Annotated in this window: 38 protein-coding genes (1 of these 38 cut by a window edge); 12 read left to right on the top strand and 26 right to left on the bottom strand. The window is 39.5% G+C overall.

All coding sequences use genetic code 11. The features are described from left to right. Positions 1-79: 79 nt before the first annotated feature. The 4 genes from yiaK to LVD47_RS11670 all read right to left on the bottom strand — a co-directional run bounded on the left by yiaK (position 80) and on the right by LVD47_RS11670 (position 2,600). Positions 80-1,093, bottom strand: coding sequence for a 3-dehydro-L-gulonate 2-dehydrogenase (gene yiaK, locus LVD47_RS11685; RefSeq protein WP_236976124.1), 1,014 nt, complete (start codon positions 1,091-1,093; stop codon positions 80-82). A 66-nt stretch (positions 1,094-1,159) separates the two neighbouring features. Continuing rightward, complete coding sequence (locus LVD47_RS11680) at positions 1,160-1,417, bottom strand: hypothetical protein (RefSeq protein ID WP_236976122.1); 258 nt, start codon at positions 1,415-1,417, stop codon at positions 1,160-1,162. 18 nt (positions 1,418-1,435) lie between these two features. Further along, positions 1,436-1,936 carry a putative metallopeptidase gene (locus LVD47_RS11675; RefSeq protein ID WP_236976120.1) on the bottom strand — a complete coding sequence of 167 codons (501 nt, stop codon included), beginning with the start codon at positions 1,934-1,936 and terminating at the stop codon, positions 1,436-1,438. A gap of 97 nt (positions 1,937-2,033) precedes the next feature. Continuing rightward, positions 2,034-2,600 (bottom strand): RNA polymerase sigma factor, encoded by a 567-nt coding sequence (locus LVD47_RS11670; RefSeq protein WP_236976119.1) that lies wholly within the window; start codon positions 2,598-2,600, stop codon positions 2,034-2,036. Between the two features lie 204 nt (positions 2,601-2,804). On the opposite strand from LVD47_RS11670, the gene LVD47_RS11665 reads away from it, so the two are divergent. Next, entirely contained in the window at positions 2,805-3,359 is a 555-nt protein-coding gene (locus LVD47_RS11665) for a hypothetical protein (RefSeq protein ID WP_236976118.1), read from the top strand. Between the two features lie 613 nt (positions 3,360-3,972). Here LVD47_RS11665 and LVD47_RS11660 read toward each other — a convergent pair. From LVD47_RS11660 to LVD47_RS11645, 4 genes are all read right to left on the bottom strand, one after another. Then, the gene (locus LVD47_RS11660) at positions 3,973-5,421 is read right to left on the bottom strand and encodes a sulfatase (RefSeq protein WP_236976117.1); all 1,449 of its coding nucleotides are present in this window, start codon (positions 5,419-5,421) and stop codon (positions 3,973-3,975) included. A 607-nt stretch (positions 5,422-6,028) separates the two neighbouring features. Beyond that, positions 6,029-6,502, bottom strand: coding sequence for a plastocyanin/azurin family copper-binding protein (locus LVD47_RS11655; protein WP_236976116.1), 474 nt, complete (start codon positions 6,500-6,502; stop codon positions 6,029-6,031). A gap of 39 nt (positions 6,503-6,541) precedes the next feature. Further along, the gene (locus LVD47_RS11650; protein ID WP_236976114.1) at positions 6,542-10,036 is read right to left on the bottom strand and encodes a PVC-type heme-binding CxxCH protein; all 3,495 of its coding nucleotides are present in this window, start codon (positions 10,034-10,036) and stop codon (positions 6,542-6,544) included. A 4-nt stretch (positions 10,037-10,040) separates the two neighbouring features. Beyond that, positions 10,041-11,279, bottom strand: coding sequence for a GDSL-type esterase/lipase family protein (locus LVD47_RS11645; protein ID WP_236976112.1), 1,239 nt, complete (start codon positions 11,277-11,279; stop codon positions 10,041-10,043). A gap of 216 nt (positions 11,280-11,495) precedes the next feature. Here LVD47_RS11645 and LVD47_RS11640 point away from each other — a divergent pair, with 216 nt between their 5' ends. Next, a complete protein-coding gene (locus tag LVD47_RS11640; protein ID WP_236976110.1) occupies positions 11,496-12,143 on the top strand; it encodes a hypothetical protein in 648 nt (215 codons plus the stop codon). A gap of 6 nt (positions 12,144-12,149) precedes the next feature. Next, on the top strand, positions 12,150-12,461 hold the full coding sequence (locus LVD47_RS11635) for a T9SS type A sorting domain-containing protein (RefSeq protein ID WP_369427779.1): 312 nt from the start codon (positions 12,150-12,152) through the stop codon (positions 12,459-12,461). Here LVD47_RS11635 and LVD47_RS11630 read toward each other — a convergent pair whose 3' ends face one another. The 12 genes from LVD47_RS11630 to LVD47_RS11575 all read right to left on the bottom strand — a co-directional run bounded on the left by LVD47_RS11630 (position 12,462) and on the right by LVD47_RS11575 (position 38,614). After that, complete coding sequence (locus LVD47_RS11630; RefSeq protein ID WP_236976106.1) at positions 12,462-13,886, bottom strand: DUF1501 domain-containing protein; 1,425 nt, start codon at positions 13,884-13,886, stop codon at positions 12,462-12,464. It abuts the gene before it with no gap. 302 nt (positions 13,887-14,188) lie between these two features. After that, the gene (locus tag LVD47_RS11625) at positions 14,189-16,666 is read right to left on the bottom strand and encodes a DUF1549 domain-containing protein (RefSeq protein ID WP_236976104.1); all 2,478 of its coding nucleotides are present in this window, start codon (positions 16,664-16,666) and stop codon (positions 14,189-14,191) included. 572 nt (positions 16,667-17,238) lie between these two features. Next, on the bottom strand, positions 17,239-19,038 hold the full coding sequence (locus tag LVD47_RS11620; protein WP_236976097.1) for a hypothetical protein: 1,800 nt from the start codon (positions 19,036-19,038) through the stop codon (positions 17,239-17,241). A 48-nt stretch (positions 19,039-19,086) separates the two neighbouring features. Beyond that, the gene (locus LVD47_RS11615) at positions 19,087-20,805 is read right to left on the bottom strand and encodes a hypothetical protein (RefSeq protein ID WP_236976095.1); all 1,719 of its coding nucleotides are present in this window, start codon (positions 20,803-20,805) and stop codon (positions 19,087-19,089) included. A gap of 49 nt (positions 20,806-20,854) precedes the next feature. After that, positions 20,855-23,011 carry a DUF5722 domain-containing protein gene (locus LVD47_RS11610; protein WP_236976093.1) on the bottom strand — a complete coding sequence of 719 codons (2,157 nt, stop codon included), beginning with the start codon at positions 23,009-23,011 and terminating at the stop codon, positions 20,855-20,857. A gap of 64 nt (positions 23,012-23,075) precedes the next feature. Then, positions 23,076-25,259: a RagB/SusD family nutrient uptake outer membrane protein gene (locus tag LVD47_RS11605; protein WP_236976091.1), complete on the bottom strand. Its 2,184-nt coding sequence runs from the start codon at positions 25,257-25,259 to the stop codon at positions 23,076-23,078. A 17-nt stretch (positions 25,260-25,276) separates the two neighbouring features. Continuing rightward, complete coding sequence (locus LVD47_RS11600; protein ID WP_236976089.1) at positions 25,277-28,381, bottom strand: SusC/RagA family TonB-linked outer membrane protein; 3,105 nt, start codon at positions 28,379-28,381, stop codon at positions 25,277-25,279. A 51-nt stretch (positions 28,382-28,432) separates the two neighbouring features. Continuing rightward, on the bottom strand, positions 28,433-30,334 hold the full coding sequence (locus LVD47_RS11595; RefSeq protein ID WP_236976087.1) for a RagB/SusD family nutrient uptake outer membrane protein: 1,902 nt from the start codon (positions 30,332-30,334) through the stop codon (positions 28,433-28,435). Positions 30,335-30,354: 20 nt separating this feature from the next. Continuing rightward, the gene (locus LVD47_RS11590; RefSeq protein ID WP_236976085.1) at positions 30,355-33,798 is read right to left on the bottom strand and encodes a TonB-dependent receptor; all 3,444 of its coding nucleotides are present in this window, start codon (positions 33,796-33,798) and stop codon (positions 30,355-30,357) included. A 168-nt stretch (positions 33,799-33,966) separates the two neighbouring features. Beyond that, on the bottom strand, positions 33,967-35,175 hold the full coding sequence (locus tag LVD47_RS11585) for a FecR family protein (protein WP_236976083.1): 1,209 nt from the start codon (positions 35,173-35,175) through the stop codon (positions 33,967-33,969). A 1,178-nt stretch (positions 35,176-36,353) separates the two neighbouring features. Next, on the bottom strand, positions 36,354-37,475 hold the full coding sequence (locus tag LVD47_RS11580) for an SGNH/GDSL hydrolase family protein (RefSeq protein WP_236976081.1): 1,122 nt from the start codon (positions 37,473-37,475) through the stop codon (positions 36,354-36,356). 266 nt (positions 37,476-37,741) lie between these two features. Then, a complete protein-coding gene (locus tag LVD47_RS11575; protein WP_236976079.1) occupies positions 37,742-38,614 on the bottom strand; it encodes an AraC family transcriptional regulator in 873 nt (290 codons plus the stop codon). 220 nt (positions 38,615-38,834) lie between these two features. Between LVD47_RS11575 and LVD47_RS11570 the strand changes: the two genes are divergently transcribed. The 9 genes from LVD47_RS11570 to LVD47_RS11530 all read left to right on the top strand — a co-directional run bounded on the left by LVD47_RS11570 (position 38,835) and on the right by LVD47_RS11530 (position 50,870). After that, complete coding sequence (locus tag LVD47_RS11570) at positions 38,835-39,566, top strand: D-lyxose/D-mannose family sugar isomerase (protein WP_236976078.1); 732 nt, start codon at positions 38,835-38,837, stop codon at positions 39,564-39,566. Between the two features lie 73 nt (positions 39,567-39,639). Next, positions 39,640-42,732, top strand: coding sequence for a SusC/RagA family TonB-linked outer membrane protein (locus tag LVD47_RS11565; protein WP_236976077.1), 3,093 nt, complete (start codon positions 39,640-39,642; stop codon positions 42,730-42,732). 16 nt (positions 42,733-42,748) lie between these two features. Then, positions 42,749-44,524, top strand: coding sequence for a RagB/SusD family nutrient uptake outer membrane protein (locus tag LVD47_RS11560; protein WP_236976076.1), 1,776 nt, complete (start codon positions 42,749-42,751; stop codon positions 44,522-44,524). A 30-nt stretch (positions 44,525-44,554) separates the two neighbouring features. Then, complete coding sequence (locus tag LVD47_RS11555) at positions 44,555-45,730, top strand: sialidase family protein (RefSeq protein ID WP_236976075.1); 1,176 nt, start codon at positions 44,555-44,557, stop codon at positions 45,728-45,730. Positions 45,731-45,760: 30 nt separating this feature from the next. Further along, on the top strand, positions 45,761-46,918 hold the full coding sequence (locus tag LVD47_RS11550) for a sialidase family protein (protein WP_236976073.1): 1,158 nt from the start codon (positions 45,761-45,763) through the stop codon (positions 46,916-46,918). 51 nt (positions 46,919-46,969) lie between these two features. Further along, positions 46,970-48,238 carry an Nramp family divalent metal transporter gene (locus LVD47_RS11545; protein ID WP_236976071.1) on the top strand — a complete coding sequence of 423 codons (1,269 nt, stop codon included), beginning with the start codon at positions 46,970-46,972 and terminating at the stop codon, positions 48,236-48,238. A 22-nt stretch (positions 48,239-48,260) separates the two neighbouring features. After that, complete coding sequence (locus LVD47_RS11540; RefSeq protein ID WP_236976069.1) at positions 48,261-49,262, top strand: 2-dehydro-3-deoxygalactonokinase; 1,002 nt, start codon at positions 48,261-48,263, stop codon at positions 49,260-49,262. 16 nt (positions 49,263-49,278) lie between these two features. Continuing rightward, complete coding sequence (locus tag LVD47_RS11535; RefSeq protein ID WP_236976067.1) at positions 49,279-49,938, top strand: bifunctional 4-hydroxy-2-oxoglutarate aldolase/2-dehydro-3-deoxy-phosphogluconate aldolase; 660 nt, start codon at positions 49,279-49,281, stop codon at positions 49,936-49,938. Positions 49,939-49,988: 50 nt separating this feature from the next. Beyond that, on the top strand, positions 49,989-50,870 hold the full coding sequence (locus LVD47_RS11530) for an SMP-30/gluconolactonase/LRE family protein (protein ID WP_236976066.1): 882 nt from the start codon (positions 49,989-49,991) through the stop codon (positions 50,868-50,870). A 238-nt stretch (positions 50,871-51,108) separates the two neighbouring features. Here LVD47_RS11530 and araA read toward each other — a convergent pair whose 3' ends face one another. From araA to LVD47_RS11500, 6 genes are all read right to left on the bottom strand, one after another. Beyond that, positions 51,109-52,614, bottom strand: a complete 1,506-nt coding sequence (gene araA / locus LVD47_RS11525; protein ID WP_236976065.1) for an L-arabinose isomerase — start codon at positions 52,612-52,614, stop codon at positions 51,109-51,111. 31 nt (positions 52,615-52,645) lie between these two features. After that, entirely contained in the window at positions 52,646-54,265 is a 1,620-nt protein-coding gene (locus LVD47_RS11520) for a sodium:solute symporter (RefSeq protein ID WP_236976064.1), read from the bottom strand. A gap of 29 nt (positions 54,266-54,294) precedes the next feature. After that, positions 54,295-54,993 (bottom strand): L-ribulose-5-phosphate 4-epimerase AraD, encoded by a 699-nt coding sequence (gene araD, locus LVD47_RS11515; protein ID WP_236976063.1) that lies wholly within the window; start codon positions 54,991-54,993, stop codon positions 54,295-54,297. Then, positions 54,993-56,663 (bottom strand): ribulokinase, encoded by a 1,671-nt coding sequence (locus LVD47_RS11510; protein WP_236976060.1) that lies wholly within the window; start codon positions 56,661-56,663, stop codon positions 54,993-54,995. Before LVD47_RS11510 ends, araD begins: the two co-directional genes overlap by 1 nt. 25 nt (positions 56,664-56,688) lie before the next feature. Beyond that, on the bottom strand, positions 56,689-57,393 hold the full coding sequence (locus LVD47_RS11505; protein WP_236976058.1) for an NUDIX hydrolase: 705 nt from the start codon (positions 57,391-57,393) through the stop codon (positions 56,689-56,691). A gap of 231 nt (positions 57,394-57,624) precedes the next feature. Then, positions 57,625-57,671: the final stretch of a glycoside hydrolase family 2 protein gene (locus LVD47_RS11500; protein ID WP_236976056.1), read on the bottom strand. The gene runs 1,783 nt beyond the window's last position; 47 of the gene's 1,830 nt are visible here — the last part of the coding sequence; its start codon lies off the right edge, out of view; its stop codon occupies positions 57,625-57,627.

Raw genomic sequence — 57,671 nt, 5'->3', positions numbered from 1 at the left:
TTTTAACTCTATAGAGTTGATAAACAAGAGACAAGCGTAAGTAAGTTTTTAATTCCAGGTAAAAACCTACACGGTCCAGTTATGTTATCATCGATTGGATTCTACTCCATACCTCTTTATTTACAGGTATCCCCTTTTGAGTATTTTCCTGCCGGGTTTTATACGTTCTTTCTCCGGGATAATACGTTGCCTTACTTTCAGGATCTCTGGGAACATGGTGTACAAAATTTTCTATCTCACTTAGCAGGGACTCATATATTGAAGAAGTATTTAATCGACCGGGATCTACACATATAAAAACTTGCGACAATCCGGTTTCCAACGGCTCACTGGAAATTTTAGCGGTAGAATAACCATTTGATAATACCGTAGCCAACATGTCCAGTACAATTGCCAGGGCAGATCCCTTCCAATATCCCACTGGTAGGCCTTTCATCGTCTTTTCTATCTCCTCGGGATTTTTGGTTAATTCACCTTTTTCATTCCATCCTCCCGGGAAAGGTAGCATTTGATTATCATTTTTATAGCTTTCAATTTTTCCGAAGGAAAATTGAGAAAGGGACATATCCAGTACAATATGTTTCGGCGAACGGGGCATAGCAATCACCATAGGATTATTCCCGATTCTATTCTCTGTCCCACCCCAGGGGGGCATATTGGCAATCGTATTAGTAAATCCAATAAAAATACATCCTTTTTCCGCAGCTTGCCATCCATATGTCCCTCCCCGCATCCAATGATTGGTATTCCTTAACGCCACCAAACCTATTCCTTCTTTTTTTGCAATTGAGATTGCCCGATCCGTAGATTTCATGGCATTCCATACACCTGAACCATATTTTCCGTCCCATCGCTCAATGGCTCCAACAGATTGCACTAACTCAGGTTCTACATCCATTTTAACTACTCCCTTTTGCACATATTCAATAAATAATGGAAACCTATTAAGTCCGTGGGAATAAATTCCATCTCTACTACTTTCTGTATGGATTCGGGCAATTTCCTTAGCTTTTTCATGAAAAAAACCGGATATCGTTAAAATCCTATATAGGGTACTATATATTTTTTCGAAAGGAATTCGAATGTCAGCCATAGGTATTGTTAATACAAAAATTATTTATAAAGAGTTTCTAACCATAAGAATTACAAAAAACCAATTTCATTCTAAGTCCATAGAATCATCCTTCATCTCATCCTCTATTACTTTCCAGATTGTTGTCAATTTTTCAGAAGATATTTTTTCATCTTGCGATTCAATAGATAAAACAATAGATTTTGCGATTCTCACCTTTTTCTTGTTTTCAGGATCATGGGTTATCCATTCATTCCAGGAAAAGGATTCTTCCTTTCCCGTCCTGACCCATTGAACAAAATCTGTATTTTGAATTAAATCGTAAAGAGTAAATTTTCTCTTCATAGATTTCAGAGTTTAGCATTACAATCTATTAAAAAGTTCTTTAAGGTAATAATCCCTAGTCTTATCATTGTATATTAAATAACAATCACTTTCACCACTTTGCATAATACTCCTGCACATTCCACTGCCACTTTTACTATTGTCGTGTATTCTTTCAAGGTAACAATGCCCCAGTTCATGAAATATGACATACTCCCGTTCCATATCATTTGCTCCGTCCCAGTATTCGCGATCAATTGTTATTCTTCGGGGATGATTTTTACTAAAACTGCAATTCCCAATTCTATTACTGTCAAGATCACTAATTATCCCATAAATATTCTTTCCTGCCACATCAAATTCCAATCCGAAGAAGGAGGCTTCTGTCTCAAATCGATCAAAATATTCTTGAATAGCCGGGTCGGTAGGTGCATTATTATGTAAATTATATTCACTCAATGAACAAGTAATAAATATAACAGGCATAAACAAAAAACACAAATATTTGAGAAAAATAGTAACTGTAATAGAAATATTCAAAGTGAGGAAATTTTATGTTTGCCCGTTAATCATTTTAATTTATTCTATTGTCTATTATTTATTAGACACATCTATTGAGGAATTGTACCCTATGACTTTATTGAAAAAATGAAATGAATAATACAAGGACACTGAGATCCCTGAGATTTTTTAAAGCCTTAGAAAGTAAATTTCGAGACGATTGGTATTTTATACCCATTATTTGTTCGATCTCTTCGTAATCCATACCTTCAAAATACATTAAATAGACGATTTCTTTTTGTCGGGTACTGAGTTGCGTAATTGTTTTCCGAACCTTATCTATTAGTTTTTTATCCCCCTCAGTATTATGAAAAAACCTATTGTTAATATTAAAACCAGGATCAAAAAATCCCGAATCATTTTCCTCCAAGGATTTCCATTCAGGTCTATAATTCATCTTCCTGTATATCTTTCTTCGAATCGCCGTAAACATATAAGATTTGATGTGAAATACTTCTGGCAATGTTTTCCTCTTTTCCCAGCAATGAATAAAAATCTCCTGAAGGGCATCTTCAACAACAGGTCGGTCCTTACAAATTTTATATCCATATTGTAGAATGACTTTGGCATAATTATCATATATTTTTTTCATTGCGTTTTTGTCACCAGCACACAATTGCTTCCATAGGTCAATATCGCGCATGTCTTTGTTAATTTTCAATTTAAACTCTTCACAAAGTGCTTTAACACAATGTATTAAACCATAGAAAATTAAAACGGCTACAATATTTCGACAGTACATAAAGTCTCTTAATTAATATTGTTAAAATATTTTTATTTCGGTTACAATCAGTCATTTCATGTTTTAACGGTATGAAACATTATTCTAAATCAAAAATTTCATACCATGCTCAAAAAATTTTCAAGCTTATCAGTACTTGCTTTGTCTTTTGTCGTACTATGTTTTTTCATTTCATCGTGTGAAAAAGACCCATTGAATGAATTCATGGATCAGGATTTAAGAAAAAACAAATCAAAATTGGTCGACTCTTCCTTTTCAATTGACGAACTTTTTGATTCTACTTTTCAATTGGAAGATGTCATTAATACGGATGGGAAAGGTACCTGGCATAGAGGAATTCCAATTGGTCTATTCCGGCAATGCTTCGAATTAGTTCCTCCAATAACACTTACCTACCCGGACAGTACACAAGTCACATATGATGGGGTCACCGAACTAAAAAAAGATCTAAAATTGCATTTCGATGAATCCGAAGTGATCCCTGAGGTTATGTATCCTATTACTCTAAGACACAAGGACGGTACTTTGCAGGAAATACCTGACCAGGAAACATTAATTAATACCGTTACAGCATGTTTACCTTTTGGATTTATTAATAAGATATTCAATAATGGAAAAGGAAACGGAGGTATTGGCAACGGAAAAGGTAACAGTAAATAAAACTCCTGACGTGCATTATTTTATTCCTAATTTTCCTATGGCTTGCGGAATAATAATATAAATAATTTATTTACTGGATTAATGCCGGATAGTAATATCAAATAGCTTATATGGTGCAGCATAAACTTGAAATGGATTTTCTGTGAAAGTGAGTTAAAAAACGTAGTCATCCCGTATGCTTACGGGAAGACAAGGATTTTTAACGATACAATCTCAGATAACCTATTCAATTTAAATAGCATTTTATAGACTTTTTGATATAAGTTTGACAAAAGAAAAAACTATCCGGTTTTTTAATCTTAAGCTGATGTAAATATAGGATTTAGACTTCTTGAAAAAAGTAAAAATCAGCATGAAAATGGTGATTACGGAGTAGTTCGATAAGAATTATTTGAAGGAAGATAGTTCCTGCTTTCTAGTGGTAATAGTAAGTCTAAATCATTCATTCCATCACAAGCATGAAAAGTGTAAACTCCCTCCCCCTTTCTTTATCCTGATAATAATCACAGGATGGTGCCAGCAAATGGCAGGAATGGCATGAACGCCAGTAACGGGTAAATCTTGTCAAGCCACCTTCCTCTTGATCAGAAATTAATTTGTCGGGCAAAGTTTTTTATTTTCGATCAGGATGAATACCCCATTCATATCGTCTATTTTTATCAAAATGCGGGTTGGGTTCCGGAAATTCCGCCTTTACATCCTTTTGCCAGTTTTTTAACAGGGATAGTAATTCTTGCTTTTTATCCGGGTATAAATCAGAAAGATCATTTCCTTCACTGATATCATACTTCAAATTGTATAGATATGTTTTTCTATTCACCAAATTCTCAATCAGTTTCCAATTCCCTTTCCGCACAGCCCCTGCAGGTTCTCCATGATGATATACCGGATAATGCCAAAAAATACTCCTTTGGTCATCACCATTTCCCGGCCCAAATTCAGGTAAAAGTGATTTGCCATCCAGGATTTGATCTGAAGGTAATGGAGCATCCACCAGGTCTAATAGCGTAGGAAAAAAATCTACACTGCTTACCAGCGCTTCACTTTTCGTACCTGGACGAATTTTATCCGGCCATTTAACTATCAACGGTTCGCGAATACCTCCTTCATAAACTGTTCCCTTTTCAGATCTCAATGGGGCATTTGAAGAAGCGATATATTTTAAAGGGTTGTCTCTGTAAATATCTTCCTTTGACTTCGCAACCAGTGGGATTCTGTCAAAACGACTTATTAATCCGCCATTATCCGAAAAGAAAATCACAACGGTATTATCGTTCAGGCCTTCCGTTTTTAATTTTTCCACTACCGTCGCCACGCTGCGGTCAATGTGCTCTATCATGGCAGCATAAATGGCATTACACGGATAACCATCTACTTTTTCTTTATCCAGGTATTTATTAATCAGGTCGTTATCTGCATCCAACTGGACATGTACGTCGTAATGCGCAAGAAATAGAAAGAACGGATTGGCTTTATTTGTTTCAATAAAATCCGTTCCAAAGTGGGTGATTCGGTCAGAAAGTCGCTCATTTGCATATTCTTCCCGGTCAGGAGTCACCCGGCTGTTGTAGTAACCTTGCACAATATTTGCATCATCAAATCCCTGTGATGCCGGGTGGTGATCCGCATCATTCCCTAAATGCCATTTTCCAAAATATCCAGTTGCGTATCCGGCGTCTTTCATGGCTTCACCAATGGTGTAAATATTTTGGGGTAAATACTGAGTTCGATTTTTGGGTACAATAACCTCTTCGTATGGTCGCCAATGGCCTGTAATAAAGTCCGTAATTCCTACCCTTGCCGGGTATTGACCTGAAATAATACTTGCACGGGTGGGTGAACAAACCGGAGCAGCTGCATATGCATTCGTAAAAGTCATACCCTCCTCTGCCAAACGTTCGATATTGGGTGCTTCATTGAATTCATTACCGTAAACCGGTAAATCAGCCCACCCCAGGTCGTCTGCCAGGATAAAGACTACGTTGGGCCGGGAATCCTGGCTGTAAACACAAAGTGTGGATAGAACTAAAACTAATATACTAATAAGTACTTTTCCTTTCATGGTTTTAATTTTATTGCGAATTTGCTTACACCCTTTCAGGGCTCAAGAATGTATTCTTACCGCAAGTCGATGGGCTACACCCATCGTTACCGGATTACGCCCTCTTCGGGGCTTTTAGTTGTATATATACCATTTTCTTCGATGGCCAGCACCCATTGTTATCAGATCATGTCACCTTCGGGCCTTCTTCGGCTACCTGATCATTTGCACCAAAACTGGTTACAGGCCATACGGTACGAACTCGTGGCTTACTCCTGAACTCCACATTTCTTCATCTCATACCTTATCGGGCGCCCTTCCCCCAGTTCGGGGCAGATGTGCTTGTATCCAAAAACTATTACCTCTTTAACAATTTCCCTTTACTCCTACTATACAACACATAAGCACAGACATAGTCCTGACCCCATTAGGACCCTTTTAGGAAAAGACTGATATCATACAACGTAGGGTGCAGCCTTACAATAATCTCAGCCCTGAAAGGGCGATATTATAAAACGTAGGGTGCAAGCTACGAAAAGACAAGGCCACTAATCAGAGCCCTGAAAGGGCACAAGCCAATTCATATATTTTTTCTTCTTAATCAAAAATACAAATTACAAAAAAATTCCTACTCCACCTTCAATACCCCTTGCATAATCCGCCAGTGCCCTGGGAAAGTACAGATAAATGGATACATGCCCTTTTCTTTCGGTGCGGTAAATTTCAACCGGTACGTCGCTCCGGGATTCACCAACGGAGAAGAATACAGGATTTCTTCCATTTCAGGGACATACCCTTTTTCCTGGGCATCCGGCTGGCTTACCATTTTATCAGCGGCCATGCCCACCTTGTCCGTAGTCCCGGGCTTCAAGATCAATATATTGTGCAACATTATGTCATTATTCTTGAATACAATAGCAACAGGTTGCCCAGACTGAACCGTAATCTCGGCTTTATCATACTTCATCTGCCCCTGAAGCACACCCAGTTCGACAACCTGCGTATCTACCGCTGTTCTTGCAATACCTTCGGTTCTATAATCCTTTCCCTGTAATTGAAGGCTACCAATCATTAATCCTAAAACAATTATAAGTCCTCTCATTTCCTGTCTTTATCTAAAAATTAACTTATTTCAACCTATTTAACGAGCCCCTTGAATCGGTTTAGCTCTTCCTTTACTCCCCTCACCTTCCGGGATTTCTACTTTAAATTCGTTAGCCTCCGGCCCCTCCAAAATAACGATCACCTCATAAATACCTTCTTCCAGCTCTGTTCGTACCCCTGCTGAAGCCATATCAAGTTTTTGCCCGGCCATCCATACTTCCCTTACCGTTGCCCCCGAAAAATAGACTTCTACATTACCTGCACTCAACACTTCCATTCTAAACCGAAGAACCTTCTGCCCTGCTTCTGTATCATACCTTTTAACTTCTTCCAGCGGAAGTCCGCCTGATACCTTGCTATAAATGGGTGTCCAATTATATTCTCCAGGCTGCTGTGCTACTACAGACCAACCATTACTATTAATTTCTTTTTCCTCAGCTTCATCCAGTGTCAATGCCTCCCAATATCGTATGTAATTGTTTGTTGGAACCCTAAAGTCGCCTGGCTCTCCGATCTTCGACAAAAAACCTATTAAGTCTACAAATTCCTCGCGAGACAATCGGCTCGTTAACCCCGGTGGCATCAAGGAACCCGGTACATTTTGATGCGTATTAATTTGATACTTGGGAACCGACACTTCATTCCCCGCTACGTCCCGCAACACTAATTCAGCCTCCGTCTCCCGAACTTTATACCCCATCACGACGTTCCCATTTTTCTTGATGACCTGGTTGAGTTCATACCCGTCCTTTATTTCATTGCCCGGTTTCAATACACTACTAATTATGTAATCTGTAGGTGCATTCGCCCCCAAACTACTCAAATCCGTACCCAGTTTACCTCCGGCACCCCCGATTGAGTGGCAACTGGCACATCCCAATTCCCGGTACACAAGTTCACCTCGGGATGCATCTCCGTACGCTTTTACATCCAATTCCAACCGATCCGCCTCCCGTTCATTTAATTCCTGCGGCATCGTCGGTTTTGCCAATGTAAAATCCCCTTTTTTCAACAAACCTGTCAATGCCATAATATCCGGATTTTCTTTCCGGCGGTTTGACATAGAGCCAATGGCTTCCAATCCCACTTTGGAAACCAGATCGGGAACTTCTCCTACGGACAATGCTTCCACCAATTTTTTTAAGCCGTTTTCATTCCAATAAAAGGAAGACAATATTTCCTTTATTTTTCCTTCATCTTCAAGATCAGCAAGAAGGGACACCGCACTTTTAGCTGCCTGCTGCGCATCCATAGGAATTAATTGATGAATAGCCGCCATTTGCAAATCAAGTTTCTGTCCCGATTTCGTAAATTCGATAAGAAGATTTTCACTCTCTTCGTCTGCTAAACGGGCTATGGCAGTTACCCCCGATTGGATCTTATCTACATTATCACTTTCGGCCCATTCGATAAATACAGGTCTGAATTGGCTCAATTTCCAAAGACTTGCCAGGGTGATAGCTTTATCTTCAATTAAAAAATCCCCCTGTTGGAATAAGGTTTTAATCTCGGAGTATTCTACATCCGGCTTCACATCGCGCTGCTCCGCTGCTGCTATTAAAACATCGAGATATTCATCTATTTTCCCCTCATCAGAAAACATTTTATGGAATATAACAGACAGGTCTTCCGGACTCCCGTACTTAATAATAGCTGCATGGACATCCGGTGTATAATCCTCCGGAACCCGGTTTTCACTATACATTTTCACCAAATCCGAAATAGCTTCGACGTTCGAAATCGATTTAAGGGCATAGGCTGTTTTATGATCGTCACCAAAATATTCTTTTTCTTTTTGATACCTTTCGAACCAAATGGGCTCCAACTCCCGCAGGGTCTGCCACAAAGCAAAATCCAGGTATGGGTCCATGTCGTATTTCAGGACTTCTGTCGCCAATGCCGATCCCGCCGCATCCGAACTTTTCCGTAAAGCGATGACGGCTTCTAAGCGAACTACAGGGTCGGAATCGTTGACCGCTTTTTGAAGGTAATCCATACCTTTTGGATACTTTTCATATTGAAAGTATAATCCCCGAACAGCGGCCGCCCGAATTAAAGGTTCTGAAGCATTTAATAACTCTTCTAATACTTTTTCATTTTTTTTATCAAGTGAAGAATACACCCAAAACGCTTCTAATAAATACTGATGGTAATTTTCGTCACTAGATTTAAGACCTGCAATCCAATTTTCCAGGTCTTCAATAACCTCTTCAGCTCCTCTTTCCCGCAATATCCTTCGGGCCTGGTTTCGTGTCCATGCCTCCGGTTTCTGTAAATAATCCAATAATTCCCTGCTCGAGGCACTCCCCATATCGGGAACTTCAACCAATGGACTATCTTCTTTGGTAATCCGCCAGATACGTCCATTTTCCCTGTCGCGTCTAGGATCCCGAAAATCCACTTCGCCATGCTGAATAATCGGATTGTACCAGTCCGCCACATAGATCGCACCATCCGGTCCTTCCAGAATATCCACCGGACGAAAGGCCACATTATCCGAGTACAATATATCTTCTTCTTGTTTGGATACGTAACCACTTTCCAGTTTCTCCAGTGAAAACCGGTTGATTCGATTCGCCCGAAAATCATTCGTAATCAAACTCCCTTTCCAGGGACCCGGCATATGGCTCCCCGTGATAATATCCAGTCCACTATGTTTTGGTTGTCCGGGGTTCAGACCGCTGATAATCCGTTCCGCACCTGGAGCAGTCGCAAATGTGGCTCCCTGAAAGGCATAATTGATCCCTTCTCCACCGGCTCCATCGGTAAGAAACGATTGTCCGTATTTATTGAATTGCAATCCCCATGGGTTGATCAGTCCTCTGGCAAATATTTCCAGTTCCTTCGTTTCATTTCTGTAGCGCCATACGCCTCCACCTTCTAGTCGCCTAACTCCATATGGCGTCTCCACATGACTGTATATGTAAATAGATTGATTGAAAAATAAACTTCCGTCCGGCCCCCAGCGAAAGGTATGAATCAAGTGGTGCGTGTCTCCGGTTCCAAATCCCGATAGGATCACATGCCTTTCATCTGCCTTCCCATCGCCATCCGTATCTTTCAAATGTAATACCTCGGTGGAATTGGCCACGTATACCCCCCCGTCTCCCGGCAACACCGCCGTGGGAACTCGCAACCCCTCCGCAAAAACGATCGAGGTATCCGCCCGGCCATCATGATCCGTATCTTCCAATATATATACTTTTCCCGATGGCAAGGCTCCCGGCTTCGGCTGGGGATATTGATTGCTTCCTACCACCCACAACCGCCCTTGCTCATCCCAGTTCATCTGGATAGGCTTTTCAATCATCGGCTCTGAAGCAAACAGGTTTACTTCCAATCCTTCCGCCGGATACAAGGTACTTTTTTCGTATTCCGGATCCGAATCGGGTATGCTTTGTAATTGATCCTGGGCTGATAGTTGAAGGGTCAAAAACATACTTACCAACCACAATCCCAAGCGACTCTTTTCGACTACAACAGACACCCTTAAGGGGTGAATCCATTTTCGAATTATCGTTATTTCTTCCATTAGATTATTTAATTCTTGTAATTCGCAACGTTTCGGGCGCTCGATTTTTCTCCTGAAATATCTTCTCTTCCAACCGATCAATAAATATACTATTCACTGCCAATTCATAAGAGTTTTGCCCCTGTTCATACCGCCGAAATCCTACCAAATATGTACGATTTAAGGGTCGGTATTCCCAAAAATACAGGTCATTTATTTCCTTATACTTGGTTTGGATATCCCTGGCCATATCCATAGCCGGCCCCTGGCGAATAACGACTCCTTCAGTAAAGTCAGATGAGGTACAAGCCAACACATGCTCCCCATCAATAGACAAGTTATAAATTCCCTTTTTTAATCCTTCTACAATTATTCTCCTCTTCAATACATTCTCCCCCGCAACCATCACAGGATGCGCTTTCGATTGGAGATTTAAGTCAATTTCCGTTCGGTCTATTGTATTCATGAAGACTTCTACCCCACTTGACGATCCCACTTTCCCTTCTTTCGCATCAATCCTCAATTCCCATTCCGGCAGGGTATAACCCAACACTCCTAATATCCTTTCTCCCATCGTAAAATAGCCCTTGCCATTCAGATGAATCCCATCTGTAGTATATGCTTCATTCCCAAGTGATGACATTACAGAATATAAATCCACATATTTCTTATTGTACTTATCCGCAACTTCACGGATCCGGTTGGAGTATATTTCCAGATGGGTATTCCGATCCGTAACGTCAATAGGCAAATCCCGACCCACTACCTGAGGAATGGTGGACAAAACAATGGACTCAGCTCCCAAACTATCAATATCCGCTATCAACCGACCGAGATTTTTTCCAAATTCTTCCACTCCCGATTCCCCTTCATAGGCCTCCACTCCCCCATATCCAATAACCACAAGTGCCGGATCCAGTGTATCAATCTGTTGTATCAGCAATTCATATGGCTCAGGCGGACGTGAAATATAACTCCGTGCTTTCCCATCTGCCGTATCACCCGACCATCCAAGGTTCCGAAACGTCAGGTCTTTGCCCGGCCAGGCGCTCATAAACATCCATTCCAATATCCCATAGTTCCCCGCCTCTTCCAGCAGTGAATTCCCTACAAAAACAATCCGATCCGATTGAGAAAAATTGAATAAGTTATAAGAATTGGCATGCTGAACATTGCTTTGACCAGCCACTCCGGCCACAAAACAAAGTTGCACAAAAAACACTCCAAACCAATACTTTCTGACAAAACACAGACCTGACACCATTTTATTTTCATGTATTTAACAATCCGAAAATACAATATGGCAGGACAAAACTTTCATACCAATGCCTACTATATATAGGCAAAAAGTAAAAGAATTTAAAATATTAACTTTACTACTATTCTGCAAAAACAACAATTATACGTTAAAATATTTCTTATATGCGAGTAATTTCTCTATTTTTTTCTAAAACAATTAAGGCTAACAATCTATAGTACAATGCATTACCGTATAGTTCTTTTCATAACTCTATCATTGACGATCTGCACACATCTTTATACCCAGTCAGATAGTGCCGAATGGGCTCCTATCGGGACGACCTGGTATTACAATTTCAATAGCAGCAATGTTTATCCACAGGCAAACGCGTTGAAGATGGAGTCGATCAAAGATACTATGGTCAATGAAAAACCGGCGCGTATCATAGAGGGAACCATCTACTATCATAGTGGTGATACGCTTCATGCCCCGGATGTTTTCCCCGAAGGACGAATTATTCTTCACCAACAGGGCGATTCAATTTATTATCTAAGGGAAAATACATTCGAGCTTCTCTACGATTTTAGTCTGGAAGAGGGCGACACCATGAACATCGTTACTCCGGAACCTTATCGCCCAAATATAGAAAACGATACCATGATACAGGTTGTCATTGATTCTACCGGAGAAAGAGTACTAGATGGCGATACCCTGCGCACCCAAATAGTCAGCACTAATTATTCAAGATTTTATACCAGTTACCAGATGTACGGGGAAATTATTGAAAAAATAGGCAACCAAGAATTTCTACTACCAAACTATAACGGCGTTTGCGACGCCTATTGCCCTTTCTCGCTCCGCTGTTACCAGGATTCCACCATTTTTTAAAAGCGAGTGGATATTGCCTGCGATACGGCCTACCTGCTTTCTTCCTCTGAATCCGAACCTAAAGCGCCGGACATCCGGCTATACCCCAACCCGGTGCCGCAGGGATATGCACAGGTTTATATCGATGGAACCGAAAGCCATATACAGGAGACATGGGAATGGATGCTCAGGGATGTGCAGGGACGGACGCTATTTCACACTGACGAGATCCCGGGCGAATCTGCGCTAAGCTTACCCGCTGGCTTGTCGGCCGGAATGTACTTTATCGAAATACGATCCGGAAATGACCGGTTTGTCCGTAAGCTGGTGGTACAATAGCTATACCAGGAGCTCCAATTCCGCTTCACCGTGACCATCCGGGGTCGTATAAAAGGGCCTTTTCTCTATTATGTAATGCGTATCCTGTGGGATCCCCAAAGCGTGATACATCGTTTGGTGGATCCCGTCTATGCGGATCGGTTTTTCGATCGTCTTACAGGGCCGTTCCTCCGCCGTTTTTCCATACACATGCCCCCGCTTGATACCGCCTCCAAACATCAATATCGAACATCCGTCCGTAAAGTGGCGGTGCATCCCATAGTGTTTCAATTCCTGAATGACATCCGGTTGCTTGACTTGCTCCTTTACCGTTTTGTCCGGACGTCCCTCTACCATCATATCCCGACTGAATTCACTCGCTACGATCACCATGGTCCGATCCAAATGACCGCTTTCATCCAGGTCTTTGATTAATTGTGCTATCGGCTTGTCGATCATCTTTTTCATATCCTTCAATCGCGTGTGCCCGTTTTCATGCGTATCCCAGCCTTCAAACGGTATATACTCCGAGGAAACACTAATAAAACGCGCCCCCTGCTCCACCAATCGCTTCGCCATTAAACATCCCAGGCCAAACTTGCCCGTATTGTAGATATCATATTTTTCCTTTTTTTCTTTACTAAGGTCAAACGCTTGCGCCTCCGGGGATTTCAATAACCGGTACGCCTGTTCCATCGACGCTTTTAGCGACTCCTTTTGATAGTCACTCCCGTATTCACCCATTTTACTGGCACTAATCAGATCATTGTACAATTGGTTCCGCTTTTCAAAGCGTGTATTCGACATCCCTACCGGCGGACGTACACTGTCCAGGCCCGATGTCGGGTCCGGAATTGAAAACGGTCCGTATTCACTACCCAAAAATCCGGCACTGTGGTAGGCTTTTAATTCTTCCCCTTCCCCCACATCAAATCGCTGGCCAATATCGATAAACGCCGGGATGACCGGATTCTTCGGCCCCAACTCCTTCGCAATCCAGGAACCTATATGCGGTACCGTCACTGATTGCGGAGGCTCATAACATGTATGCCAATGATACTGGTGCCGGGTGTGGAGAATATGTCCCAGGTCCGCAGCCACATACGACCGGATCAACGTCCCCCGGTCCATAATCCCCCCAAGGGTCTCCAAACCCTCTGAAAATTCAATTCCATCCAGAACCGTAGGTTTCGACTTAAATGTACTCAACACATCATTCGCCTGCATCCCCTTGCTAAACGGCGTATACCGCTTCGGATCAAAGGTCTCCGTATGCGCCATGCCCCCGGCCATATACAACAATATTACCGCATCAGCACTCGATTGTATACTCGGCTTACTACATGAACTCAATAGCCCCGAAAGAGGAGCTCCCATCGCCATGGTCCCTAAAGCAGCCCTGCTCATCTGTTGTAAAAATTCTCTCCGCTTGATTTCCGCACTCATCTTATCTTTTTTTAAAATCTTATCATTTTTTGCCATGTTAATATCCCCCGCTGGCGGGGGTGGTCTTTGGCCGGGGGTGGATATTTCATACACCCCTTACAATAACGTAAATTCGACAAATAATTATTTCTTTCATTATTTGCTTCATATGTTTTTGTCTATCAAATACTTGTCATTGTAAAACACAACATAAAAAGCAAATAGAACTTCTCAATCCACCCCCCTAATCCCCTGCCAGTGGGGGACAGCAATATTACTCCCGTCGAAAGTCCGTTTTAAAATATGAGTATCATCATTACATTTTAATAAATCAACTGAAATTCCGGATGCAATACCATCGCCCAGAAAAAATCCTGAACCTTCCCCGTATCCGGATTAGTCCCCAGAGCCTCAACCGCTATCTTCAACTCTTCAGCATTGGGCTTCCGGCCCAATGCTTTCGCATATGTTGCTGCAACGATTTTTTCACTCGATGAGTGATTCGACACCCACTTCTCTGCACCTTCCTTCAATCGCATATTCAACCGCTCACCGTTTGTTAACTCCAACGCTTCCAACAAACTCGCCTCCGATGTCCGGTCCGTAGCCACTACTTCACGATTGGGACGACCCAATGCCGTCAAAAAAGAATTATTCGCTACCAGTGACGCACGTGTATAGAAAGGAGGTAACGTATCCGTCTTATTTTCACCATAAGGGTTGTACTTTATTTCGTTGTAATCATACACGGGGTAAAACACCTGGCTGACCGCATCTGAAAACTGCTCCGCTGTAACCCGTCTTCTTACCATTCCTTTAAATACAAAATCTTCGGCTTTTAAGTCCGCCGGATCCGCGATCTCTACTGTCGGCATTTGATAAATACGGGAAGTAACGATTTGGAATATCAAGTCCTTCAAATCCGAACCCTTTTCTTCAAAATCAACCGCCAGCCAATCCAGCAAATCTTGACTCCAGGGAAGATTATCCATCTCATCCACAGGTTCAATTATTCCTCGTCCCATCAACTGGGCCCAATACCGATTCACGATTGTCCGGTATAACCTGCCGTTTTCCGGTTGTACCAAACGCTCCGACAATTGTTCCATCTTTTTCTTTCGCGTTGCCGTACTATCAATCGCCCCCAACTCTTCCCACATAATCCGTGTCCCTGCATACTTCCCTATCGGCTTATCACAACGGTTGATCTCTAGTGTGGAGTCCGCAAAAATATTAGCAAAGGCATATGCATCTTCCAATTTCCAATCACTGATAAAACTGTCGTGGCAGGAAGCACATTTCAAATTAAGTCCCAACATTACTTGGGCAACATTCTGGGCCGCCTGCATTTCCGTGCGCTGACTCGCATTCACCGTCCCTCGCCATTGGATCCCTGCAATAAATCCACGCGATTCTTCGCTCGGACTGAGCAATTCCTTTACCATCGCATCATACGATTTATTTTCCTCCAATGCCCTATACAACCATTCCGTAATACTGAAACGTCCCTTCGTTATATATCCTGTACCCGTATAATCATTACGTAAAATGTCATTCCAGAATGATAGCCAGTGCAAGGTATAATCCGCATCCCGGGACAACAATTCTAGCACTTTCTTTTTCCGTTTTTCAGGATCGTCATCCCTGGCAAAGGATTCAATCTCTTCCGGTTCCGGAAGTAACCCGACAATATCCAAATAGATCCGCTTCAGGTAGGTCTTGTCGTCTACTACATCTCTCCACTCAATTCCATGTTCCCGGAAATACGCATCTACCCAAACATCCACTTTGTTTTCAAAATTACGGCTATCCACCGGTACATTCGGTTCTCTCGGGGCTAAATCCGCCACCCGGAATATACCCTGGCCTTCTGCTCCCTCAGGCCATATAGCCCCGTTTTGAATCCACAACGCAATCAATGATTTTTCTTCTTCTGATAATAATTTCCCTTTACTCGGCATCACATCGTCGTGGCCTTCAGGCAAATTAATTCTGCGAACGATATCGCTATTTTCCGGATCCCCGGGAATCAATATTTCTCCATTCTCCCCACCTTTAAAAACAAATTCTTTTTCATCCAATCGCAATTCCCCCTCCATCTTATCCGAACTGTGACACTTATAACACTTATGGGCAAATACCGCCCGCACATTATTTAATAATTTAAGCTTCGACTCCATCGAAACCTCTCCTTCACCCTGAAATTCTGACAGATTCAAATTCTCATCCATGGCAAGGACTTCTTCGTTCGCCCAGGGAGTAACTGAACGTAAATAATCCGAACCGTGGGTTACTGAAGCGCCGAAATGACCTGCCAGTGTCACCCCAATCGCAGTCCCAAAAAGTAACGACCGATACAATAACACCAGGTTCCGATTTTGTTCCTTTATCTGCCATACGGTCCACAGGGTAGCCACACTTAATACCCCCGTAGCAATGCCCAACCACTGATGGAGGTTCAACAAACTGCCACTGATCTCATCATAAGACTTCAATAACAAACCAAACACAATAGATACTATCGAAAAACCCACCCCGGCATAAAGCATCGTATTGATGGCTGTACGATACTTTGATTCATAATTTTTCAGGGAATACAATTCCAGTACCGCAGCCAGAAGAATAAAACTGATGGGAAAATGGACTACCATCGGATGAAACCGACCCAACATATGGAAAAACCAAAAGCCTACATTATCCTTCTCGCCTAATTCCTGACCAAATACCAATTCCGGAAGGAGATTTATGAGAAAAATAAAAACCACTAAAATTACTACAAAACTTTTCTTCCCTCTTGACATAATCAATTTTCTATATTGACACTAGTGCATCAACCACCAGGTTTTGATATAATATCTCGATCCGATTATCAAATTATTTCAAATTTCATATAAAAATATCACAATCATAATAAAAGGACCAATATTATTTTACATCATCTATTATACTACGAGGCAAACTATATATTTACCTACAAATACCTACATGGGTCTTTAGCTATTAAACGGGATACATTTCATAAAAAATCCAAATCGTATCAATTTTTTACCATTTTTCTCACTGAAACCATTTAAAAACAAATTGTTAAACGACATCACTGCAGTAATAGGAAATAACTGTACTCAATGGAAAATCATCCTTTCTTTTCCTAGGGACAAGAACAGAATTATAAAGTGGCTAATAATAAAACTCACCTGTATTCTCTATAAACGCAAGACAAAAAGGTTGCCCAAGATGATTATTTGCTAATCCACAATCATTCAGGGGTAGCAAGAAATTTAAACGAAAGTTGTCCCCCGAACGTAACAAATTACTAAAAAGATATTTTATTTAAAGGTCGCTAATGCTTTATTTGAATATTTATAATTCCTTCCTATTTTTCGCTATAAACATAATTGAATCTACCGCCTGGCATAGTATCACCATTTACATAGAAATCCATAATATTGCCAATATCCTGCATATTATCATTCCATTTAAATTCAAAATCCAGTTGATTGTCCTCAACTCCTAATATTTCTCTATCTATTTCAATTTCCAGAGATTGGTCATTGAGAACATACTTTCCTACTCCCACTTTTTTCCACTCCCACCTTCCGGCAATATTCTTTTCAATAACTACTTCCTTCGCTCCGGGTTGAGTTCGATTGATAATATAATCATACCCTTCCCATCCCGTTGATTTATTGCGATCAATATCAATCATTAACATCATCCAATTCCGGTCTGAGCTGGGAGATATATTATTTCCAGTCTCAACGTAGAAGTATAGATTTTCATCGTCCCGGGCTACTTTTGCTCCCATTAAGTCATTCCTTCCGGTTCGGTTTACATAATATTCATCGTACCTCCCACGGTGGTCACGGTCAAAAGTATTTCCTTTGTAATGTTTAAAATACGGTTTTACATAATCCCACTCACCGCTTTTACCTAGATCGATGGATTTAGAACCAGAAATCTCCTTAGGTTCAGGCAATCCTTTAAACTTTCTGATGTTATTTATGAGCTGATAATAGTAGACATCCCCTTTGTCGCCCCACCCTTTGTTCGGTTCTATATCGCGACTCCTCTCCCAATCAAATTGATCGACAAATGAAAAAGGATCTCCGGTCCACCCATGCTCTGGCAACCACTGACCGGCAATAAATTCATTCCATCCCGTAATCCATACCAATTCAGGATCCAGTTCAAAGGCCCGGTCCCACTGCTCCTGAAAATTCCAACCGTATAAATAACTATCAACACGCGGATCGACTCCCTTTCTCTTTGTATAGCTTCGGCCATAAGAACCGGGCAAATTAAACGCGCTACAATGGCCATTCGTTTCAGGACTTGCATTTTGAGCTATCCCCACAGTAACTTCTTCGTAACCTCCGTTTTCCTTTTTGACGTATCCGTGTTGGGGATAATTTTCCAACCACCCCCATTGATCCGGTCTTTGAGGTCCGTCCACATAATCAGGCTGCCCCGGTCTAAAAGTGAAAAATTCAGCAATTTCCTGATCCTGATCAGAATCAGTCAGGTTATCAGGATATCCCATAATACAGGGTTTCCCTTTCCAGTAAAACCAAAGATTTTCATACCTTCCCGGTTGATAGACATCCCTGTACAATTGTCTCAAAGAAACTAAAGAATGAGGAGCCGGCCCGAAAGGCAAAAGAAATGCTATTTTTGGCACATCCACTCCGTCTTTTTGGGCCTGAGTCCACGTTTTCATCAGTGCCTCATATGAATCTTCCCAGGTTAGACTACCATTCGTGCAATCAAAAAATACAACATCGACACCCGCATCAGCCAACATTTCCGCGTGTTTGCGTAAAACCCATGGATCCGTAGTTTTATAATACCCCAACAATGGCTCTTCCCAATAAAAAAATCCGGGTTTTTTATTTCCCCATGCCGGATGATTATAATCATTCATTGCTTCCGGATGCTCGCGTACAATCTGTGTAATATTTTTCACCTGGTAAGTAGTATCATCATCTCCCTGATGCCAGGTCCAGTAAAACATGGCAATATATTTATCCTGCCTTTTATCACCAGCTCCTTCATACCCTACAAGCGATCTTCCTAATGCATCGGTTGCCGGAAGGCCATTCCCATAATTTATTTCAACATCCTGCGCTATACACACAGAACAAAACAAGATCAAAAATACAACTACTTTAAACATTGTGTTTTATTTATTGGTAAGCACTATCATTAGATAGGCCAAAAATTATTATTCTTCAGCAATAAAAGTAAACCGCCCTCCGGGGGCAACATCACCATTTAAATACCAATCCAAAGGATCCGAATCATTCTGCATATTATCCGACCATTTAAATTCAAGATTCACTTTTCCATCCGACTGTAAATCGGACTTGCAAATAGTAATCATCAATTCATCTCCTTTTACCAGATTCTTTACAATAGCTGATTGCTCCCATTTCCCATTCGTAAAAAACTCCAATACATTGCCCGAAACGACTCGATAGTCAAATCCTTGCCATCCGGTATCAGGTTTACGATCTATATTGAGATATAAATTCATCCAGTTTTTATCTTCCTGCGGTGTAATATTATCGGTAGCCCGTATGTAAAAGAATAAAGCTTTCTTACTATGTGCTATTTTGGCAACTTCTAAATCATTCCTACCTGTAAAATTGGTATAATTCGTTTTCGGCGAAGATTGAGCTCCCGGATGATTTCTCGGTTTTGTTTCACCTACATAATCCCTGAATTCTACATTTACCTTTCTCCAATCCTCAAAATTGGAAATATTAGGTACCATTGCCAATTCCGGATTCTTTTCAATTCCCTTATATTTTCTTATATTATTAACCAACTGCATGTAAAAATGATCTTTAATACCGGCAGTTCGAGTAGGTTCTATGTCCCTGCTGTATTCCGGGTTGGCCTGATCACAAAACCAGGAGTGCTCGGGATTGTCGTCATGGCTTTCAAACTTGCCGGCAATCCACTCATTCCACCCGGTCACAAAAACATAAGGGACATCCTGGTTCAAAGCGTAATCCCATTGTTCCTGAAAATTCAATCCCCATATTATATCTTCCGCTGGATTTCCGGGATCATCGTTACTATAACTCCTTCCCCAATTATCTTCATTCCCATAAAAAGCTGATCCTCCCATACCTGCCATTGGATTGGGGTGTTGCGCTACCGAAACATTTATAATTTCAGGTTCTTCGTTGTGATTGTAATGCACTTCCTGTGGACGGTGAAAATCAATCCACGGCCAACCATTCGTTTTACGGGGTTCTGTCGGCCATTGGGATTCCCGAATAGTAAAAAATTCCCCATACTCAGTACCTTTAGCCTCACTAGAATGTCCCAATATAAGGGGCTTTCCTTCTACATAATACCAACAATCAGGATGCCGGAAAGGTGCATCGCTTTTATACATCTTATCATAAATCTCTTGCATCGTCTCGCCAGAAGCTGTATTGGTATAAAATACAATCCTGGGAGGTTTTTTTCCCTGGGCACGGATAGCATTCATAGCACTCATCAATACATCTGCACGGTCTGCATACGTTAATCGATTGGTAGCATCAATCACTACAAAATCAACACCCGCATCCGTTAATAATTGCATGCTTCTCAAATGGACCCAATAATCATCCGCCCGATAATAACCATAAATGGGTTCACCCCAATAATACATTCCTCCCCCACCCCAGGCAGGATGGTCAAAATCATTCAACACTTCAGGGTTATTAGGGACAATTTTACTGAGATCCCACTTCTCGGGTGAAGTGCCGTCTCCATGCCATAAAAAATAGAACATCCCCACTTGCTTATCTTCTTTGGGATCACCTGCTTGTTCATTTTGTACCAAAACCCTACCCAAGCCATCTGAACCGGCCAACGGCTGTGAAAATGATAGATAGCTAAATAAAGACAATAGTAAAACAATCTGATATTTTAATACATTCATACTACAAATTATAATTTACTCAGACGGGCTTGTTGAATATTCAAGTAATCTATTTTATCGCACCTTCAAACATAATTTCACTCCATTCCTCAATTCCTATCACCGTCTTATATTTTGGAAAAACATTATCTTCTGACGAAGTTCCGGCAGCTTCATATACATACCACACAGGCTTTCTTCCTCCGGGATCTTCTTCATTATCCGGAAATTTCCGTAAACCAATCTTTAATCCAAATTCTCCCCGGTTGTCAATCCAATTATGCCATTGCATGGCATCAATTCCATCCAGCTTATCAAGTTTTTTCCAGGCATACGCCAATCCAGCAGCCTGCTCAGATAAATCTTTCTTACTGTAGGTCCGGGAATTCGTACCATTTTCAGACAACCACACCGTTCTCTTGATCTCTCCATTGTATAAATTTTCGGGCTTTTTCACCCAATCATTCAGGACTTCAAGATTTTTAAAAGTAATTAATGGCGTATTTTCACTAAATAATGCTTTATCATCTAACCAGGTTTTGGGTTCATTGAGGTCTTGTGGATACGTATGGTAAGCTAATCCCCAATTAAAATCACCTTCAACCCTGGAATAATCTAATAGAGATTGGATCATTTTTTTGGAACCGTAAAACCGGGGTTCTACCGGTTCGGTCCACGAATGTGTAAATGAGGCTAGGACTTCACCATTCCCATTGTAACTCCTCACTATGTTATGGCACATTCTCATAGATTTCATATAGGCATCCAAAAATACCATCATAGGTTTTTCCCCCATATTTGTCCATGTGAGGCCTGCGTCCACTTCATTGTGCATTATCCATTTATGGATTCTGCCATATTTGTGGTCTGTTCGCGAATACCGGGAAGCCAAAAAGTCCAAAGCAGCTGCGTAACAATGAACGCTTTCAGGGTTAGTCATATTTGGCATAGTGAAAAAACCTTCAGCTTCGTAATTTGGGTGCTCTAACAAATCTCCAATTTCAGGATCAACACTTTGGGAGGCACTGTTTACCAGAATAATTGCTGCTACAGAAATATCTTTTGAATAGGCTACCTGCATAGTTTTGTCAAAATGCTCTATCTTCTCCCGGTCAAAGTAATAGGTTTTTCCGGCATATTCGTGTTCAATCGCATTGGGATGGCCATTGAGGCACATAAATTGAGTAAAGGTGATGTTTACCGTAACGCTTGAAATTCCCAAATCATCAAGGTCTGAAGTAAAACCTCTGGACACCGAAAATCCACCGAGTCCCTTCTTGCCTGTTACCTTTTTCACAGGAATATTTTCCGACGCTTCAATTTCATCAGCGTATCTGGCATGAGAAATTATTTTTGAATATCCTCCATTTTCCTGAACCAACACCCACTTGGATAAAACTCGGTCAAAACCTAAATTGTCTCCGGTAGAAAATCGATCGACCTCAATCGTAAAATTTGGGCTTAGTATCTCTGCCATAGGATCAAATTCCATCTTTGTACTCACATCTTCCGAAGGCCTGATTTCGCTTAGAAAAATCCCTTTCGGGTCCGGACAGTAGCCTTTTATAATGATTGTATGTTTGCTTACATTCACACTTGAAATATCAGCACCAAATGATGTTTTAATATAGTCCGTAATAGACTTTTCCAACTGTAGGTCATTTTCCCTATTTGCTTTCTTCTCTTCCGCCCTCGCTTTTTCTTCCTCATTTCTCTTACGGAAATGTATATTTTTTATTTCCATTTCCACACCGGATTCACTACCCAAATCCAGGCGCAATAGGTCGCCAGTTTGCCCCCAGGAAAATTCATCCAAATAGTTCTTTACATCTATCGAAAATGTTTCCCAGGATCCAGGACCTGGCACAATGTCGCTTTTTACAGACCTTTCCTCTGTTATAGGTTCTCCAAAAAATAATTGCAAAGGACCAATGTCTGATCCGGATTTATATTCAAAAGTAAAAACTACACTTTCGTCATCAAGTCCGTATGTAAGTTCTTTTAGTAAAATATAGGGATCATTTCCCGTGGTGGTTATTTTATATTGGGATCTACCTTTGGTGTCAATTATCAAATCATTACCGGAGGAGGTATTCAAACTTAAATAATTGTAAGTCATTTCACTGGGAACTAAATCAGATGGTCCCTCATTACAAGAAGCCCCTCCCAATAAACTGCACAAAATTGTAAGAAAAAGATACACTCTGTATTTCAACAATTTTTCCACTATTAAATATCTCAGATTTTTTTAATTCCGTTTTATGAATAAGGGGATCCCAATTTGCCTTGAACTACCATCCGGGATTTTGCCAACTATCTCCCGTATGCCCGAGCATTTTATTTACTTCAGCCTGGTCGATCGGGTAACGCAAATATTTATCACTTACACAATGTCTATCTGGAAATTTAAACCGGTTGAACGTAAAACTACTTCCTGTATTTTCAATCCTCATGCCCGTAACAAATTTGTCAGTCTCACTCAGCACATTCCATCGCCTCACATCAAAATACCGGTGCTCTTCAAAAGCCAATTCAATCCTCCGCTCATTTCTATATTTTTTTTCAAACTCATCAATATTCATTCCTTCGGGGAAACCCGGCATTCCCACCCGTGCTCTTACTGCGTTAACAGCATCTCGCGCGCTCAGTGAAATGCCATTTTTTTCCAAAACGGCATCAGGTCCATCTGACTGATAAGCAGATTCTGCAAAATTCAAATACAACTCACCCAATCTCAATAACCGGATGGATCCATCGGCATTATTATTTAACCCTGATCGATAATTATTAAATTTCCTCAGGTAATATCCTGTTCTCGTATGTTTTCGATTTAACATTGAAATACCCTCTGCACCATCTACATACGTTTCAATGGTCGAAGCAATACTTTTTACATTAATTGAAATATTTCGAATTTGGAATTGAATCCCTGCCATTCCTCCGAAATCTACACGTAAAAAATCACCCGGATTCCCCCAATCAAAATCACCGACTGGTGAAGTAATATCCAGGGTATATTCTTGCCAATCTTGAGACGCTGGTATGTCTTCAGGTCGAATAGACCGGTTTTCAGCTAATGCAGGCCCAAAAAATATTTGCAATCCTGACAGGGCAGTTGCACTTTTGTACTGGAATGTAAGAGTAGTCGAAGGGGGATCTTCTAATCCTTCTTCCAATTCAGAGAAAAAGATATAAGGATCACCTCCCGTCGTAACAATATCATAAAAGTCATCTTCCTCTGTAACGCTTAATTGGTTAGCTGTTTGGGTCTGGAGCTCCTGGGAATATTCGTCATCCCTGGATTCACTCAAATTCCTGGGGGCACCATTGTAGTAAATTGAAGCATAAAACCTGGGATCTCTTCCTTCATATGGATTCGCCGGATCATATCCTGAGGATGTATTTATAATTGGTTCGAGATTTGATTCGTCAGAATACCCGGTAATGGGTGTTTCGCCATTAGCCATTTCGTAACTGTCAATTAATCCCTGGGTAGGGCATGGTCCGGCTTTCTCCATACCAGGAGTCGTAGGTAATCCGGCAAACTTCCAAACTTCCATTTGTCCACCTACCTGATAAATGGTTTCTTTATCGACACTCCGCTGGTCATTCGAACTCGTCAAAAAATACAAAGCGTATGCGTTTTGGGCAAAATCAGGATCCGGTTCTTCACTAAACAATTCGTAGTCATTATTCAGACATTGGGTTAATGCTTCAAGGTTCACTTCTGTGGCATCATTCCAGTCATAGGTCCCATCCGACCACAATTCACTCGCAGCATACGTCACCGCCTGGGACTTAATGGCATAGGCTACAGCACGGGTCATTATCTGGAACTGATTTTCATAAACCTCCCAAGGAAACCCTTCTCTTGTATCGGGAGCTTCCAATGCCCGGTCACAATCCGCAACAATAAATTGTACGACCTCCGAAAATGTACTTCGATCATCTATAGAAAAGTTATAATCAATGGGTAAAGGCTCTTCAATAATCGGAACTGCTCCGTATCTCTTAATCAACTGGAGATAATACAAAGCCCTAAGCGTACGTGCCTGTGCTTTCCATCCTTCTTTTTCTTCTTCGGAAGCAAAAACCGTTGCATCTTCAATATTTGCGAGAAATACATTGCACTTACGAATCCCTTCATATAGTTGTCCCCATGGACTGCCATCAGCAGAATATGAAGAAAAATTAGTCGGCGTTATATTTCCGTCATACCAAATACTGTATCTGGATCCGGGAGTTATGTCATCAGCGTCTTGAGCCTCATCCGTATAGGATGAACGATCCATGTAGGGAGCCGGGCAATACCCATAACAAGAATTGAGATATCCCCTCGTCCGGTTATAATCATTAAAAACATCATCCATAGTAATACGACCATCGGAAGGTAATTCCAATAAATCCTTACACCCGGACATAATGAATAAAAACACCAACGTAAATATGATTGTAGAGATATTTATAATTTTCATGTTTCCGTAATTTTTACTTAAAATTCAATATTCAGCCCCAGTGAATACACTTTATACACCGGGAACGAGCCAAATTGGCCCCCTTCAGGTCCAAAGTCACTCACCTTCATTTTGTCCCACGTAAGTAAGTTTAAGCCATTAAAAGACAATCTCAATGTATTGATAGACAAACTCTTCAATACATTTTCAGGTAAAGAATATCCAAGTTCTATATTTCTCAACCGAAGATATGATCGATCAAAACTCACAAAATCATTAGCTACATGATTGACTGATTGTGATAATGACAAAGCAGGCCAGGTAATGGTTTCCCCATTGTCATAACGTTCCTGGGTCCAGGCATTTCTGTGAAGTTCTCCAAAAACACCATCGGAACTCGTTTCCCAAATACCTCTTCCACCGATAATTGAATAATATTGACCTACTCCCTGGAAGTGTAGCTTAATATCAAATGACTTTATGGATACTCCACCCACAATCGCATAAGATATTCGTGGCACAGAGCCTACTCCGATAGGAGCTTCATCCCGCTCATCAATCGTCCCATCATTATTGAGATCTTTAAAAATCAAATCCCCCACACGCGGAGTACCTATAGCATAATCCAAATTGGCATTTTCAAGCTCTTCTTGCGAATTAAAAAATCCATTCCCATTGCTATAATCTACCAGATATCCAAATTCCTGTCCAAACGGAAAGCCATCAATTCTTTTGCCATAAACATAATCATCCGCTCTTTGCGTTTCATTGGAATTAACCACAGTATTTTTAACATCGGTGAAAAACCCACCTATAGTAAATGAAAAGTCTGAAGTAACCGTCTTCCTGTAATTTACTGCCAATTCATACCCCTTGTTTTCGAATACCCCGGTATTGACTATCGGATAATTATTGAGGGGAATTCCCTGATACAACGGGATAGTAGCGTTGGCCCGTACAACCATATTATTCAATTTTTCTTTAAAGACATCTATCGAAAAAGACAACTCTTCCCAGAGGCCAATTTCTAACCCAATATTTTGTTTTACAGCTACTTCCGCCTCGATATTTGGATTTCCTACCTGATTTTCATTAATAAGATACTGTAAGGAACCTATTGGACCTCCTCCCTGAAGTGTTACATTGTCAAGATAGGGGTACCGGGCAAGGCCGCTTTGATCATTAGCCGTTTTACCAACAGAACCCCTCAAACTAAGGTTAGAAAGCCAGTCGATTTCTTTCATAAATACCTCATTACTTATATTCCAATTCAAGGATACAGCTGGAGTAATGGTAAACCGGGTATTGCTTGGATATTGTTCGGAACCCGAATATCCCAAAACGGCTTTGACGAAATATCGGTTATCAAAACCGTATCGTCCCATAAAACCGGAACTAATCCGATTATAGGGTAACAAATTAGGGGGGGTGACATCTGCTTTTGTCAAATTTTGATAAACTCCGTAGGCTACACCTCCAATTTCATGCTCACCAAAATTTCTTGCATAATTTAAAATTCCTCTATAGGTAATATGATAATAGTATTGATGGCTTTTACCATAGGATAAAGGAGTGTTTAATTCTCCTCCTTTCTTAATAAATTCAAGATTTTCAAAATCATTGGTACGGATCCATCTCTCATAATCTTGCGTTGTACTTAATGATCCAACCGAATTAGTCTGATAAGCAAATACCCCTTCAAGGGACAATCCTTTTGTGAGGAAAGCCAAATCCAAATTCAATCCAAACTGTGAATTGATATTCGTGACCGTATGATTAACATAACCGGTTCTATTGAGCATTCCGTACGTTGGTGACTGAATTCTTTCAGTTGTCACCACTTCTCCACCTTCATCAATAATTTCTCCACTCCCCGGATCTACAACCTCTGGCGTTAGCGGACCATAAACAGAAGGAGCGAGATCAAATATACTACTGTAAATAGTCTCATTTCCTACCCCCGGTGTATGTTCTCTTTTAATGTTCCCGCTTAATCGAACATATGCCTTTAAATATTTGTTTAGGAACATATCCACATTAGAACGATAGTTCACCCATATATTCCTGGGATTAGGATCATATCGCTCCTGATCTGTATTAAAATAACCTCCCTGGTGCATGAGATTGACATTAGAGTAAAAAACCACTTTATCATTTCCCCCACTAACATTGACTCCAAGCCTTTGCATTGATGCAATATCCTTGACAAAATAATCGTACCAATTGTTATTGGGGTAAAGTTCAGTGCTTTCGCCAGATTCAAAATTTCTTAGAGCCTGATCGGAAAAAAGATAATTAGATCCCAATCCGTCATTTAAAGCAGCCTGGTTTCTCATTCGCGCATATTCCGCAGACGAGTAAATAGTGGGTGTATAGGCGGCCTGTTGAAATGACTGGTCCAGTCTCGTCTGTATTTTCAATTTCCCCTTGTGTCCTCTTTTTGTTTTAATTACGATCACACCATTCCCCCCCTGAATTCCGTAAAGAGCCTGTGCAGTGGCATCCTTTAAAACTGAAATTGATTCAATTTCACCGGCAGATATATATTCCAGGGTTTGCGCACTATTATACGAAGTAATTATCCCATCAATAACGACCAGGGGATCAACGTTTCGAGCCACAGAAGCACCCCTTATCCAAAGAGAGTTACGAGCCCGGGACAATTCGGAATATGTTTCCTGTGTTTGCAATCCTGCTAGTTTACCGGCAAAAGTCATACTCAAATTGGCTACGGGAACCCCCGCCAATTCTTCACCTCTAGTAGTGGATACAGACTCTCCAATAGACTCTCGCCTTTGGGAATAATACCCGAAATCAATAATTTCTTCTTTATTATGGACATCTTTTGACAAACTTATTTCAACATGATCAATTCCTTCAATTTCTATTTCTTTACCCAGGTACCCCGGTTTGTAAAATATCAATTTTGAATTTTCAATGTCCAACTCAATCGTAAATTCTCCATTCTCATCAGTTGTAGTTTCTGTCCTATCATTTTCGCTTCTGACAACAACTCCTTCCAATACTTCACCAAATTCACTTTGGACTAATCCATCAATTTTCACCAGGTTATCCTGGCCATTGGATAATAAAGGCAATAAACCAAGAGTTAATAAAATTACGCATCGACAAAATTGATTCATTGTTATATATTTCATACAATCTATCTTAATTAAATTCAACATTGATCCAAATTACCATCCCGGATTCTGCCAATCCTCACCTTTAATTGAAATCATCCGATTGACTTCGTTTAAAGGAATAGGCACTCTCAAAAATTTATTCGTAAAACACTTCCGTTCCCCATCTCTTACTGTCTTTCGATTATATTCAAAAGAACCATTCACATTCCTTGTAATTTCCATAGCCGTTATCCATTGGTCTGTCGATGATAAATTTCCGCCCGGAGAAGTCCAGCGGCGAACATCGAAATACCGGGTTTCTTCAAATGCCAACTCGACCCTCCTTTCATGCCTGACTCTTAATCTCAATTCCTCCTTCGATAATCCCGACGGAATAGAAGGCATGCCTACTCTAGCTCTTATATCGTTAACGGCAGCTACTGCTTCCTCCAAATGTCCTGCTTCTACAGCAGCCTCAGCAAAATTTAAGATTATCTCTCCCAATCGAAATAATTTCCAATTGGCTCCGGGAACCGGATTGTCTGAACCAGAGTTAGGGTGTAGAAATTTTCTTTGAAAATATCCTGTCCTTGTCGCCTTCCTTACTGTTTCATGTATTCCGGTCTGTGGTTCACCGATATAGGTAGAAATAATTCTGGTTCTGTTCCCCACAGGACCGGGAAAATTTTCGTGGGACTCCGGAGTTTCAGCAAAATTCCAAAAACATTTCCTCTGGGAACCATTATAATATATTGAAGCATAAAACCTGGGGTCCCTATTTTCATAAGGATTTTGCGGATCATACATAGTATTATCTTCATTGTAATTAGGCTCCAGATGCTGGTCATCTAAATATGGCACAGACAGGTCCAGGATGGTTTGACCATTTTCGGTTTCATAAGCATCTATCATTTCCTGGGAAGGACATGTCCCTGTTTTATAGCCATCCTGAGCACCAATGCCATCTATATTCCATGTATTCCCCTGACCATGGATACTCTGATAGATAGTTTCTTTATCCACAGGGTCAGAGGAATAAGCCATTTGTTGAGTAAAGTATTCATTGTATAAAGCTGAATATTCATTTTTATCGGGTCCAATAAATGCTACATCAGAAAGGTAGGTCTGGGGATAATTTACCGTGTTATATAATTCATAACCATTTGACCTGAGATTTTCCAGCGAAGTTTTATTAATTTGATAAGCTTCTTCCCAGTGATCCTGTCCATCCGAATATAAGGGACTGGCTGCAAACAATATCATTTTTGATTTTATTGCTTCTGCAAATGCCTTTGTTACTCTTCCGGCCTCACTTCCGATAGTAATCCTCCAGGGAAACTCACTTGTATTCAACGCAGCATTACAATCTTCAATAATGAATTGAACTACCTCATAATATGATGGTTTTTCCACTTCGGCAAAATCATCCTCCAACTGATACGACTCTCTTACTATGGGAAGTCCTGTTCCGTACCATTTCAACAATTCTGAGTAATAATAAGCCCTTAATGCATGCGCTTCAGCTTTCCACCTATTTCGATCAGCCTCACTATCTACTGCTGCGCTTTCAATCTTGTTGATAAATATTGCACAATTTCGAATGGAGTTCCAATACCGGTTCCAGTAATCACCATTTCCCGCTTCAGCACTAATGTTTACTATAGGATGATTCGCAGGAGAAGCATCACCATTATACATTCTCCCCGCCATAATCCACGGCTCAGCTTCTGCATCTGTATCCCAGGCTTCATCGCTCCATACTACCGGACCACGACTCCAAAAAAAATACCGGTTTCCCTTTGCAGGCATATTATTATAACACGAATTGAGGAAAGCTCCCGTTTGATCCGGATCTGAAAATACTTCGTCAATACTTAATTTACCATCCGGAGCCATATCCAAAACATCATTGCAACTTTGGAGAACAAAAGCACCCATTAGTGCAAATAATATATATAGTCTATTAGTTTTCATAATTTATTCGTTATGAATGATTAGAAAGAAATATTTAGCCCCATATTAATCATCTTTGTAATGGGATATCCAATTGGCGAGCTAACCTCCGGATCTAAATGCCCCATTTCCATATTATCCCAGGTAAATAGGTTTTGGCCTCCGGCATACACTCTTAATGATTTGACACCTAATACCTGAAGAACATTGGGTGGAAGCGTATATGCCAGTTCAACATTGCGCAACCGGGTGTAGGATCGGTCCATTATAAAGAAGTCATTGGCCACGTGATTGGTCGTGCTCCTTGTACTCAGGGCAGGGTATGTAATCTCCTCTCCATTGGCATATCTTTCCGGTGTCCAGGCTGTTTTGTGATAATCAAAATATGTTCCCTGTTTTGTATATTCATAAACACCTTGATTTGCAAAATGTCCGGAATACCTGCCAACTCCCTGAAAAAAGGTCGAAAAGTCAAAGGCTCCAAGACGGACAGTCAAGGAAATCCCATACGTAAGTCCGGGGATACTCGAAAATCCAATTGGTGCCTGATCCTTATCATTTATCACCCCGTCCTCATTGAGGTCCTGATAAATAAAATCCCCAACCCGGGGGTCGCCAAATCCGTATACAGTGCTGGAAAGGTATGATTCTAATTCTTCGCTGGAATTGAAAATTCCATTTCCATTAGTGTAATCAATTTTATATCCCCAATTTTGTCCTAAAGGATACCCCGTTGATCTGTACCTATACGCATATGTTTCATCTCTTATAGGCTCATCGAGAAACACTACATTATTTTTGTTAAAACCCAGATTTCCCCTAACCTGAAAATCTATATTATTAGTGACAATTTTATTATAAGAAAGCTCCACCTCAAATCCTTTATTCTCTACCTCACCTAAATTCACCTTGGGTATATTACCTAAAGGAACGCCCTGAAATTGCGGTACTGTTCCCCGGGAAATCAAAATATCTGTCCTGTCCTCTAAAAAGTAATCCAATGCTAAACTCAATTCACTATTGAATTCCACATCCAATCCATAATTTTGTTTTTCAGCCAACTCCCAGGTAATGTTTGGGTTGCCCAATAGTCCCTGGTTTACACCCTGACCCCGGCCCAGACTTCCAAGTGGCCCTCCACCAATCGTAATATCACTTTGATACAGAAAACGTGCACTACCTATTTTATCATTACCTACTCTACCTACTGAAGCCCGAAGTTTTAGATTTGTAATTAAATCACTATTCCTTAGAAATTTTTCCTGACTCACCACCCACCCAATTGAGACCGCCGGAAAAAAGCCAAAACGTTGACTGGGCGCAAATTGCTCTGACCCATTGTAACCCAAATTGAATTCAGCTAAATATCGATTATCATAGGCATATGTTGCCCTACCGGCAACTCCCAAAACGTTATAGGGGATTTCTCCAATAGTAGATTCCCAATAATCTCTTTGAGCCAAAATCATTCCCCCTACGCTATGAACATTATTAAAAGTGCGATTATAATTTATGGAACCTTGCAGATTTATACTATATCGGGAATCTGCACCTTTTACCAATGACAATAATGATTCATCATTTCTTTTTATGGCATAACTTAATTCATCAGTATCATAGTTCACATCTGCCAGGAACAACCTTTCTCTTTTACTCCCTTGCATAGCTGTGGTAGCCCGTGCATCATAAGAGACCATGCCTTTTATACTTAATCCCCGGGTTATTGATTCTCCCAAGTCCCATTCCAGTCCCAGGGTAGAATTAAGATTTGATCTTACTTCCCGACGATATCCCATTCTGTTCATAATTTCAAATGCCGATCGATCAAGGTACCCGGGATCAACGATCTGTCCCGGTTCTACTCCAAAACCATCAATAGTCACAGGACCTGGGGTAATAGGCAAAATCGTCTGTGCCTGATACATAAGATCCGTAATCATCCATCTGGTATCGCCTCCTCCATATAGATCAGCGGAAGGCATATTGACCTTTTCTATATAACTTCCGATGTTCAGAAAGGATTTTAAATTTGAAGTTACCTGATAATCGAGATTAGCTCGAAAATTAAATCTATCCATCCACGACGATGGATCATATCCAAGTTCAGACGCTGGTTCAGTTTTCAAATTTCCTCCCTGGTGTAAAAAACCGCCATTAACAAAATATTGTACTTTCTCAGTACCTCCACTAGCATTTACATTGACCCTGGTTTGCGGGGTATATCGCGAAATATATTCCCTGTAATAATCGTGATCGGGATATAAATAATTCCGTATCCTTGCCTTTTCTTCGAAGTCAGGGTCACTCGGGTCTAAACCAGCCAATGGATCCATGTATTTTTGTATTACATCTTCCGGAAACGGCGCATCTACTATCCCATCGTTTTTTGCTGCTTCATTCCGGATTCTCATATATTCTTCTGAGTGAATTCGCTCAGGCTCACGCGTAAAAGAAGTAAGGCTTTGATCCAGGCTGATATTCAAATCCATTTTACCTTCTTCTCCTCGCTTAGTTGTAATTAATATAACACCATTAGCTCCTCTAACACCAAAAACGGCCGTTGCAGAAGCATCTTTTAGAATGGATACCGATTCTACCTCATTGGCATCCAGGGTTCTGATATTATCCCTGGGCACACCATCAATCAATATCAAAGGACTTTGTCCATTGGTGGTAGCTGCTCCTCTCAGATACATGGTAGGATCATCCCTACCCGGCTGTCCTCCACCGGTTTGTATTGTCGTGAGCCCTGAAAGTCTACCGGCCAACGCACTTGCTAAGGAAGCAGAAGAACTTTTTTTAAGTTCCTTTTCATCTACTGAAGTTACTGAACCAGTTACAGAAACCTTCTTTTGAATTCCATAACCAACTACCACAACTTCTTCTATCGTCTGGGCATCTTCTAGTAACACCACATTGATTTCACTACGAGTACCGGTAACGTTAATTTCTTTGGAAGTATATCCCACATATGAAAAAACCAGCGTATCACCTGCATTGATATTTGCCAACACAAATTTACCGTCAAAGTCAGTAATAGTACCTTTTACCTGCTTTTTCAATTTCACATTCACGCCTATCAAGGGTTCCCCTTCTCTATTACTCACCACTCCTCGTAAAGTATCAATTGCTGAATATGACCTGTCGATATTTAAATTTCTGGAACGAAGTCTTTGCGAAGTATTATCTCTATCAAATCTCTTAATTACAATGGCGCTATCTTCAACTACATAAGTGAAAGGCTGATTAACAAAACACAACTGCAACACTTCAGAAAGTGGCTTATTTTCTACCCTAACAGTGACCGGATTCGCTCTTTTCAAGAAAACAGAAGGATAAATTATATCAAAGTCCGACTGTTTCTGAATTTCATCAAAAACTTTCTTCAAATCTGCATTCTCGAAAGAAAAAGACACATTTTGACTCCATCCGGAGGCTACTGCCTGGAAGGCAAAGAATATTATAGAAAAGGCAATATACCTCATCTTACGAAAATGTAAATAGCTTACGAACCAGTTCCTGTTAATGGACACAAAGAGTTGATATACTCGATGCCACCCTTTACCAACCCTGGAGCTGGTATTACAACACCTATATTCCATATTACTGTAATTAATTATCTAAAATTAAATTCTATATCTCCACTACTACTATCATAAACCTTTGCGGACAATAATCAGGTCTTCATCCACTTCAAACTTCACCAGCTCAGTAATTTCCAACAAGTGAAGAACCTCCCTAAGGTTTTTTGTTCTCGAAACACGTCCACCAAATCCCTCATCAGGAAGATTGCCTTCTAATTTAAATTCTACATCATACCATCGCTCCAATTCCTGAAAAATCTCTGATACATTTTTTTCATCGAAATAGAAATACCCTTGCGTCCATGCAATTGATTTTTCTACATCTGCACCTACAACCGTTCGAATATTTCCTTCCTTATTGACCGCAACTTTCTCCCCGGCTTCCAATAATTTAATTTCTTTGTCAGTAGAGACCTTTACACTTCCCTCGACTAATGCTGTTGCTACTTCTTCAGCATCGGCATAAGCAGACACACTGAATTGAGTGCCCAAAACTTCAATCCTTTGATTCTTACTATAGACTGTAAATGGAACTTTCCCTTCAGATTTGTACACTTGTTTCGTCACCTCGAAATATACTTCTCCATTTATAGACACATCCCTGCTCTTCCTATCGAACCAATTCGGGAAGCTGATAGAAGACGCCGAATTCAGCCAAACCCGGGTTCCATCCGACAAAACCACATTAAATTCACCCCCTATGGGCGTTTTAATGGTATGTTGAATATTTTGTAATGGATTTTTTGCTGTTTGATCATACTCTATCGTTCCATCGCCACTCTTTCTTATCCGGGCACCACCGAAATCAATCCACTGACCAATTTGCAAACTATTCAAAGCAATCTCTGCCCCTGATTCAGAAATAATAACAGCTCTCTTATCACCCGGTGATATTGTTTTTAAACTTTCTAAACCATTATTTTTTGAAGCTAATGCATTTATTGGCTCCGGGGATGACTCAGCAACCTGTAAAAAGACACTGATTCTATAGCCCAAAACCAGGATAAAAATAAAGATAGCGACCTTGCCTACAATAGATAATAAAGAATTTGACTTTCTTCGATTGATTAATTTTCTGGAACGCTCATAATCTGAAATTCGGTTTTCGATTAAGGTTTGTAAGTTATTGTCCTTCCTTTTTGACTTATATACTTTTAAAATTTCTTCATACCGATCCATAAATTCTTCCAATGATTGATCATCCAATGTTTTCAACCATTGTGAAATCTTATTTTGATCTTCTATCGTAGCTTGTCCTCCGGCTATTTTATTTAACAACCTATTTATTTCACTTTGCTCCATTCTTATCCCGAATCGTTAATTTGTCATGTAGATGGATAAATAGCAGAAAAGGACACCTTAAAATTGAAAAAAATTCATAATTTTATTTAATATATGTATAAAATAATGATAATCAGCATTAAAAAATAAATATGGCTACCAAAATGGGAAAGATTTCTCAGAAATTTGCTCCCAAAACATTGGGAATGATGTGTTAATTTATTAGTTCAATTTGGTTAGAATGGGCTATGACCAACCTGCTTTGTGACAACCTGAAATAATGATTGGTGTTCCAAGCATCTAAAAAAAAAGATGCATTTCTTTGAGTATTCTGTTTCCCATCTTAAAGGAAACGATTTTAGGAGCCTCAAAATCATTTTACAAAATCAGTCTATGATAAGAGTCTATATCCTTTGTAAGAATACGTTTTTTATGTTTAAGAGGTATGTACTAATATGTTCAATTAGTACATAACAATCTAAATATTGATTGTTATTTCTCATTTTCTTTTCGTGTCTTCCGTCGATGGATACGCAGATGTCCAGATAGGGACAGATGGCGAAAATGAAAGAGTATTACTTTTTCAAAATTAATTGATGGTAACAAATCAAGATTCGGAAGAAGTCAACTGCCTTTTTTATCCCTTTGTCTTGAAACAAAGGGATGAAAATTCAAGACAAATTAATTGCTTTTGCTCATAGCAGGCTCCTGCTCCCACCTATTTTGTCGATTGCCTTCGCACGTATCTTTTATTATTAAAAATAAATTGAACAATATTTCTAATTTATGAGTTCGAAGGTCTTAGGTTTCGAAAATCCCTAACGCTTTATCTTAAATGCAGGCCTTGCCTCCTTCGTCGACCGAAAATCAACCTAGCTTTAGTGGTGGCACAGTCCTACAGGGCCTTAAAGTGTTTGGATTTGATACATATCATTTACATAAGAGAAAAAGTCGAACAAAAATTACAACGAAATCTCCTGCTACCAAATATTCCAAAATCGTTTTTACTGTAATTCTTAATCTACAGGGTATAGGTTTTACCATTAAAAATCTCCGGATCTACATCCTATCTAATAATTCTTGCATTTCATGAATGATTCTGGTATTAACACAAAGCGTTTAAATATCGCTCATTAATCTCACGAAATTTGGTAATTTTCCAAGAGCTGTAAAAATTATCTCTCTTCCAGTATCTCGCTCACTTTTTTGCCATAAGCATTTCCGTACAACTGCATTCCCAGATCATTCTGGTGAGTCCCGTCCACCGTACAATCCATGCACATATTTATCTCATCTTTTGAAAGAAAGAACACATCTTTCATCCCTTCCGATAAAAACGTATGATACATTTCCTTCAAAACGGCATTAATCCTTTCCACGGTATCATATCTACTTTTCCGGGTCACAGCATCTGAATACCCCGCATGCTGTACTAATAATATAGGAGTGTTGGGACGCTTTTCTTTTAATGTATTAACAGATCGGCGGATCCGCTTTTTTAATTCATCTTCCGGATATAATTTTTCACTGGTAAGATTGGGCAAACAATCCAATATATATGCAGAAGCTTCTATCTCCGATATATAATCAATCAATTCCGGTTCTAACCGGCCATTTCCGGAAAATGCCAAATTGATGACAGGTCGTTCAATTTTACGCTGAAGAATAGATGTCCAAGCCATACCGGGGCGGGAAGCACAAGCTCCCTGAGCGATCGAAGTTCCATATACCACTACTGGTTTCGTATTGACAGGTTGTACAGCATTGATTTCATATCCTTCAGGAATACCGATTTCCATCCACTCAACATGATTATACAGTGGTAGGTATAATTCGTATTCTTTCTGTGAGTTTTTAGCATTCCATATTGAATTTAATTCATCAAATGTATATACGATTGTATCCTTAAAGGAATATCCGCCTTTACACCATAATTGGCCATTTGTTTCATTACTCTTCATATACAAATCCACTCCGCTAACACCTGTCGCAGGCATATGGGGCATTTGTACATTCCCGGAAACCTGATATCGCACTTTAATTCCCGGTGCGTCTGAAGCGAAACGGATGGTTATACCTGCTGCATGTCGTGAAAGATTCCACACTGCTTCCCGCACTTTTCCCTCAGCAGAAGAAGGCAGTCTATCATATGGATTCTTGAGGTCATTAGTACTCCAGCCCTGTGAAAGTATTTGAAAGGAAGAGTTCTCGGCGGGATTGAACCAGGTATAGTCCTGTGCTTGAACTAATAAATGGGAAAAGAGGAGAAAGAAAACAATAGAGACTACATACTTCATAAATGGATAATTTAAAATATTACAATATATTATGCTAAAATAATCATTATCCATTCACTATTTTCCCAAAATTCAAATTCCATAACCGCACCAGAGGAATGGATACGCTTCTCTATGACAACCTCCTTTCCTTCCAGAACCATTTCCACAAGTTTTATTACTATTCTTTTGCTTCACCAATATTAAAAACTAATATAATACAAACCCGATTGATGAGATAACCACTAATAATTGTTAAATTATTTTTATGACCAAAAGTTCGCTTATCACGCACTATTCTTCTCTAAAAAATCCTCTAAATACTCTGTTGGTGTCGTTCCTTTTATTTTTTTAAACTGCTTATTAAAATACGAAACATTACCGAATCCACTATGGTATGCAATCTGGGATATAGAAAGTTCACCTTCCAAAAGAAGTTTGCACGCATAGCCTACCCGGATCTCATTTAAATAATTGACAAATGACTTATTAGTCCTTTCTTTAAAAAAACGGCAGAAAGAAGTATTGGTCATATTGATAAGCTCTGCAACTTCAGCTATGGATATAGATTCTTTAAAATTCTGCATAACATACTCATATACCAAGTTAATTCGATGATCCTGATCTGCATCAATGGATTGCATAAAACTGGTACTAGACAAAGGGATAAGACCCGGAGATTCCGATATCCTTTCAAGGATTTGAAGTAGCTTCACAATTCTTTTCAACCCCGTTGTTTCTGGTAACATAATAAGCTTTTCCTTAATGTAGCTTTGAGTAAAAGAGTCCGTTACACGTACACCTCTTTTTGTTTTATCAAGCAGTTCATTGAGTTTGGTAACTTCTGGTAAATTGTAAAAGGACTCACCTATAAAATGATGTTGAAAATGAGCTGAGATACTTTCTGAGTAGAGGTCCGGATTCTTTCGAATATCACTTCGCAGTTCATGCGGAAGATTAGGTCCAATGAGAATTATATCATTTTGATCGTAGTTCTCCATCCTATCACCAATAAACAACGTGCCTCGTCCTCTATGAATATAGGTAATCTCATATTCAGGATGATAGTGCCAGGGATTATGTATATACGGATCACCATTCCTCCAAACTTTGAATGATTCATTTCTGGGTTCGCAGTGACGCATTAAAATAGGTTTCATAATTCTACTTGTTTTATTTTATCAAAACATAATTGCACTTAGAAAATATTGTGTTATCAATGGCGAATATAGCGTTATTTCTAAAACAACAAAAGCTTAATATTTGCTATTGAAATAAATTTTTAGACATTTTGATTACAAACAAGGCATTAATTAGTTAAATATTTTGACACCTACATTGTTTTCTTTCTATCATTTAATACTGGAATAATATATTAGTATGAATACGGTTAACCAATCCGGTAATTTAACCCGGTCAATAATAAACAAAAGTATCGACGACGCGCTCCATTTAATTGATACGCTAGGGTTTCCACTTCCACCATTCGCACAATGGAGATGTTTGGATTGGAAAAATGCCGATCAGGAATATGATGAAATCCGGGAATGTATGTTGGGTTGGGATGTTACCGATTTTGGAAGTAAGGATTTTGAAAATATTGGACGTGTACTTTTTACTGTAAGAAATGGAAGACCAGGCAACAAACATTATCCCAAGGAATATGCAGAGAAATTGTTAATTGACCCTGAAAATCAGCGAGCTCCGGCACACTATCACAAGAGTAAGCGCGAAGATATAATCTGTCGTGCCGGAGGAAACATTCTTGTGCAATTGACAAAAGCTGATGAATCGGGTTTCCCGAGCAAAAAGTCATTTACAGTTCAGGTAGATGGTTGTACCAAACGAATTGAGCCGGGAGAAATTATTCGGCTTATCCCGGGAAGGAGTATAAATATCCCCCCTTGGTACATACATCAATTTTGGGGAGAAGAAGGTACTGGAATTTCTCATGATGGGAAACGGTATACACTCAGCAGTGAAATATCAAGCGTCAATGACGACCAAAATGACAATTTCTTCCTCACCGAATCCGGAGAAAGATTTCCCAGGATTCATGAAGATGAAAGCAGAAAATACTATTTGTGTCATGAATATCCTGCTTCTGAATAAAGTACAATAGAAAATATAAATACAATTAAATTTTTTTGAAGTTGAAAACAACGAATTTAAAATCAAAAACACTATGGGAGATTACAAATCAGTAAAATGGAAATGGTTTAAAAGGTTGATTATTCCATTAATCCTGGTCATAGGGATCAGCAGCAGCCTTTTTTCACAAAATACCGTTAATGGTACGGTTACAGATCAAGAAGGGGAAGCCCTAATAGGTGTCAACGTATTAGTAAAAGGAACTGATAAAGGAACGGCAACAGATTTTGATGGAAAATTTGAATTGGAAGATGTAAATCCTGATGGCATACTCCAATTTTCATACATTGGGTATCAGATTCAAGATATCCCAGTCAATGATAACAATATTTTTACAATTGAATTAATCCCGAATTCCGAAATGCTTGATGAAGTCATTGTAGTGGGATATGGTACTCAAAAGAAAAGTGACTTAACGGGTGCTGTCCAAAGATTAGATGCTTCTAAATATGAGACTCAACCTACAACCAATTTTATAGAAATGCTCAACGGAACTGTAGCTGGATTTAATTCCAATCAGGGTACATCTGCAGCCGGTGGCGGAGGCATGGAAATTAGAGGGCAAACTTCACTAAAAGCCAATAATAATCCACTTATCGTATTGGATGGTGTAATTTATAATGGAAGTCTGAGCGATATCAATCCATCAGATATTGCTTCAATTGATATTCTTAAAGATGCGAGTTCCGCTGCTATATATGGAGCAAGATCAGCTTCAGGAGTGATCATTGTAACTACCAAAAGAGGGGCGGAAGGCAAACCCCAAATTAACTTTTCCACAAAATTCGGTGTGGTTGGATTAACGAATGTGATGGAGCCTTTGGGTCCAGATGAATATTTAGAAGCGAGAGGGAATATGTTTTCATTAATATATGGCGATAGGCCGGAATATTATTATACTAACCCTAATAATCTTCCATCTAATCTTTCTGTAGAAGAATGGAAAAATTTTGATGCAACACCCTCTGATGACCCAATAGATATGTGGCTCAATAGGTTGACTTTGACAGGGACGGAGAAGAAAAATTATAATGAAGGAAAAACCATAAATTGGCTTGACGAAGTACTTCAAAATGGGTTGAGACAAGATTATGATTTTAGTATCTCCGGTGGAAGTTCAAAAGTTCGATATTTCTGGTCAGCAGGACATACGAACAATAACGGATATTTGAAGGGAGACCAGTTTAAAACCGTTCGCAGTAGAATTAATGTGGATGCTGATGTCAGTAGTTTTTTAAAGATTTCTGTAAATGCACAATATGCTGACAGAAATCAGGGATTTCAATCAGCTTCATTAGGTAGTGCAATTACAGGTAGTCCTTTTGGACAAATTTACGATGATCAAGGTAGAATGGAATGGTTTACCCACGAAGAAATCGTTTCAAGCAACCCTCTTATTTATTACGAGTATAGAGATGTCTACAATAAAGTACAATCACTCTTTGCCAATACTTCGGCAACAGTACAATTACCTTTTAATATTTCTTACCAAGCGTCTTATACCAATCGGTTCTCTTGGAATAGGAATTACTTATTCGATCCTATTGAAACTCCTAGAGGTGGACCAAACAATGGATATGGTGAGAGAAACAATAGCTCAGTTTATGAATGGCAGATTGACAATATTGTCAAATGGAATAAGGAATTTATGGAAAACCATAAAATTGACGCAACGTTTTTATTTAACTTAGAGAAGTACCAAGATTGGAGCGACAGACTGACTAATTCCCAATTTGCGCCTTCTGATGCGCTAGGCTATCATTCTATTTCTGCAGGGGTTAACCCTTCTTTGAGTAGTAATGATGAATACAGTACCGGAAATGCCTTAATGGGGCGTATTAATTATTCTATGTTTAACAAATACTTGTTGACATTGACCTATAGAAGAGATGGATATTCAGCTTTTGGGGGAGCAAATCCATATGCCGCATTCCCCTCAATTGCTACTGCTTGGAGACTTTCAGAAGAGGAATTTTTCAATGTTAATTGGCTTGATTATTTGAAGGTAAGGGCATCTTGGGGAATAAACGGTAATAGAGATATAGGCAGATATGATGCCTTTGCGAAATTAACAACTGTACAATATATATATGGAAATAACTTGGCAACAGGTGTCCATAGTAGTTCAATGGCCAATAGGGGACTTAGATGGGAGAGAACTGAAGCGTATAATTTCGGATTGGATTTTAGTGCCTTTGATGATCATTTGTATGGTTCCATAGATTATTACGATATGATAACAAATGATTTGCTGTTAGATAGGACTTTGCCCGATATTATAGGGTATTCAAGTGTCGCTTCTAACTTAGGTGAACTTCAGAATAAGGGCATTGAAATAATTCTTAATTCGAGAGTATTAAACATACCAAATAAATTGTCATGGGAGACAGGTGTTGTTTTTTCAGCTAATAGAAATAAAATTACTGAACTGTATGGTGATTTAGTCGATGTATTAGATGAGAATGGAAATGTAATTGGGCAAAGAGAAGCAGATGATATTTCAAATAGTTGGTTTATCGGACAAAGTATCGATAGAATATGGGAGTATAATATTTTGGGGTTGTGGAAATTAGAAGAATCGGATGAGGCTCTGTTATATGGAAGAAGACCAGGAGATTTTAAACTTCAAGATACAAATGAAGATGGTGTATTACAGCCTTTGGATGATAAAGTATTTCAAGGGTATAAAAAGCCTCAATACAGATTGGGATTTCGGAATGATTTGAGAATATTTAACGATTTTAATTTGTCCTTCTTTGTAAGAGCAGACCTCGATTTTTATAGAATAAATTCAATTGATGAAAATTCTTCTTGGATTGATCGAAGGAATATTTATAAAGTACCATATTGGACACCAAATAATACTGCAACTGAATATGCTAGATTGGATACAGAAAAAAATGCACCCTTCAAAGTGTGGAAAAATAGTTCCTTTGTAAGGCTTCAGGATGTTTCTTTATCCTATTCATTGACAAATCACCTGGAGGGAACAGTCATTAATAATATGAAAGTATTTGTCAATTTTAGAAATTTTGTAACTCTTACAAAGTGGGATCATTGGGATCCCGAGTCTGGTGAATCGCCGATGCCTAAGATTTTTAGCATGGGCTTAAATTTAAATCTTTAATCTTCAATTGAATAAAATGAAATCATTACACATATATAGCTTTATTTTCTTTCTTAGTTGTTTACTTTCCGGTTGCGAGGATGATTGGCTAGAGCCTAAACCGTTGTCCATAAATACGCCCGAGAATATTTATGTTAATAAAGTGGGAATGGAATCCGTCTTACTTAGTTTGAGAAAGGATCTTCGCGCAGATTTTTATGGTAATAATCCCATGCCTTTAACACTTGAACTTATTTCTTCCGATATTGGCGTAGCAGGAGAACAAAGACAAGACATGGTGATTAATCATGATTTATTTTCCAACCCGACTCAAGTAGGTGCATGGACTGAATATAGAAACTGGGAAGTTGCTTGGAGTCCTATACGTGATGCTAATGTTGTTATCTCCAGAATAGATAACCCTGAATGGGAATCTGAGGCAGATAAAAATTCTATTTTATCTGAAGCTTATTTTCATAGAGCATATTGGTATTATCGATTGGTACATCAATTTGGAGATGTTCCATTTATTAATATCGAACATACCAGTCCCAAAAATGATTTTACGACCCATTCTAGGGATGCGATTCTTAATAAAATTGAGGCGGATCTAGAGTTTGCTATTCAATGGTTACCTGAAGATGTAGATCCAGGTAAAATCAATAGAGCTGCAGCAAATCATTTACTTACCAAGGTGTATTTAGCGAATAGTAAGTTTGATCAGGCAGTTAATTCGGCTTCAGAGATTATTGATAATGGGAAATACTCCTTAATGACTGATCGGTTTGGTGCCTTTTCTAGTAATGAAAAATTAAATGTTATTTGGGATTTACATCAGAAAGAGAATAAAAGTGCGTCAACAAACACGGAAGGGATTTTAGTCGTGCAGGATAAATTTGGGTTTCCAGGTGCACAAACAAGTGGTACACATACTATGAGAGTATATACACCTTGGTGGAGTCACGCCAGTTGGTTAAAGGATCCTGATGGGAAAAGAGCATGCGTTGACCCAAACTGGGATCCACAAATTTTAAAGTTTGGCAGAGGGGTAGGAATGTTTAGACCTTGTAATTATTCTAATTTTGATATTTGGGTAGATTGTGGGGCTGATTTGAGGCATGATGAGGACACAAATTGGGTTTCAACTGATAAAATATTAATCAATAATCCGGATTCTGATTATTTTGGACAACCTGTTGATTTTTCGGATAGTAATCCTCAGGATTCAGTGAGAGCCTGGTATCCGTGGCCATATTACAAAGTGAATGTTCCAGATGAATTAAGCCCCCAAAAGCCTACAGGTGGAAATAGCGATTGGTATGTTTTTCGATTAGCGGAAACATATTTATTAAGAGCCGAAGCGTATTATTGGAAGGGAGATTTGGCCAATGCTGCGGATGATATCAATAAAGTGAGAGATCGAGCACATGCTCCCTTAATTTCGGAACAAGACGTAACTTTAAATTATATTTTAGACGAGCGGGCCAGAGAATTATATATTGAAGAACCTAGAAAATGTGAACTGACAAGAATAGCCTTTATATTAGCAGAAAATAATCTTGATGGCTACTCACTTAATAATTTTCATGAAAAGAATTATTGGTATGATAGGGTAATAGAAAAGAATGAATTTTATAATGTAGGGAGAATTTGGGAACAATTTGAATACAAAATTAATCCATACCATGTCCTTTGGCCCATTCCTCAATCTGCCATTGATGCCAATAATGGAGGAAGAATCAATCAAAATATAGGATATGTGGGTTATGAATCCAACATAGAACCCCTGTCAGAAATTACTAATGAACAATAAAACATTAAATAAATTAGAAAAATCATCAAAATGAAAAAAATACTCTTCATAAGTGCGGTCATTTACCTGATAATCTCAGGTCCTACAAACACCCTTATCTCTCAGGAGAATCAAAACCTATTTCTAAACTCACCAAAACTCATTAAAGATCCGGGCCTGTATTATAAGTACTCTCCCGACAGCCGCCGATTCACCGGGATTTCGAGTCTCGCCGTGACTAAAGGTGGACACATCTGGGCTGTCTGGTATGCCGGAACCACTCCCGGAGAAGATCATAATAATTATGTAGTAGTGGCTAACAGCAATGACAACGGCAATTCATGGAATGAAGTTTTGGTTATTGACCCTGACAGTGGCGGACCTGTTCGGACATTCGATCCCGAGGTATGGGTAGACCCCAATGGTAAACTATGGGTCTTTTGGGCACAGGGAATAAGCCAGAAGATCCAGGTAGAAATGGAAGGACATATTGCGGGGGTATGGGCTATTACCACCAATGACGGTGATAATCCAATGCCGGAATGGTCTTCCCCCCGAAGATTAGCGGAAGGAGTAATGATGTGCAAGCCCACGGTATTATCTGACGGAGAATGGATATTGCCGGTTTCCACCTGGTTCCTGACCGACAACAGTGCAAAATTAGTAAGCTCCACCGATCAGGGAAAAACATGGAAGGTAAAAGGCGAATGTCATATTCCCGAAGATATCCGCACATTTGATGAACACATGATCATTGAAAAAGATGACCATTCCCTTTGGATGTGGATCCGGACCAAAGCAGGGATTGGGGAAAGTTTTTCAACCGATGTAGGAAAAACCTGGAGTGATATGAAAAATTCGGAGGTGGAACATCCCAGTGCTCGTTTTTTTATCCGAAAATTGAATTCCGGCAATTTACTTTTGGTCAAACATGGCCCCATTTCCGTACGCACCGGTCGCTCTCATTTAATGGCTTTCATTTCAAAGGATGACGGAGAGAATTGGTCAAATGGTTTATTGTTAGATGAACGACCGTCAGTGTCTTACCCGGACGGTCAGCAAACGCCAGACGGGACTATATACATCACCTATGATTACAATCGCACAGGTGAACAAAAAGTATATATGACCAGCTTTACTGAAGAGGATATTTTGTCTCCTGATTACGATAAAAGTATTCTAAAAGTATTTAATAACAGGAAAGTAATAAGCGATGGCGGGAAGTAAGTATTTATTTAGTTTTCTAATTAATCATTAATGAGTGTATCAAAAATAACAATTTTGATTTTATTTTTGGGTTTTTCTACTAACTATGCTCAAGAGAATAAATCCTACCTAGATCCTCCAAAGATTATCGAAAGTTTTGGGGCTAATGAAAAATATCATCCAGAAAACAGAACGGGAACAGGAATTCCCAGTATAGCTATAAGTAAAAATGGAAGACTTTGGGCTGTATGGTATGCAGGAATTACTAAAGGAAATATTGTGGAACGTTGTCCAAATAACTACGTAGTAATTTCTACAAGTGATGATAACGGGAATTCATGGGAAGAAGTTTTGGTAATTGATCCTGATGAAATGGGACCTATACGAGCTTTTGATCCAGAAATTTGGTTTGACCCTGAGGGTAAGCTATGGATTTTTTGGGCTCAACAAATTCGTTCAATTGACAAAATAATGTCAGGCGTATGGGCCATTACTACAGAAGAAGGAGACAATTCAAAACCCAATTGGTCCGCTCCACGTCGTTTGGCGGACGGGGTAATGATGTGTAAACCAACGGTCCTAAATAGTGGTGAATGGGTGCTTCCTGTTTCATATTGGCATAAAAAAGAAGAAAGTGCCAGGGTGATCGTTTCAAATGACAAGGGAAAACACTGGCATGATATAGGCTTTGTAAAGATCCCATTAGACGCAAAAAATTTTGATGAACATATGGTCATTGAAAAATCTGACGGGACACTTTCAATGTGGGTCCGAACTAATTATGGAATAGGAGAAAGTACATCTACAGATAGAGGAAAGACTTGGAGTACATTAAAAAAAGCAAAAGTAAGTCACACCAGCTCTCGATTTTTTCTAAGAAAATTACGGTCAGGAAAAATACTACTTGTAAAACATGGCCCCATTTCCATTCAGACAGGTCGAAGCCATTTGATGGCATTCATATCTGAAGATGATGGACAAAGTTGGTCAAATGGATTGCTAATCGATGGTCGTTCAGACGTATCTTATCCAGATGGCGATCAGTCGGAAGACGGTACTATATTCCTCACCTATGATTACAGTAGAAATGACAAACAACATATACTGATGACTTCATTTAAAGAGGATGACATTTTAGCATCTACCAGTGATATAAGTATCTGGAAGGTATATAATAACAGAAAAATAATAAGCGATGGTGGAAGATGAAACAGTGTATAATACGCTGTTTCATCTTTACAGAATATTTAGATAGAACATATGAATAATAAAAAAACAACTTTATTAAACCGTCTATGGCTCATCCTTCTTTCCGTGGGTCCTGGTATATTTTGCATCGGCTACACTATAGGTACCGGAAGTGTAACCGCAATGGTCAAAGCAGGAAGTGAATACGGGATGCAACTACTCTGGGTATTGGTCCTTAGTGTCGTTTTTGCAGGCGTATTAATGGAAGCATACGGGAGATATGCAGTAGTAACGGGTGATACAGCTATACATAGTTTTAGGAAAAAATTTAAGTATGGTCCCGCTATTGCTATAGCCGTCATTATTGGCGTAGTCACCGGGCAACTGAATTCATTATCCGGAATAGTTGGGTTATCAGCTAATGCCATTTATGAGTTAATCCATGTCTTCTTACCAAATACTTCACCTGAAAATTACTGGGCGGTTCTGGGGATTTCCATCTTTATTTTAATCGTATTATATGGATTCCTTTGGATAGGTAAATATAGCTTCTTTGAGAAAATCCTGGTAATCTTTGTTACCCTAATGGGGATTTGCTTTATCATTTCCATGTTTGTTGTAATGCCGGCACAAAAAGACATATTATCGGGGTTTATTCCATCCATTCCTTCTAAAGAGGGAGGCAAACTTATGGTTGCAGCTTTTGTAGGAACAACAATGGCTGCTCCCACTTTCGTGGTCAGGCCTTTGTTAATGAAAGGTAAAGGGTGGGGAATAGAAAATAAAAATTCACAATCAAAAGATGCATTTATCTCGGCACTCTTAATGTTTCTGATAAGTGCATCCATTATGATCACTGCCACTGGAGCATTATATTATGATGGGAAAGTAGTTGACAAAGTATTGGACATGATTTATACACTCGAACCTGTTGCAGGAAAGTTTGCATTGATACTTTTTGTTGTTGGCATTCTGAGTGCAGGTCTCTCCTCAATCTTTCCGATACTCATGGTGGCGCCATTATTGATAGCTGATTACAATAAAGGAGAATTAGATACTGATTCACGTCAATTTAAAATCATAACAGGTGTTGCAGCATTAATGGGGTTGGTGGTCCCGGTTTTGGGAGCCAACCCGATAGCCGCTCAAATCGCTACGCAGGTAGCCAATGTATTTATTTTGCCATTGGTGATTATTTTAATTATATTTCTCATTAACAATAGGAAGCTGATGGGAGCACATCGAGCTGGTATCGCGCTAAACATCGGGCTGATTACTTCATTGATTTTTGCTTGTTTTATCGCATATAATGGGGTGATCGCTTTGCTGGATTTAATTTAGTCCATATTAAAACTTAGAATTTTTGAAAAAAATTATATTGTGCTGTGATTGGGGTACCACTTCTCTAAGAATCAGATTGGTTAATAGTCCCAACGGAGAATTATTGGATGAAGTACGTGCTAACCTTGGCATTGCAAAAGTGTTTGATGCCTGGAAAAACCAGGCAACCCTATCAAACAAAAATCGCATTGAATTTTATCTACAGGCCCTTACTCCTTATATAAATACATTACTCAATCAATCGGAGGTTCCCAATCGTGAAATACCCTTGGTAATATCCGGTATGGCTTCCTCTTCTATTGGAATGAAAGAACTGCCGTATGCTGACGTTCCATTTGGTATTGATGGAAGAGATACAGTAGTAGAAGTTTTAAATCGTCCGCAAGGTTTTGATCATGAAGTCCTGCTCATTTCCGGAATTCGTACTTCAAACGATGTCATGCGGGGGGAAGAAGTCCAATTAATAGGGATGGAAAAGCTTATTTATTCCTTTTCATCCGCTGAAGATATTCTTATTATTTTACCAGGGACACATTCCAAACATGTACGGATAAAAGAAAATAAAATCGTCAATTTCGACACCTTTATCACCGGAGAATTATTTGCCTTGATGAACCAAAATGGATTATTAAAAGAAGCGGTCAAGGCTCCTCATGTATCAAATAATGCAACCGATTGGAAATATTTTCTTGAAGGTGTCCACTATTCAGGTGAAGTGGGTGTCCTACAATCCCTTTTCAAAGTAAGAACCAATGATCTATTTCGAAAAACTAATAAAGAGCAAAATTATTTTTTCCTAAGTGGATTGTTAATTGGTTATGAATTGAGATCATTAAAAACCAGGACACATACATTATTAATACTATGTTGCCAAAATGGACTCTTTGACTTTTACAAAAAAGCAATTGAATTTCTGGATATGAGTCATTCAATGTATATGACCGCCCCTGAAGAAGTAGACCAGTTTACAATCTTTGGCCAATTAAAGATTTTTGAAAAACACTTAATTCAACGATTGAAATAATTTATATTCGTATCCCATGTTTGATCATAAAGATTTTCACAAAACCCCCATCATCGGTATCCTTCGAAAAATTAACTCATCTGCGCTACCTTACATTCTGGATACATATGTCAACGCAGGACTTACCACGATAGAAATCACAATGAACAGCCCCGAAGCAACAGATCAGATCAGATACGCTGTTAAACACTTCGGTGACCAACTCTATATAGGTGCTGGCACGGTCCGGAACAAAGACGAACTAAAATCTGCATTGCAGGCAGGGGCCGGATATATCGTGACTCCTAATTCGAATGAAACAGTGATTAATTATTGTAAAGAGTTACAAATACCCATATTTCCAGGAGCACTTACTCCTACCGAAATCTACAGGGCTTATTCCCTCGGGGCAAATATGGTTAAGGTTTTTCCTGCTTCTGCTATGGGGCCAGGATATTTCAAAAGTATATTAAGTCCTCTTGACAACATTCCTTTAATTGCCACCGGAGGCATAACCAAGGAAAATATGACTGAATACCTAAAGGCTGGTGCCACTGGTTTGGGTATAGGAAGTACCCTTTTTGATAAAGAAATGATTCTCAGAAAGAACTGGACAGGATTACAAAATCATATGCACGACTTTGTCGTGAATGTAAATGTCCTTAAAAAACAAACAAATCCAGAAATAAAAGAGTAATAAAAGCTCAGAAATGTATATTTGGCACTGAAAACATAAAAATCACCCTAATGAAAAAAGCCGATTTACTCATAGACCAAAAATGCTCCCTGGGAGAAGGCCCTATCTGGATAGCTGATGAACAAAAACTCTATTGGGTGGATATTCTGGGAAAGAAAATTTTTTCTGCCAACTCTAGTGGAGAAGACATTATAGCATACGATTTTCCCGATTATGTATCAAATATCTACGATACCGATTCTCCGGGAATATTAATTGTTGCTTTATCCGATGGGTTGCATATATGGGACACAGAGAAACACGAGGTTAAGCCTTATGCTCTATTCGAAAATTACAATCCGGAATTGCGTACTAATGATGGATTTTGTGACCCCAATGGCAATTTGTGGATTGGAACTATGGCATTGACAGAAGAAGACGAAAAAGGTACATTGTATATGTTGGATGCCAATAAAGAATGGCATGAGATGCTGACCAATGTAAGTATTTCCAATGGCATTCGCGCCAATACCTCCGGAAATGAAATATATTATATCGATACGCCCACCCATTTAATTCGTCAATTTAATTTTTCCCAGAGTGAAAATACCTGGACTTTTGGCAAAAATCTTTCCGAGATTGATAATGCCAAAGGACACCCGGACGGAATGGCAATGGACACTAACGGCAATTTTTGGGTAGCTTTATGGGACGGTAATTGCGTAGTGTGTATCGATCCTTCTAATGGAAAAATTATTGACGAAGTAGCGGTTGACGCACCACATGTATCAGCTTGTATATTCGGCGGCAAAAATTTATCAACACTTTTTATAACTACCGCCAGAAAAGATATGTCTGATGAGGAATTGGAACAATTCCCGAGTGCTGGCGGCATATTTAAAATAGAATTGGGTATAAGTGGCTCTGAAACTTATAAAGTTAGATTAACCTGAATTCGGCGAATTTTTAGGATTCAAAGTATCTGAGGATATGGAGGTTCGACTAAAAAAGGGGGATTACATAGTGGACTATTAAGTGCTCTTGTCTGGAAGAAAATAGCTATTTTCAGTTAGAAACTCCATAATACAAATTAGCATACCTGGATCGAGAAAGCGAATCTACATTGTTGCTTCCTTCTGAATCTATAACTATTTATAAAGCCCAGGTTAAACAATAAATACGTGCTTTCTATTAATAATGTTTGCTATTCAAATGATAATAAACATCATTAATTTTCATATCTTGCCTAAATCGATTAATATCCAGACTATTATCAATCACCAAACATTCTATATCTGCCAACTCTGCAAAATCTCTCAATTCATCGATTGAAACATTTTGACTCAAACAAGTATGATGAGCCCCTCCTGCTAAAATCCAGGCTTCGGTTGCAGATTGAAAATTAGGCTTAGGTTCCCAATAGGCTCTGGCAACTGGCAAATTGCTTAAAACGTCCTCTACTTCCAGACACTCAATAGCATTTACTATAAGTCGAAAACGGTGGCCAAGGTCAATGAGAGAAACATTGACACAAGACCCACTATTCCCATTGAATACCAATCGAACTGGATCTTCTTTACCACCTATGCCAAGTGGTCTTATTATGCATTGCGGGACTTCAGACGAAATAGAAGGACAAACTTCCAACATATGCGCACCAAGCACGCAAGATTTTTCCCCACCATAATTATAGGTGTAATCTTCCATAAAACTAGCTCCCCCCGACCGGTTCTCACCTAATATTTTCATAAACCGGACCAACGCAGCTGTTTTCCAATCCCCTTCCCCTCCAAATCCGTATCCTGATTCCATTAATCGCTGAACGGCTATGCCAGGCAACTGCCTTATTTCTCCCAAATTTTCAAAAGTATCCGTAAAAGCTTCAAATCCCCCGCTTTCCAGAAATGATTTTAATCCCAACTCAATTTGTGCAGCGTGATACAGGGATTGGTTTTTTCTCCCTCCTTGTTTAAGATCGTCTTCTATAATATAACTATCATAGTATTCTTCAACAAGATCTGAAATACTGAGATCAGAAACATTTTTAATATGCTCTTCCACATCATCCGGACCGTATCCATTAACAGTAAATCCAAATTTAACCTGTGCAGATACTTTATCTCCTTCGGTAACAGCCACCTCTCTCATATTATCTCCAATTCGGGCTATTTTCATTTTTTGAAAACATTCCCAGGCAACTACTAAATCCATCCAGTTACAGATTCTTTCACAAATCCCCGGTTTTTTCCAATGACCTACAATGATCTTGCGATTCAATTCTAATCGCGTAAATATAAATCCAAATTCTCTGCCACCATGTGCCGATTGATTTAGATTCATAAAATTCATGTCTATTCGATTCCAGGGGATTTCAGCATTGTACTGGGTATGAAAATGCAACAGTGGCTTTTGAAGCCTCTTCAGACCTTGAATCCACATTTTAGCTGGTGAAAAAGTATGCATCCAAACCACTATTCCCGCACAGACATCTGAATAATTTGCTTCTTTTATCGTCCGCGTAATATCATCACTTGATGTCAATACAGGTTTGAATACCAACTTAACATGGCATTTACTATCAATATAATGACATATTTCTTTAGCCTGAATCTGCACTTTTTCCAACGTCTCTTTACCATACAAATGCTGACTTCCTACCAAAAACCAAATTTCGTTATACCTTTTTTGAAAATTCATTCTAATGTATGTATTCAAAGATTAAATGAAGTTATCTTCCATTGAAAAGGATCATTATTGCGACTACAATTATTAAGACTATTACGGATGCTATTACATCCCAACGAGAAAAACTCCTTGCATTTGCTCTTTTATCTTCTTCCGATATGGTTCCAAAAGTTAATCCCTGTAATTTTTCAGGGCTTGGTCTTTGGGTCACCAAACTAACACAAACAGCTATTACTACACATAGTAAAAAGAAGTAAGCACTAAACGTTAAAAAATTCATCGATCCAAACTGATACGCCCACCCACCGGGAACTAATGAGTCAACATTAAGTTCCAATACCAACCGAACAACAGCGATCACTAATCCCGCCAGGAGGGTGGCCATTGCTCCTTTAGAATTAATTCTGGAAAAAAAGATTCCCAATAAAAATACAGCAGTAATAGGAGGAGCTATATACGATTGGACTGATTGTAAATACTCATACAAAACACCGGAAATATTTTGCATGATTGGAATCCATAAAATCCCTAAGACCACTACTATTCCGGTGGCAATTCGGCCAATTTTCAACAATCGTTTCTCCTCGGTACCAGGAAACAATTTCTTGTATATATCTACTGTAAAAATGGTTGAACACGAATTAAATACTGATGCAAGTGAACTCATGAGGGCAGCCATCAATCCCGCTGCTACCAATCCCCGTAACCCCGAAGGCAAAAGCGTTGTCATCAATGCAGGGAATGCCTGGTCAGGAGTATCCCAATTGAGCTTTCCTTGTTGTTTTAATGCCAACGCAACAATCCCGGGTATAAGAAACAAAAATATAGGAAGTAATTTCAGTAGCCCAGCGAAAATAGTCCCCCTTCTTCCTTCAGTAATATTCTTTGCTGTAAGGGCCCTCTGTACGATGTACTGGTCGGTACACCAATACCAAATCCCCACCACAGTACTTGAAATTACCAGACTGGGCCAGGGAAAATCGGGATCAGATGGCGGTCTCCACATATCCAGGTATTGAGGGGTTACTTCTGCCTTCAAAGCTCCCCAACCTCCCACTGCATCTAATCCCATAAATGTCAGGAACCCTGCTCCTAATATAAGGACAATGGTCTGCAAAGTTTCGGTATACACTACTGCTCTCATACCTCCCAATATCGTATAGATACCTGTCAATATAACCGTTGACAATGCGCCTACCCAAAATGAGATTCCCAACAAGGTAGATACCACAATTCCACCCGCATAAATCGTCACAGACACCTTTGTCAAAACATATGCCGCCAGTGAAAAAACGGAAAGAAACCAACGGGCTCCGGAGCTAAATCGAATCTCCAGAAATTCCGGCATAGTAAACACCCCACTCCTCGCATAAAATGGTAAAAATACCCACCCCAACATAATGACCAACCAGGCATGGAGTTCATAGATCAACATGGGCATCTTGTCCCCGGCGCCGGCTCCAGCCAATCCGACCACATGCTCTGAACCAATATTGGAAGCAAAAATGGAAGCTCCCACTACAAACCAGCCTATATTTCTTCCCGCCAGAAAATAATCCTCCGTATTTTTTGTCTTTTTCCGAATAACCCACCAGGCAATTCCCAGAAGGATAATAAAATAAATGGCTATGACTATCCAGTCAAATAATTGAAGACTTTTCATCCTGTATTGTATTTATAATTTCATAGTTGTCAGTCTTGTCCGTAGTAAGAATTGGGACCGTGCTTTCGCTCATAATGTTTATTAATGAGCCCTTCTTTCAACTTTTGTGCATCAGGATTAATTTGCCGTGTAATAAATGCCATTTTGGATATTTCCTCGCAAATGATACTGTTGTAGACAGCTTTACTTACTGTAGCACCCCAGGTAAAAGGCGCATGATTAGAGACGAGGATCATTTCAACGTCTTTCGGGTCAAGATTTCGTTCCGCCAGAGATTGGGTTATCTGGTAACCGGTCATTCGTTCGTAGTCCCCGGCTATCATTTCATCACTCATAACGGGCGCACATGGAATATCAACTACCAAATGATCTGCGTGGGTAGTCCCAAGGATAGGTACATCCTTTTGCGACTGTGCCCAGGCAGTAGCATAGGTAGAATGTGTATGTACCACTCCACCAATTCCTTCCCATTCCGTATACAAAACAGCATGGGTCAGTGTATCCGAAGAGGGTCTCAACTCCCCTTCTATTACTTTTCCATCAAAGTCAACTATCACCATATTTTCAGGAGACAATTCTTCATAAGGGACACCACTTGGTTTAATAGCAAAGACTCTACGATTATGGTCTGCGGCACTTGCATTACCAAAGGTAGCTATTACCAACCCATTGGATTTAAGAGCCATATTAGCCTTATAGGCTTCATACCTTATTTCGTCAAAATTCATTAATAAAACTTTTCTTCTACAAAATCTGCCATTTTCACATATTGAGCATATAGTTTTTCATAGCGATAAGCATTTTGGGGGTCAGGTACAAATTCCGTTTCAAAACCGGAACCCATTTTTTCCATTGCTTCCAGTACATTATTGTAAACGCCCGAAGCAGTAGCGGCAAACATCGCAGCACCCATAGCACAGGTTTGCTCTTCTTTTGCTATTCGAATCGGCCGATTCATAACATCAGCCATTATTTGCATGATAAATGGCGATTTCTTGGCTACCCCACCAAGTCCAATCAGCCCTTTTATTGGGACGCCTTCATTTTCAAACCTCTCAACAATTCGGCGAGCTCCATAGCAGGTAGATTCTACCAAAGATCTAAATATTGCGGGTGCGTCACTGGCCAGGTTTAAGTTTGATATCCAACCTTTTAATTCCTGATTAGCATCCGGGGTCCTTCTCCCATTCATCCAATCCAGGGATAATATACCATTGGCTCCAGGTTCAATGACGGAAGCATCTTCAGACAATTGGATCAATAATTTATCATACGTTTCTTTCTTTAATTGGTATTTTGCTTCACTACTCAACAAATCCATTTCCTCAATAAATTTCGCAACACCAAATCCTATGACATCACGGAACCAGGCATAAATATCACCAAATCCCGATTGCCCTGCCTCCATTCCCAAAAATCCCGGAATTACTGATCCGTCTACCTGCCCACATATACCTCGGACCAGTTTTTCATTTTCCTCCATGGGTGCAATCAGTATATCACATGTTGAAGTTCCCATTACTTTACTGAGATAATATGGCTCTACCTGTCCTCCTACCGCACCCATATGCGCATCAAAAGCACCTATACCAACATGCACATCGGTACTTAACCCCAATATACGGGCCCATTTTTCAGATAAATTACCAGCAGACTTTTCCGAGGTAACAGTCTCCTGGAACAATCGATCTACCAAACCATCCAACAGGGGATCAATGGATGCAAAAAAGGAATTGGGAGGCAATCCTCCGAATTCTCTATGCCACATGGCCTTATGACCGGCAGCACATCGACTTCTCTTCATTTTCGATATGTCATCACCTCCTGTCAACAAAAACGTAATCCAATCACAATGTTCAACCCAACTAAACGCATAGTCTCTTACCTCGGGATTAGACCGAATAGTCTTCAATATTTTAGCCCAAAACCATTCCGAGGAGTATATACCACCGACATATTTAGTATAATCGACTTCACTTACAGATGCAGCCTCATTTATTTCTGCCGCTTCCTTAATAGCCGTATGGTCTTTCCAAAGTATAAACATGGCATCGGGATCATTCTCAAAACGCGGAAGTAAGGCAAGGGGTGTTCCTGTCCTGTCAACTGCTACAGGAGTGGAACCGGTTGTATCAATAGATATTCCTTTTACCGAATCGGCTAATTCGGGAGCAGGCAAAAGACATTGCCGTATCACATACTCCAGTCCCTCCATATAATCAAGAGGATGTTGGCGAAATTGATTTTTTACTGAATCGCAATATCTCCCTTCCTTCCAACGGGGATACTCGAATATTGCTTGAGAAATCACATTACCATTCTCACAATCTACCAGAAGCCCCCTTACTGAATCCGTTCCAAAGTCGATTCCGAAAACACAATTTTTTATATCTCCCATAAACTCTCTATCAAAGTAGTTTTATTTATATAATTTTATCAGGATTCGGGATTATACTTAAGAATGCCCTGAACTTTTCAGCATATCTCTCATTATCCAATTTATAGTAATATGCCCCCTTCTTGGAATTTGATTTATCTTTTTCAGCGGTCTTTATAAGTAATTTTGTAGATAATACTTTCCTGCTAAAATTCCTCCGGTCAAACTCTACTTCATAAATCGATTCGTATAAGTTCTGAAGTTGTGGGATAGTAAATTTATCAGGTAAAAGTTCAAATAAAATCGGATGGTTTGCAGCTTTATATTTTATCTCCTGACGGGCCTTATCTACCATTCTGTTATGGTCAAATATCAAATCAGGTAAATTCTTCAAAGATTTCCATTCTGCTTTGTAGTCTTTACTCAACTGTCTTTCGTATTGTGTAATATCCACAAGGGCAAAATAAGCTACGGAAATAGTTCTTTCTACGGGATCCCTTTCTGGATTACCGTAGGCATGAAGTTGTTCCAGGTAGATACCTCTAAGACCAGTCAACGAATACAATATCCGATTGGCAGCCCTGCTAAAGCTTTCATTTTCCTGGACAAATCCCCCCATTAAACTCCATTTCCCCTTTTCAGGCTCAAATCCCCGCTTGATGACCAGGAGTTTCATTTCCGTGCCATTAAACCCTACAATGACACAATCCACCGCCACCAACATTTTTGTTTGATTCTCGTACTTATTCATTTTATCTTACAACCATTTCAAATTTTTTCTAAAATGCCAGTGATTTAAAACCTGCTTACAATTTCACAGTGAAAGTAAAAAGGAATAAATTATATTCAAGCCAGACCTGATTTTGAAATCAAATGCAAAACATTCAACAACTAATCAAACCAAGAATAAAATACATTCGGTCCTTTTCTCCACATACATTCATTTTTAAACATGATCTTATGTAGTATTTTTCAAGAGGAGTTATTTTAATGTATTAATAATCTCCTTATTAATCTTATATATTTTTT

Origin of the sequence: Membranihabitans maritimus (assembly GCF_021729145.1) — a bacterium.
Lineage (GTDB): Bacteria > Bacteroidota > Bacteroidia > Chitinophagales > Saprospiraceae > Membranihabitans > Membranihabitans maritimus.
The sequence above is the reverse complement of the archived record's forward strand: the minus strand, read 5'-3'. Positions and strand labels throughout refer to the sequence as shown.

Excerpts from the sequence above, each read along its gene's own strand:
- LVD47_RS11620 (WP_236976097.1), bottom strand. The coding sequence starts at position 19,038 with ATGTTTAAAGTAGTTGTATTTTTGATCTTGTTTTGTTCTGTGTGTATA.
- LVD47_RS11630 (WP_236976106.1), bottom strand. The coding sequence starts at position 13,886 with ATGAGTGCGGAAATCAAGCGGAGAGAATTTTTACAACAGATGAGCAGG.
- araA (WP_236976065.1), bottom strand. The coding sequence starts at position 52,614 with ATGAATTTTCAAAAAAGGTATAACGAAATTTGGTTTTTGGTAGGAAGT.
- LVD47_RS11575 (WP_236976079.1), bottom strand. The coding sequence starts at position 38,614 with ATGAAACCTATTTTAATGCGTCACTGCGAACCCAGAAATGAATCATTC.
- LVD47_RS11595 (WP_236976087.1), bottom strand. The coding sequence starts at position 30,334 with ATGAAAACTAATAGACTATATATATTATTTGCACTAATGGGTGCTTTT.
- LVD47_RS11665 (WP_236976118.1), top strand. The coding sequence starts at position 2,805 with ATGCTCAAAAAATTTTCAAGCTTATCAGTACTTGCTTTGTCTTTTGTC.
- LVD47_RS11510 (WP_236976060.1), bottom strand. The coding sequence starts at position 56,663 with ATGGGAGATATAAAAAATTGTGTTTTCGGAATCGACTTTGGAACGGAT.
- LVD47_RS11645 (WP_236976112.1), bottom strand. The coding sequence starts at position 11,279 with ATGGTGTCAGGTCTGTGTTTTGTCAGAAAGTATTGGTTTGGAGTGTTT.
- LVD47_RS11670 (WP_236976119.1), bottom strand. The coding sequence starts at position 2,600 with ATGCGCGATATTGACCTATGGAAGCAATTGTGTGCTGGTGACAAAAAC.
- LVD47_RS11555 (WP_236976075.1), top strand. The coding sequence starts at position 44,555 with ATGAAAAAAATACTCTTCATAAGTGCGGTCATTTACCTGATAATCTCA.
- LVD47_RS11640 (WP_236976110.1), top strand. The coding sequence starts at position 11,496 with ATGCATTACCGTATAGTTCTTTTCATAACTCTATCATTGACGATCTGC.
- yiaK (WP_236976124.1), bottom strand. The coding sequence starts at position 1,093 with ATGGCTGACATTCGAATTCCTTTCGAAAAAATATATAGTACCCTATAT.
- LVD47_RS11600 (WP_236976089.1), bottom strand. The coding sequence starts at position 28,381 with ATGAATCAATTTTGTCGATGCGTAATTTTATTAACTCTTGGTTTATTG.
- LVD47_RS11520 (WP_236976064.1), bottom strand. The coding sequence starts at position 54,265 with ATGAAAAGTCTTCAATTATTTGACTGGATAGTCATAGCCATTTATTTT.
- LVD47_RS11550 (WP_236976073.1), top strand. The coding sequence starts at position 45,761 with ATGAGTGTATCAAAAATAACAATTTTGATTTTATTTTTGGGTTTTTCT.
- LVD47_RS11650 (WP_236976114.1), bottom strand. The coding sequence starts at position 10,036 with ATGGAAGAAATAACGATAATTCGAAAATGGATTCACCCCTTAAGGGTG.
- LVD47_RS11660 (WP_236976117.1), bottom strand. The coding sequence starts at position 5,421 with ATGAAAGGAAAAGTACTTATTAGTATATTAGTTTTAGTTCTATCCACA.
- LVD47_RS11615 (WP_236976095.1), bottom strand. The coding sequence starts at position 20,805 with ATGAATGTATTAAAATATCAGATTGTTTTACTATTGTCTTTATTTAGC.
- LVD47_RS11655 (WP_236976116.1), bottom strand. The coding sequence starts at position 6,502 with ATGAGAGGACTTATAATTGTTTTAGGATTAATGATTGGTAGCCTTCAA.
- LVD47_RS11590 (WP_236976085.1), bottom strand. The coding sequence starts at position 33,798 with ATGAGGTATATTGCCTTTTCTATAATATTCTTTGCCTTCCAGGCAGTA.
- LVD47_RS11625 (WP_236976104.1), bottom strand. The coding sequence starts at position 16,666 with ATGTCAAGAGGGAAGAAAAGTTTTGTAGTAATTTTAGTGGTTTTTATT.
- LVD47_RS11605 (WP_236976091.1), bottom strand. The coding sequence starts at position 25,259 with ATGAAAATTATAAATATCTCTACAATCATATTTACGTTGGTGTTTTTA.
- araD (WP_236976063.1), bottom strand. The coding sequence starts at position 54,993 with ATGAATTTTGACGAAATAAGGTATGAAGCCTATAAGGCTAATATGGCT.
- LVD47_RS11535 (WP_236976067.1), top strand. The coding sequence starts at position 49,279 with ATGTTTGATCATAAAGATTTTCACAAAACCCCCATCATCGGTATCCTT.
- LVD47_RS11680 (WP_236976122.1), bottom strand. The coding sequence starts at position 1,417 with ATGAAGAGAAAATTTACTCTTTACGATTTAATTCAAAATACAGATTTT.
- LVD47_RS11530 (WP_236976066.1), top strand. The coding sequence starts at position 49,989 with ATGAAAAAAGCCGATTTACTCATAGACCAAAAATGCTCCCTGGGAGAA.
- LVD47_RS11580 (WP_236976081.1), bottom strand. The coding sequence starts at position 37,475 with ATGAAGTATGTAGTCTCTATTGTTTTCTTTCTCCTCTTTTCCCATTTA.
- LVD47_RS11565 (WP_236976077.1), top strand. The coding sequence starts at position 39,640 with ATGGGAGATTACAAATCAGTAAAATGGAAATGGTTTAAAAGGTTGATT.
- LVD47_RS11560 (WP_236976076.1), top strand. The coding sequence starts at position 42,749 with ATGAAATCATTACACATATATAGCTTTATTTTCTTTCTTAGTTGTTTA.
- LVD47_RS11505 (WP_236976058.1), bottom strand. The coding sequence starts at position 57,393 with ATGAATAAGTACGAGAATCAAACAAAAATGTTGGTGGCGGTGGATTGT.
- LVD47_RS11545 (WP_236976071.1), top strand. The coding sequence starts at position 46,970 with ATGAATAATAAAAAAACAACTTTATTAAACCGTCTATGGCTCATCCTT.
- LVD47_RS11570 (WP_236976078.1), top strand. The coding sequence starts at position 38,835 with ATGAATACGGTTAACCAATCCGGTAATTTAACCCGGTCAATAATAAAC.